This is a genomic window from Janthinobacterium sp. UMAB-60 (assembly GCF_900095235.1).
GTDB lineage: Bacteria > Pseudomonadota > Gammaproteobacteria > Burkholderiales > Burkholderiaceae_D > Janthinobacterium.
Genome location: NZ_LT607500.1, coordinates 1 through 57,671 on the forward strand (window position 1 = coordinate 1; position 57,671 = coordinate 57,671).

A 57,671-nucleotide genomic window follows, 5' to 3' on the forward strand; every position below is an offset into this window, starting at 1 on the left:
GCCTACACGCCGTCCAATCCGTGCAGCTGCGTCACCAACAACAGCGGCTGGCCTGCCGGCAGCGTCAACCTCCCGAAATGCGGCCCCGGCACCCCCACCGGGCCCCACCATTTCCAGATCGACCATCCGGGCACGGCCCTGACGTGCGCGCCGCAAACCGTGACGGTGACGGCGTGCGCGGATGCCGCCTGCAGCGCCAAGTACACGGGCGGCGCGAATGTCACCGTCAGCCCCGGCGGCGTGGCCACGCCGATAGACAGCAGCGGGGTGGCAACGGCCAGCGTGCGCCAGTACACGGTCGGCACGGCCACCCTGAGCCTGACCAGCGTGCCCGGCACCACGGGCGCGCTGGTGTGCAAGCGCAGCTCGGACAATAGCAATAGCTGCAACATGGCGTTCACGGCGACGGGATTGATGCTCACGCCCACCAACCATATCTCGGGCACGCAGCCGTCGTTTGGCATCAGCGCCGTGCAGGCCAGCGGAGACCAGCAAGCCTGCGTGCCCCTGTTTGCCAACAAGAGCAAGGACGTGACGCTCGCTTGCGGCTACAGCAATCCCGCCAGCGGCACTTTGCCCGTCTTTGTCAAAGGCACGGGTGGTTTCATCGCCCTGGCGGCGAATAACAGCAGTGCTTGCAGTGCCCTGGGGAAGAGCGTCAACCTGGCGTTCAACGGCCAGGGCGTCGCCACGGCCGTCATGTCCTACGCGGACGCGGGGCAGCTGAACTTGACGGCCACTTATACGGGGTCAAGCGCCAGCGGCGACACTGGCTTGAGCATGACGGGCAGCGCCACTGTCATCGTCGTGCCGAAGCGTTTTGTGTTTGGCGCGATCGCCACGCCGCAGCGTGCGGGCCTGGCCGTGACGCCGGTGGCGCCAGCTACCACGATCAGTGTTTCGGCCCTGAATGATGTCGGGGCTGTGACGCCCAATTTTGGCAAGGAAGCGACGACGCAAACCGTGCAGTTGGGACACGCGATCGTCGCGCCCTTGTTTACCGACCGCCTCGACCCCGAGGTGGCAGGCAGTTTGACCTTCAATAACGGTAATGGCATAGGAACGGCCGCGAACATGAGCTGGCCGGAAGTGGGCACCATCCAGTTTACCGCCAGCTTGCCTGCCTACCTGGGGTGGTCGTTGCCACCTGTCAATGGCATCACGCCACCGTTGGCAACAGGCAATAGCGCCAATGTGCAATTCATTCCTCACCACTTTGCGACGGCAGTGACCGGGAAGGTGCCCATGCGGTGCGTGGCGCCACTGACGTGCGTGGGCGCGCAGCCGGGCCAGACCGTGGGCAACTTTGTGTATTCCAGGCAAGCGTTTGGCTTGCGCGTCACGGCGCAGAATGCGTCGAACGCGCCGACGCAGAATTTCGACGGTCAGGACAAGAGCTTGCCGGCGAACGTGGCTTTGCAAGGTTACGATGCCGCCACTGGCAAGACGGCTATGCCACCGGCCGATCCTGTGGGTAGCCAGCTCACCGATGGCACAGCCGCGCAGACTGTCGTGAGCGGCATCGCCGCAAGCAATTTCACGAAAGGCGTGGCCGACACCATCATCGCTTATCGCTTTCCCGGCGCCTATGCGGTGCCAGCCGGTGCGACAGCGCTGGCGTCACCCACCGACGTGCTGTTCCGCGCCACCACCACGTATCCGGGCGAGACCGTCGTGACGTCGGCGCCGTCCGCCTCGGGCACGGAAGGGCAGCTGACCATCCTGACGGGCCGCATGATGGTGCCGAACAGCTATGGTTCCGAGCGCCTGCCCATCCGGCTGCCCGTGCAAGTGCAGTACTGGAATGGGCGCTGGGTGAGCAATGCGTCCGACAGCGTCACCACATTTTCCCGGGCCGACGTCGTTTTGGCCAACTGCCGCAAGATGCTCACTTCGGGGGGCGGCGCGTGCAATGGCGCCGCAAAGGTGCAGGATGGTATGTATACCTTTGTCGCCGGTTTTTTGCCCTCGCCTAACGGTCGCCTGATGTTGCTGGCCCCTGGCGTGCCGGGCAGCGTCGACGTCTCCGTGCCCGCCCTGTCTTACCTGCCCAGTACGGTAGGCAGTGTCGTGTTTGGCGTCTTGCGATCCGGTCCCCTCATTTATTTGCGCGAGATGTATTGAGCCTGGGCAAAGGGGGGCGGACGCAGGCGGCGCGAAAAACCAGTAACATGCCTGGCTGTGGCATTCCCCCCCCAACCTCTGACTGGAGTTTCTATGAGCACAACATCGCAGTGGATCGATATCGCCGGCCCGGACGGCAGCTTCCAGGCTTACCTGGCCGTGCCGCATATCGGCAAAGGCCCCGCCATCATCCTGTTGCAGGAAATTTTCGGCGTCAATGAACACATCCGCGCCGTGGCCGACCAGTACGCGGCCGATGGCTACGTGGTGCTGGTGCCGGACCTGTTCTGGCGCGAGGGCGCACACATCGAGCTGGGCTATGACGAAGCAGGCTGGAAGCGCGCCGTGGAACTGATGCAGGCCACCGACAATCCGCATGCCGACGCCGATATCGCCACCACCGTCGCCGTCCTGCGCGCGCGCCCGGAAGTGACGGGCAAGCTGGCCTCGGTCGGTTACTGCTTCGGCGGCCGGCTGTCGTTTCAAACGGCCGCGGCCGGCCTGGTCGACGCCGCCATCGCCTATTACGGCGGCGGTATCCAGAACAAGCTGGACCTGGCCGAGCGTATCCAGGTGCCGCTGCTCATGCATTTCGGCGGCCAGGACAGCCATATTTCGCCGCAAGCCGTGCAAACCATCGCCGAGCGCTTCGAAGACCGGCAAGACGTGGAAATCCATATCTATCCGGGCGCCGAGCACGGCTTCAATTGCACCCACCGCGACAGCTACCAGCAGCGCGCCGCGGCCCAGGCGCATGGCAATTCCTTGATTTTCTTGGCGGAAAATCTTTAAGCGGGAGCGCCGCCAGCGCTGTCGACTCGGCAGTAAAGCCGCATGGGCGCTAAAATAGCGGCTGTGCCGGGCATCTCCGGCCGGCCGGGCGCAGCGCCCGGCAAACCTGGATGAGGAACCGAATCAAAGATGGCCCAAGTAATTGTTTCTGTGACATTGGCGGCAAGCGCCGAAAGAGTGTGGGATTTTATCGGCGGCTTCCAGTCGCTGGCTGAATGGTCGAGTTCAATCAAGACCAGCCTGTCCGAACATGGCGGCCGCGTGCGCCGGCTGAAAACTACGGACGGCGCCATCATCGCCGAACGTCTGCAAAGCTACAGCGAAGCGGACAAGAGCTACAGCTACACCATCGTCTCGGGTCCGATCCCCGTCAAGAACTACCGTTCCACCCTGCGCGTCACGGGCGAACCGGGTGCGAATGAGTGCGTGGCGCAATGGTCGGGCGAGTTCGACGCGGCCGAAGGCGTGGAAGAGGTGATGGTGGGCGCGTTTCAGCACCTGTATGAAACGGCGTTCGTGGACCTGAAACGCATCATGGCCATTTGAATCAACCATTGTAGGTCGGATTAGCGGCTACGCCGCGTAATCCGACGCCACCACCGGCGCTAACCATGTTGTCGGATTACGCGGGGCGATGCCCCGCTAATCCGACCTACGCTAGACGTTAACGCTTCACTTTTCCAAACGCCTCGCCCTTGTTCCAAGTAGGCAAGTTCTTGTCGTTCGCCACTTCGTAACCGAGGTTCAGGGTGAACTGCGCCTGCTGCACCATGCCGGACAAGTCCCACGACGGGTGGTATTCATCGGTGACCTGGTGATAATCCTTTTTAAACGCCACCAGGCGCTCGCTGGACGCTTTCGGTTCCTTGACGAAATCGAAGGAGCCGTCGCCGGAGAATACTGCCGAGCCCACGTTGAAGGCGGGCACGCCGGCCTTGGCAAACGCAAAATGGTCGGCGCGGTAAAACGCGCCGGACAGGTCGGGAATGGTGGGCGCCAGGCGCAGGCCCATGCGCTTGGCCACCCTGGCGGCGCTCGCGTACAGGCTGCTGCGCTCGGCGCCGGCCACGCCGATGTCGTGCGTCTTGCCGACAAAATTCATGCTGTCCAGATTCAGGTCGGCGGCCGTTTTCGCCAGCGGCCATAAGGGCTTGCGCGTGTAGGCCGTGCTGCCCAGCATGCCCGTTTCCTCGCCGGCCGGCCACAGGAAGATTTGCGTGCGGCGCGCCGGCTGTTTCACGGCAACCTGCGCCATGGCCAGCAGGGCCGCCGCGCCCGAGGCGTTGTCGATGGCGCCGTTGTAGATGTGGTCGCTCTGACCGCTGCGGCTATTGCCCTCGTCATCCTTGCCCAGGTGGTCCCAGTGGGCCGAATAAATGACGGCCTCATCCTTGAGCTTCGGGTCCGTGCCCGGCACGATGCCGGCCACGTTGAATTGTTCGATGCTGCGCACCTGGCTGTCGAGTTGCACCTTGACCGTGGCGTTCAGGGCCACGGGACGGAACGCGCGCGTTTCCGCCTGCGCACGCAGGGCGTCCAGGTCTTGCCCCGCTTGCTGGAACAGCGCGCGCGCCATGTCTTCCTGCAGCCAGCCTTCCATGGCATTGCCCGCGCCGGCCAGGTTGAAACGCTCGTGGCCGAAGCCGTTGGCGGGCACCGACCATGGATACGACGCCGATGCCGTCGTGTGGATCAGCAAGACGCCGGCGGCGCCCTGGCGCAGCGCTTCCTCGTACTTGTAGACCCAGCGCCCGTAATACGTGAGCGACTTGCCGGCAAAACGGTTGGGTTCGGCAACGGTCGGCTGCGGGTCGTTGACCATCATGATGACGAGCTTGCCCTTCAGATCGACGCCCTTGAAATCGTCCCAGTTTTCTTCCGGGGCGCGGATGCCGTAGCCGGCAAACACGACGGGCGCGTCGAACGCCACTGTCTGCTGGCCATTCGCCGCGCCAAAGACGATATCCTTGCCGAAGGCGGGAGCCAAGGTCTTGCCGCCCGCGCTGAAGGTGACTGTACTCGACGGCAAGGCCTTGCTGCCGACGATGGTCAGCGCCTGGCGGTAGCTGCCATCCTGCAACGGTTGCAGGCCGGCCACGGCCGCCTGCGTTTCCAGGTAGCGCACGGCCAGGTCGCCGCCGCGCTGGCCCGTGCCGCGTCCTTCCAGCAAGTCGTCGGCCAGGAAAGACAGATGGGCGCGCAGGGGCGCTTCGGCAACGAGCGGTTGGGCGAGGGCAGCCGTGCTGAACAGGCTGGCGGCGAGGACGAAGGGTAGACGCATGACAACTCCAAAAGTGAGTACGGGAAAGCAAAGCAGCGGTAATCTTACTCTACCGCAATGCTCTGGCGTAGCGCGCGGCGTGCGCGCGCCATTGCGGCCACAATGGCCGCTGGTCCACCGACAAGGAGCGTTCCATGACTGCCACCGACTTGCATTCAAACAATACCCTGCGTACCGCCGACGGCACCCTGATTCATTACAAGGATTGGGGCAGCGGCCCGCCCGTCGTCTTCAGCCACGGCTGGCCGCTGTCGTCCGACGCCTGGGAAGACCAGATGTTTTATCTGGCTTCGCACGGCTACCGCGTCATCGCGCACGACCGGCGCGGCCATGGCCGCTCCAGCCAGCCTTTCGTCGGCAACGACATGGATACCTATGCCGATGACCTGGCCGCCCTGATCGACGCGCTGGACTTGACGGGCGCCACCCTGGTCGGTCATTCGACGGGCGGCGGCGAAGTGGCGCGCTACATCGGCCGCCATGGCACGCAGCGCCTGGCGGGCGCCGTGCTGGTGGGCGCCGTGCCGCCGCTGATGCTGCAAACGGACGACAATCCGCTGGGTTTGCCGCTGTCCGCGTTTGACGCCATCCGCGCTGGCGTGCAGGCCGACCGCAGCCAGTTCTTCCGCGACTTGAGCGAGGCCTTCTATGGCTACAACCGCCCCGGCGCGACACCGTCGCAGGGCGTGCGCGAGCATTTCTGGCTGCAGGGCATGCAGGCGGGCATGCCGGCATCCTATTTATGCATCAAGCAATTTTCCGAGACGGATTTCACAGCTGACCTGGCCTGCTTCGACGTGCCGACCCTGGTGATCCATGGCGACGACGACCAGATCGTGCCGATTGCCGCCTCGGCGCGGCGCACTGCCGAGCTCATCATCGGCAGCAAGCTGCTCGTGTATGCGGGCGCGCCGCACGGCCTGGCGACGACGCACAAGGACAGGCTGAACGAGGACTTGCTGGAGTTTTTACGCCACTCGGTCGATGCGGCAAGCAATATCGAGGCGCATCTGTAAAACTGCCGAATCTATTGCAAAACATATAATATTGCTTGTTTTTTGCACCAATTGCGTGCGGATCGCCGATTTTTCTGCGTTGTAGATTGCAAAAAACGGCGTTCTGCCGCCTGTGTCCACCCGGTAAGGTCCAGTAAAGAGTAAACTAGCAGATACACTCTTTCGCATTGGGCGATTCGAGCGAACTTGTGAGTGATTTCATGTCTGATACACCAATTTCCTTATTTTCCGACCTTAACCTGAGCGAGCCGCTGATTCGCGCGCTCAAGGATGTCGGTTACGAAACACCGTCGCCTATCCAGGCGGCTACGATTCCATTATTGCTCGCTAACCGCGACGTGCTGGGCCAGGCGCAAACAGGCACGGGTAAAACCGCCGCCTTCGCCTTGCCTATCCTGTCGCGCATCGATCTGAAACAAAGCTCACCCCAAGCCCTGGTCCTGGCACCGACGCGCGAACTGGCCATCCAGGTCGCCGAAGCGTTCCAGGTGTACGCCGCCCACATTCCCGGCTTCCACGTGCTGCCGATCTACGGCGGTCAAAGCTATGGCCCGCAGCTGTCGGCCCTGCGCCGCGGCGTGCACGTCATCGTCGGTACCCCAGGCCGCGTCATCGATCACCTGGACAAGGGTTCGCTCGACCTGTCCAAGCTGAAAACGCTGGTGCTGGACGAAGCCGATGAAATGCTGCGGATGGGTTTTATCGACGATGTCGAACGCATCTTGAAAGAAACGCCGGACGGCCATCAAACGGCCCTGTTCTCGGCCACCATGCCTTCCGTCATCAAGCGTATCGCCACCACTTACCTGATCAATCCAGCCGAAGTGACGGTTGCCGCCAAGACGGGCACGGCCGACAACATCCGCCAGCGCTACTGGCTGGTGTCGGGCATGCACAAGCTCGACGCGCTGACGCGCATCCTGGAAGCGGAAGCGTTTGACGGCATGATCATCTTTGCGCGCACCAAGCTGGGCACGGAAGAGCTGGCCGGCAAGCTGCAAGCCCGTGGCTTCTCGGCTGCCGCCATCAATGGCGACATCCAGCAAGCGCAGCGCGAGCGCACGATCCAGCAGTTGAAAGACGGCAAGATCGACATCCTCGTGGCTACCGACGTAGCCGCCCGTGGCCTGGACGTCGAGCGCATCAGCCACGTCGTCAACTACGACGTGCCGCACGATCCGGAAAGCTATACCCACCGTATCGGCCGCACGGGCCGCGCCGGCCGCAGCGGCGAAGCGATTTTGTTCATCACCCCGCGTGAAAAGAACTTGCTCAAGGCTATCGAGCGCTCGACCCGTCAGCCGATCAGCATGCTGGAATTGCCGACCATCCAGGCCGTCAACGATGTGCGTATCGCCAAGTTCAAGGAACAGATCAGCGAAACCCTGGCCCTGGGCGAACTGGAGCAGTTCCAGTCGCTGATCGAAGATTTCGAGCGCGAGCAAAACATTCCTGCCATCGAAATCGCCGCCGCCCTGGCGAAGATGGCGCGTGGCAATACGCCTCTGCTGCTGGACAAGAACAAGGCGCGCGAGCAAGCCACGTGGCAAGACGACCGTCCTGTACGCCAGGACCGCTTCGAACGCAATGACCGTCCGGAACGGGGCGACCGCTTCGAGCGTAACGAGCGCAGCGACCGTGGCGAACGCCCGGCCTTCCCGAAAAAGGAACGCATCTCCCGTCCTGCCGACGCCGGCATGCAGACTTTCCGTATTGAGGTAGGTCATCAGCATGGCGTGAAACCGGGCAATATCGTGGGCGCCATCGCCAACGAAGCGGGCATCGATTCGAAAAACATCGGCCGCATTGAAATCTATGACGATTACAGCGTGCTGGACTTGCCAGATACCATGCCGAAAGAATTGCTGGATCAGCTGAAGTCCGTCTGGGTTGCTGGTCAGCAACTGCGCATCAGCCGCGACGGCGACGCACCGGACCTGGCGCCGCCAGCCGCGCCGCGCAAGCCGTTCGCCGCCAAGTCCGCGCCAGCGTTCAAGGATGCGCCAGCGGACGCGGGCGAGGCAGCACCAGCGCCGCGCGCGCCGAAGAAGGAACGTCCACGCCCGGGCGTGACGGCCTACCGCATCGAAGTGGGCCGTGAGCACGCCGTGACGCCAAGCAACATCGTGGGCGCCATCGCCAACGAAGCGAACCTGGAAGCCAAGCATATCGGCCGTATCGATATCTTTGACAACTACAGCGTGCTGGACTTGCCGGAAGGCATGCCGCCGGAAATCCTCGACCACCTGAAATCGGTCGTCGTTTCGGGTCAGAAACTGCGCATCAGCCTCGATGACGGCACGACGGAGCGCAAACCTGCGCCAGCGCGTCCAAAGTCGCCACCGCGTAAAACGTTCAAGTAAGCCATCCCTGCACAGGCGCCTCCCCGGCGCCTGTGTCGCGGATTGGAGACATATATTCCACTGGCGCGCTCGCGCCAGTTTTTATTTCCCCTCAATAAATGTTCATTGCTGATGCGTCATGCTTGCCGGCAGGCGTCGCCATGTGCCGGCGGTTATTGCGGCGCTTGCGCATCTTTTTATCGTCGCCCACACCATATTTATTGCCTGCTACATCAATACATAATTTTTTATTAATTATTGTATCTGCACGCAATTTGAATTTTACATTTCAATAAAATCAATCAAGTTGAATCAAAGTAAATCATAAAACATAAATAAATTGACTTTTATTAAATTGTTTGACCAGCGTCACTGTCGCCGTGGTGATATCTCGCCGGTGCTTGATGTGGTATATTGTTTTTATGATTTTGTTATGCTAGTTGAAAAAAAATAGAGGAGCGACGATGCGGGTCAATACGCCTATCACGCAAAAGGAATACGTATTAAATGAAGGCATGACGATTGTTTCCACCACGGATTTACAGGGAAACATCAATTACGCCAATCAGTATTTCATTGAGGTCAGCGGCTTTTCAGAAATGGAATTGCTGGGTGCGCCACAGAATATCCTGCGTCATCCCGATATGCCGGCCGAAGCGTTTGCCGACCTGTGGGATACCATCAAGACGGGCATGCCGTGGACCGGCATGGTCAAGAACCGCTGCAAGAACGGCGATTTTTACTGGGTCTTCGCCAATATCACGCCCGTCATCGAAAATGGACGCCCGATCGGCTATATGTCCGTGCGCACCAAGCCCACGCGCGAGCAGATCAACGAGGCGGCGGCCCTGTATAAAAGTTTCAAGGACGGTAATAGCGCCAACCTGGCGATCCGCAACGGCCGCGTCGTGCGCCAGGGCTGGGCCGCCAAGCTGGCCGAGTGGCGCAAATTGACCCTGTCGCAAGACCTGGCCCTGCATTGCATCGTCTTTGGCGTGGTGCTGGCCATCCTCGGCTGCGCCGTGTGGAATATCGATGGCGATACGAGCACGGCCACGCGCAGCTGGCTCAGCGGTGCCGCCGCCGCCGCCGTCGCGCTGATGCTGTATTTCTGGGCCCATCTGCACAATTCGCTGGTCGCGCCGCTGGGCGACGCCATCACGATGGCGCGCAAGATGGCGGGCGGCGATTTGACGGGCGTGATCGACAAGGTGCGTGATGATGACATGGGTCAATTGATGGCGGCCTTGCGCCAGACCAACATCAACTTGCACAGCATTATCGGCGACGTGCGCGCCAATTTCGAGGATATCCGCATCACCACGGCGGAAATCGCCACGGGCAATATGGATCTGTCCAGCCGCACGGAATCGCAGGCGTCCAGCCTGGAGCAGACGGCGGCCAGCATGGAAGAACTGACGTCCACCGTGCAAAACAGCGCCGACCACGTGTCCACGGCCAACGACCTGGCGGTGCAGGCGTCCACCGTCGCGGCCAAGGGCGGCACTATCGTCAGCGAAGTGGTCACCACGATGGATGAGATCAGCAGCTCGTCGCGCAAGATTCTCGACATCATCGGCCTGATCGATGGCATCGCCTTCCAGACGAATATCCTGGCCTTGAACGCGGCCGTGGAAGCGGCCCGCGCGGGCGAGCATGGCCGCGGCTTTGCCGTCGTGGCGGGCGAGGTGCGCAGCCTGGCGCAGCGCTCGGCAACAGCGGCGAAAGAGGTGAAAAACCTGATCGACCATTCGATCGCCACCGTGAACGCGGGCAGCGTGCTGACCAGCAATGCGGGCGCCACCATGGCGGAAGTGATCGCCTCGGTGGCCCGCGTGACGGAAATGATGGACGAGATTTCCTCCACCACGCGCGAGCAGAACCAGGGCATCGGACAAGTCAACCAGGCCGTCATTCACATGGATGGCATCACGCAGCAGAATGCGGCGCTGGTGGAGCAGGCGGCCGCGGCCGCCACCAACCTGGCGCAGCGCACCGAGAGCGTGGCCCAGTCGATCGGCATCTTCAAATTGAAGGCTTCGCCCAAGCGCAAGGCTGCCGGCGTGGGGCGCGGCGTGGGTGCGGGCGTGGCGGCAAGGGCGCTGTTAAAGGTACGCTAGTAAAACCCGCGAACTGCCGGGGTCAGTCACTGCGTGACCGGAATGCTTCCCATTGGGAGCATTCCCCCCAGACTTTGTGGGGTACTCTTACTTCTTCACCCGATACACTTCCCCGCTGCGTACCTTCTTCACCACCCCATCCCCGCCAAACAAAATCACATATTCTGCCTGCGCGCCCGCAGCGGCCGGGTAGGTGTACATCCACACTTCATTGCCGCTGTCGAAACGGATGGCCGTGCTGTCGCCCAAGGCGGCGCGCACCTGTTCGCGCGTGCTGCTGCCCGGTTGCACCGTCTGTTCCAGGGTAGCGTAAGGTACATTCTTGCTTGCCTGCAAGGCGCGCGTGCCGGAACAGGCGGCCAGCAGCGTCAGCATGGCGATCATCAGCCACTTCATGGCGCCACCTCGTCCATATAAGTAAATTCCAGCAGGGTATCGTCGGGCCAGCTCGTATCCCACAAGGGCGCGTAATACGTGCGGTCAAGCAATACCTGGCAATCGCAATAGGGCAGCGAGGCGGGCGTTTGCTCGCCACCCGCGTACAGCATGGTGAACGGTAACGAAACCCTGCGTTCGCCATGCACGAGGGTGACGCCGAACAGGGGGCGGTCCGTGAAGAACAGATAATTGCCGTCCGGCTCGGAACACACTTTGTCGGTGCTGTAGAGCATGCTGGACAGCCAGGCGATGATTTGCGGGTCGTTCGAGATCAGGCCCGAATCCATGCCGGCGCGGCACTCCAGGCGCAAGTCGCCCAGGCGCCGCGTGTCGGGCGGCAAGCCGGGCGTGATCACCTGCGCGCGCCAGCTCATGGTAGTGGCCCTGCGGTTGGCGATCAGCACGGCGTCTTCGCGCGCGGCCTGCGCATGGCGCACGGGGGCAAAGCTGTTGTCCGGCGCCAAGGGCAAGGGGATGCTGACGGTGTCGCCGGCGATGCGCAGTTGCACGCCCGTCATGTCCACGCCGGGCTGGCGCGGCAGCAAGCGGAAGCGCAGGCTCGCCTGCGGCGCCAGCGCATGGTCGCGTTCGAAGCGGTCCACGCCCTGCAGCATCTTGCGGTACGATTTATCGACGGGGTCGCGCGTGGCGTCCACTTTGACTTGCGGCACGGGCGCGGTTTGCGCCAGTGCAACATGGCCGTGGATCAGGCAGACGAGCAGCAGGGAAAAAGGAATACGCATGGCTGGATGCTACGCCTTTTTACGCGGCAGCCACGCACGGATGGGTGTTTCAGTATTCGCTATATTTGCGCGCGTCGCCGCGCACCTGCTGCGCCGGGTATTTCTGCGCGTTGAGTTCCATCTTTTCCAGCACGGCCGCGTGCAGGTCGACGCCGCTCTTGTCGGCCAGCCGCACCAGATACATCAGCACGTCGGCCAGCTCATGGCGGATGCCCGTGCGCTTGGCCTCGTCCAGTTCGCTATCTGCCCCCGTGGGCAGCCACTGGTAGTGCTCGGCCAGCTCCGCCACTTCCACGGACAGGGCCATGGCCAGGTTTTTTGGCGTGTGGAACTGGTCCCAGTCGCGTTCGTCGGCAAAGGCGCGCAGGCGCGCGCGGATATCAATCAGGCTGTCGGCAGGCGCGCTCATGCCGCCACCTGCAGTGGTTTTTCCATGAAGACACTGAACGGATCGTCGGGATAGTCGCCGTACGGTCCGCGCCGCAGATAGCCGTGGCGCGCGTACAGGGCGATGGCTTCTGGCTGGTGGATGCCCGTCTCCAGGGTCAGCAAGCGGCAGCCGCGCGCCAGCGCCTGTTCTTCCAGCAGGGCCAGCAGGCGCTTGGCCAGGCCCAGGCCACGGCTGTCCGGGTGCACGTACATGCGCTTGACCTCACCGAAATCGGGCGTGACGACGATGGCGCCGCAAGCGCGCGCTGCGCCTGCCGCATCGCGGGCGACAGCAAACAGCAGGGTATCGGACGGCACCGATGCCAGGTCCAGCGAGTAGACGCACTCGGCCGGGTACAGGGTCTGTTGATAGGCATCAAGTTCGGCGATCAGGGTTTGCACGTCGGCTTGCTGCGGCGATTCCAGGCGGATGGTCATGGGGAGGTCGAATGAATGGGACTTCCCGCATGGTATCACTGCGGCCGCGCCAGGCGCATGCTCAAACCGATGGGCGACATCACAAACCCCATCAGTTCCTGCGCCTCGCCGCCATCGGGCGTATCGACGCCGGCGATGTCGAAGCTGCTCAGCAGCATGGCCATGGCGATCTTGATTTCCAGCAAGGCCAGATAGCGGCCCGGGCACGTGCGCAAGCCGGCGCCGAAGGGCATCGAAGCGCGCTTGTTGTTCGCCTCGCCGCCTTCGGCCAGCCAGCGCTCGGGCTGGAACGCCTGCGCGTCGGGGAAGTGCGTCTCGGACACCGTGTCGTGGCGCATCACGCACCAGACGAGAGTGCCGGCCGGCACGGCAATATCGCCGATGACCGTGTCGCGCAGCGCCTCGACGGGCAGGAATGGCGCCACCGGTTTCAAACGCATGGCTTCGCTGGCGCAGGCGCCCAGGTAGTCGAGGCTGTCCATCTGTTCGATCGTAAAATGGGCCGCGTCGGGCGCCAGGCGCCGCACTTCCTCGCGCGCCCGCGCCAGGGTGTGCGGATGGCGTTGCAACAGGTAAATTATCCAGGACAGCGTGTTGGCCGTCGTATCCTCGCCCGCCAGCAGCATGGTCAGCACATTGCCGGCCACGGCGCGGTCATCCACGCCGCTGTCGGCTTCGTCGGCGGCGGCGATCATCGCTTCGAGCAGGTTGGGCGGACGCGCGCGGCGCGCCGGGTCGCGCGCCATGCGCGTGCGCGCCTGCTGCACCAGGCCGGCCACGGCGGCGGAGAGGGCCGCCACGTCGCGGTCCAGGCGGCGGTCGATGGGCAGCTTGACATAGCGCCAGTACGGAAACATGGACAGGCTGCGCCGCGCCACGGCGGGCAGGATGTCGTCCATGTGGCGCTGGATCACGTCTTCGCCCGATTCGAGCGTGTTGACCTCCGTGCCGAAGGCCAGGCCGGCGATGATGTCGACCGTGTAGCGTTTCAGGTCGCCATCGAGGTCGATCGCCTGGCCTTGCGTGGCGGCCAGATGCCAGCGCCGCTGCAGGCGCTGTGCCACCGTCACCAGTTTTGGAAAATAAGCCTTGATGGCGCCCGGCGCCATGCCGGCCATCACCATGCGGCGCTGGTTGCGCCACTCGCTGCCCTCGGCCAGGAACAGGCCGGGGATGCCGCCCATTTCCTCGGACACGACGGAGCTGCTCAGGGGGCGGCGAAAACCGTCGGGCCGGTCGCGCAGCACGGTGCCGACGGCCTCGCTGTCGGCCACCACCAGCACCAGCGTGCGGCCGAACCAGGCGCGCATGAAGGGGCCGTAGCGCCGCACCCACTGCTCCACGTCGCGGTGGATACGCGTGAGCTTGAGTTGCAGGCTGTTGCCGACGATGGGCAGGGCGAAGGGCCCCGGCAGGTGGCGGATCTGGCGCAAAGGCATGGCGACGACGGGCGTGGCGGCGTGGTCGAGCGGGGGCATGGCGGACTCCTGGTGGATGGCGACAATGACATCACTGTAGCGCGCTTGCGCGCCCGCGTCTTGAACGAATACGACATCGTGCGGTGCCCGACTTTGCCGGTACAATCGTCGCCATGCCTGCCGCCCCTACGCCCCTGACCCGTTTGATCGCACCGCGCACCGCGCTCGCTTCCTGCGTGCGCGCCATCCTCGTGCGCGACACCACGCGCTGCGCGCCACTGCCGCCGGCGCAACGCCTGAACCGCTTTCCCGTCGCGCCCATGTGCAGCATCATCTGGACCGTCGCGGGCGACGTCGAGGCGGCCGCGCCGGGCCTGTCGCTGCCGGACGTGCGCATGCCGCCCGCGCTGTTCGGCGGCCCCCGCTCGTATCCGCTGGTCAGCTACAACCCCGGTCCCGTGCATTCGTTTGTCGTGATGTTCTATCCCGCCGCCCTGCATGCGTTGACGGGCATATCGATGGATACCTTGCTGGACCAGTTTCGCCCGCTCGATGCGCTGTTCGATGCCGACTGGCTGGTCTTGTCCGACGCCGTGCTGGCGGCGCCCGACGACGAGGTCCGCGTCAGGCTGGTGGAAGACTTCCTGGCACCGCGCTGGCAGGCGGCGCGCAAGGGCAGCGACGTGTCGGCCGGCGTTGTGCAGGATTGGGTGCGCCGACTGGGCGTGCAGGCGGCATCGACGGGCCTGGCCAGCAGCGCGCGCCATATCGAGCGCCGCATCAAGGCCTGGGCCGGCCAGCCCATGCGTACCTTGCGCCGCATGCGCCGCGCAGAGCAGCTATTCCTTGACGAGCGTGGCGCCATCCTGCAAGGCAGGGTGTCGTGGTCCGATATCGCCGCCAGCGGCGGTTACGCCGACCAGGCCCATTTCTGTCGCGAGACGCGCGAAATCACGGGCTTGAGTCCCACCGAGCTGGCGCGCGCCATGAAAGAAGATGAAAGTTACTGGATCTACCGGATTTGGGCGTAGGTCGGATTAGCTCGTAGAGCGTAATCCGACAACATCGTTGGCGAGGCCGGTGGTGGTGTCGGATTACGCGAGGTGTTGCCCCGCTAATCCGACCTACCGTTCCGTGTACACCTTTCCCTTGGATAAGGTCACTTCATGGTGCCCGGCGCCGGGGGCCATCATGGGGAAGCAGTTTTCCGCGCCATGCACGCGCACGTCAAGGAAGTACGGGCCTTCGGACGCCAGGCAGGCCGCCAGCGCTGCGTCGAGCTCCTCGCGCCGGCTCACCGTGTGCGCCTGCCAGCCGAACGCGCGGGCCAGGGCGACGAAGTCGGGCAGCGCTTCCGTGTAGCTGTGACTGTAGCGCCCGCCGTGTATCAGTTCCTGCCACTGGCGCACCATGCCCATGTAGCCATTGTTCGACAACACCACTTTGACGGGCAGGCGGTGCTGTACGGCGGTGGCCAGTTCCTGGATATTCATCAAAATCGAGGCGTCGCCGCTGACGCACACCACGCAGGCATCCGGGTGGGCGATCTGCGCGCCGATGGCGGCCGGCAGGCCGTAGCCCATGGTGCCGGCGCCGCCCGAGGTCAGCCAGCGCCGGGGCTGCTCGAAACGCAAATGCTGGGCCGCCCACATCTGGTGCTGGCCCACGTCGGTGGAGACGATGGCGTCGCCGCCATCCATGCTGTCCAGCGCCGCCTGCAGCCGGCGCATCAGCGCCTGCGGCGCGATCACCTGCGGCGTGTCGTCGAACGCCAGCGAGTCCTGCGCGCGCCAGCCATCGATGCGCTGCCACCACGGCTGGCGGTCCGCCAGCAGGCGTCCGCGCAGCTGCGCCAGCAAGGCAGTGAGCACGGGCGCGCAGTCGCCGCGCAGGGCCACGTCGGCGCGCACCACCTTGCCAATCGAGGCCGGGTCGATATCGACGTGGATGACCTTTGCACCGGGGCAGAAGGCGTCCAGCCGTCCCGTCACCCGGTCGTCGAAGCGGGCGCCCACGCAAACGACCAGGTCGGCATGGTGCATGGACAGGTTGGCTTCCAGCGTGCCGTGCATGCCCAGCATGCCGAGGAAGGCCGGGTGCGAAGCGGGAAAGGCGCCCAGGCCCAGCAAGGTCAAGGTACAGGGCGCGGCCGCCAGTTTCACCAGTTGTTGAAACGCGGCGCAGGCGTCCGGGCCGGAATTGATGAGCCCTCCGCCGCCATAGAACACGGGCTGGCGCGCACCGGCGATCAGGCTGGCGGCCCGTTCCAGGTCGGTACTGTCGGGCAGGGGCGCGGACGCTTGGGCGGCTGGCGTCAGCGGCGCGGTTTCGATGACCTGCGCCAGTTGCAGATCCTTGGGAAAGTCGACCAGCACGGGGCCGGGCCGGCCCTGCGTTGCCTGCGCGTACGCTTCGCGCAGCACGGCCGCCGTTTCATCGGCCGTGCGGATTTGCCGGTTCCACTTGGTGACGGGGCGCGAAATGCCCAGCGCGTCGCATTCCTGGAAGGCGTCGGTGCCGATGCTGGTGGTGGCCACCTGGCCGCTGATGCAGATGACGGGGATCGAATCGCACAGGGCGTCGAGCAAGCCCGTGGTGGTGTTGCTCATGCCGGGGCCGGAGGTGACGAAGACGACGCCGGGCCGGCCCGTGCTGCGCGCATAGCCCTCGGCCGCGTGCACGGCCGCCTGTTCGTGGCGCACGAGAATATGGCGCAGCCGGGGCTGGGCGTGCAGCGCGTCGTACAGGGGCAGCACGGCGCCACCGGGATAGCCGAAGACGGTGTCGACGCCCAGCGCCAGCAGGGTATCGATCAGGGTGCTGGCGCCGTTATGGGAGGCGCGCGCGAGGAGGGGATCGGGATCGGGTTTCATGGCCTTATTTTCTGCCTGATGCGGCAGAAAAGGCTGCTGGTTTTCTCGTATAGAATGACAACTTCAGCAAAATTTGCTGTAAAAATAAGGAAAAGCAGAATGAAGCTGGACAAATTCGACCTCGCCATCCTGACGGCCCTGCAGCAGGATGCCCGCATCAGCCTGCATGACCTGAGCGCCAAGGTGGGCCTGACCTCGTCGCCATGCTGGGCGCGCATCAAGCGCATGGAAGACGATGGCGTCATCGAGGGGTATACGGTGAACGTCAACGCGGCCAAGGTGGGGCTGGCCGACACCGTCATCGTGCAAGTCACGCTGGACGACCATTCCGACCAGGCCCTGTTCGAATTCGGCCACGCGCTGGCCATGATCCCGGAAGTGCTGGAAGCGTTTCTTGTCTCGGGCGACTACGATTACTACCTGCGCATCGCGGTCAGCGACACGCGCGACTATGAGCGCCTGCTGCGCGAGCGCCTGTATAAAATTCCCGGCATCCGCCACAGCAAATCGAGCTTTGTGTTGCGCCAGCTCAAGCAGAGCTACCTGCCCTTGCAGCGCTAGCTCCCCGCACGGCGGGAGTTTTTCCCTAGCGTATCCCCTGGTGGCTGTCCGATACTGGACGCAATAAAAACCACTATAAATCGGGGATACGCATGAGACTGACTTTATTCGCGGCCGCCGCCATGGCGCTGTGCCAGGCGCAGGCCGCCGAGCCTGCCGCATCGGGCGACTTGCCCACCGTTATCATCACGGGCAGCATGCCGCTGCCTACCGTGGAGCAGCCGCGCGATACTTTGGCCGCGCCCGTGCAGACGGCCAGCGCGCAGCAGATCGCGCGCAGCGGCGCGCTCGACATCTCCGCCTTCCTGCGCCGCAACCTGGGCAGCGTGTATGTGAACGAGGTGCAGAACAACCCGTTCCAGCCCGACGTAAGCTACCGCGGCTACACGGCCTCGCCCCTGCTGGGCACGCCGCAAGGACTCTCTGTGTACCTGGACGGCATGCGCCTGAACCAGCCGTTCGGCGACGTCGTCAGCTGGGACTTGATCCCGCGCATGGCGATCGAATCGCTGACCCTGATGCCCGGCTCGAACCCTCTGTTCGGTTTGAACACCCTGGGCGGTGCGCTGGCCCTGCAAACCAAGGACGGGCGCAGCAATCCCGGCACCGCCATCGAAGCGCGCCTCGGTTCCGCTCAACGTCGCGGCGTCGAGTTCGAGCATGGCGGCAGCAATGCGCAGGGCTGGCACTGGTATGTGACGGGCAACCGTTTCAAGGAAGAGGGCTGGCGCGACGATTCCCCATCCGACGTGCGCCAGCTGTTTGGCAAGCTGGGCTGGAGCGATGCGCGCACCGATATCGCCGTCACCGTAGCCCACGCGGACAATGCGCTGACGGGCAATGGCTTGCAGGAGCAGCGCCTGCTGGCGCGCGACTACCGCAGCGTCTACACCAAGCCCGATTTGACGCAGAACAAGTCGACCCTGCTGAACCTGACGGGCAAGCACCAGGCCAGTGAGGCCTTGCTATTGTCCGGCAATGTGTACTACCGCAAGATCGACACGCACACGTTCAACGGCGACCTGAACGACGAATCGCTCGACCAGTCCGTCTACCAGCCCGGCGCGGCCGAGCGCGCGGCACTGGCGGCGGCCGGCTACACGGGCTTTCCCGCCAGCGGGGCGAATGCAGGCAATACGCCGTTTCCGAAATGGCGCTGCATCGCCAACGTCTTGTTGAACGATGAACCGGCTGAAAAATGCAACGGCATGATCAATCGCAGCCATACGCAGCAGGAAAACTATGGTTTTTCGGGCCAATTCACGGCGCTGGCCGACGTGGCCGGAGCGCGCCATGTCGTCACGGCCGGCGCCGCCTACGACACGAGCCACGCCACCTTCCGCCAGACCAGCCAGTTCGGCTACCTGAACCCGGACCGCGGCATCACGCCCGTCGACTTCTTTGCCGACGGCACGGAAATCGACGATGACGGCACGCCCGTCGACAACCGGGTCGATTTGAGCGGGCGCATGCGCACGTGGAGCGTGTATGCGAGCGACAGCATTGCATTGAATCAAGCGTTGACCTTGACCATCTCCGGTCGCTACAACCGCAGCACGGTGCGCAACCGCGACACCATCACGCCGGGCGGGGGCAACGGTTCGCTCGATGGCGACCACCGTTTCAGCCGCTTCAATCCCGCCATCGGCCTGGCCTATGCGCCGGCGGCCGGCATCGGCGCTTACCTCGGCTACAACGAAGGCAGCCGCACGCCGACGGCCATCGAACTCGGCTGCGCCGACCCGGAAAACCCGTGCCGCCTGCCCAACGCCATGGCCGGCGACCCGCCCTTGAAACAGGTGGTGACGAAGACGTGGGAAGCGGGCGTGCGCGGCAAGTTCGCCGACGTGGCGCGCTGGAGCGCGGGCATGTTCCGCGCGGAAAACCACGACGATATCCTGTTCGTGGCCGACAACCAGGCGGGATTTGGCTACTTCAAAAATTTCGGCAAGACGCGCCACCAGGGCATGGAGCTGGCGCTGGACGGCAAGACGGGCGCGCTGGACTTCGGCGTCAACTATACGTGGCTGCAGGCGACGTACCAAAGCCGGGAAGTGGTCAACGGCAGCGCCAACAGCAGCAGCGACGCGCAAGCACCTGGCCTGGAAGGCAATATCGTCATCGCGCCCGGCAACCGGATTCCGCTGACTCCCAGCCACATTTTCAAGACGCACGTGGATGTCCAGGGCGGACGCGAGTGGACGGTGGGCCTGGCCATGACGGCCGTGTCGAGCGCCTATGCGCGCGGCAATGAAAACAACCGGCACCAGGCGGGCGGGGCGTCGTACCTGGGCGCGGGCAAGAGCGGCGGCTATGCCGTGGTCGAGCTGAATGGCAAGTACCAGCTGACGCCACAGCTGAGCATATTTGCCCAGGTAAATAACTTGTTCGACCGGAAGTATGCGACGGCGGCCCAGCTGGGTGCGACGGCTTTCGACGCCAACGGCCATTTTGCCGCCCGGCCGCTGCCCGCCGTGAATGGCGCGTATCCGATGGTCAACGCGACCTTCTATGCGGCCGGCGCGCCGCGCAGCGTGAATGCGGGCTTGCGTTACGCGTTTTAAGGGAGAATATGTTCGATGACGCCGTGGCGCAGCGCCAGGTGGACCAACGCGGCGGGGCCGGGCACGTCGAGCTTTTCCTTGATGCACGTCTGGTGGTTGGCCACCGTCTTGCTGCTCAGGTGCAGCAGGCGGGCGCAGTCGGCGGCGCTGCGGCCTTCGGCCAGCAGGCGGAAGATTTCGAATTCGCGCTGGCTCAGGCTGCTCAAACGCTTTGCTTCCATGCGGGCCGTGCCCTGCAGCACGCCCGGTGCGCTGTGCGGATCGAGGTAGCGCCGGCCCGCGTGGGCGGCGCGCACGGCGTCGACCAGGTGTTCCGGGTCGGCCTGCTTGCTGACGAAGCCGCAGGCGCCGCCGTCCAACGCGCGCGCGATCAGCTGCGGCGTGTCGTGCATGGTAAACACCAGCACGCGCGCAGCGGCGTCGCGCGCGACCAGCTTGCGCAGCAATTCCAGGCCGCCGATGCCGGGCATGGACAAATCCGTGACGCAGACGTCAGGCGCCTGCTCCTGATACAAGGCATACGCCGTTTCGCCATTGCCGGCCTCGGCCACGACGGCGATGTCGCCGCCCTGTTCCAGCAGGCGCCGGTAGCCCGTGCGCACCACCGGGTGGTCGTCCACCAGCATCACGCGGATCGGCTGCAGGGCGCTGTGCATGGCGTTCATGCCGCGCACCGGGCCGCCAGGGCCACTTCGATGCGCAAGCCGTTGCCCAGCGCGCTGATCCAGCGGATATGGCCGCGCAAGCCGGCCACGCGCTCGCGCATGCCCAGCATGCCGAAGCCGGAGTCCTGCTGCCTGTCCTGGCACAAACCCCGGCCATTGTCTTCGATGGCCAGGTGCAGCAAGCCGTGCGCATCGGCGCGCAATTCCACGGTGGCCTGGTCGGCGCCCGCGTGGCGTGCCACATTCGTCAAGCCTTCCTGCACCAGGCGGTAGATGGCCGTGGCGATGCTGTCGTCGAGGTCGGCGGGGATGGCGTGCGGCGCGAAACGGCAAGCGATGCCGTGCTGCTGGGCCCAGCTGTCGCACAGCGCCTGCAGGGCCGGCGCCAATCCCAAGCTGTCGAGCACGGGCGGGCGCAGCCGGCGCAGCATGCTGCGCACCATCGCATGCAGCGCTTCCGCGGAGCGGGCGATGCTGGCGGCGCAGGCTTGCACGTTCGCCTGGTCGCCATCGCGCGCGCGCAGGATATAGCTGGCGGCGGCGCGGATGGCCGTGCAGTCTTGTCCTACTTCATCGTGCAGCTCGCGCGCCAGCGCGCAGCGTTCCTCTTCCTGCGCGCGCAGCAGGCGCTGCGTGAGCGCGCGGTTTTGCGCCAGCAGCAGCGCCACCTGGCGTCCGCGCCAGACGGCAAAGCCGGCCAGTACCAGCACCAGCAGCAGCAGGCTCAGGGCCAGTTCATCGAGTTGCCAGTGCTCCTGGCGCCAGAGGACGCGCGTCAGCCGTTCGGCCAGGTCCAGCCTGATGGCCAGCAGGAAAAAAGCCAGCGCCAGCGCGCCGCACGCGATGCTGCGCCAGACCGGCCGCATGCCTGAGCGGCCGCTGCCGGCCAGTTGATGGTGTTCCATGATGCTGCTCCCTGAGCACGGTCGATTCCCTTGTTGTGCAAGCTTCATGCCATCGGCACTGGGCGCGCAGGGGGGCGTCTGGCGGAGCGCCGGCAGACCAGGCAGTGTTCCAGGATGGAACAGGTGTACCGCGATGTGACGGTGCAACAAGCGCGGTTTTCGAGCTTATCTGAAGTCGGGCCGGCCCGTTGGCGCGCACGTCAGCCGCGTGATGAATTGTTGTTCAAATGTAACGTTGAGCTTTCTCAAGCTTTCATAGATAAAACAAAACAAAGTTTCGCAGAGATAGATAAAAAATAAATAAATGATATTAAAAATATGATATTTATTTTATGCAATTTGCTATATTTGTTGGCACTTTTGTGAAAAAGCTGAAAGCGGGCGCCAGACCTGCCGACCTATCTATCCACAACAATCAAGGGAATAGAATGAATCGTTTATCACCTGCGCGGGTATCGCCCGCCACCATCAATCCGCCCGCTACCCGCGGTCGCTCCACCGTTTTTGCCGCGCTGGCCACCTTGTCCGTGCTGGCCTCGGCGCCGGCCATGGCCGGTGTCCTGAGCTTCGATAACTTGCCCCCCGACGTGTATGCAAGCGGCCAGACGCTCAATACGCCGAGCTACAATCTGCTGTTCCTGGCCGACCCGACCACGGCGGCCGGCGGCGGCGTCAGCGGCGTGGGCGCCATCCTCGACGGCCGTGTGGGCTCGTCGTGCGATATCGCCGCCTGCCCGCAGGGCGCCAGCGGCAACTACCTGGCCATCCTCAACGATGGCGGCGTGAATTTCTCGCGTGCCGATCGCCAGGCATTCACCCTGGCCGGTTTCGACTATTCCTTCATCGCGCCCGTCTCCGGCTTGCCCAACATGCAGTGGGGCAAGCTGCAGCTGAGCGGCACCCTCGGCAATGGCCAGGTGATCAGCACCTCGCTGGCGTTTCCCGATCAGGGCAGCGATGGCAATTACCATTTCCAGAGCGCTTCCCTGCTGAGCAGCTTCAGCAACTACGCGTTTACGGGCCTGACTTTCAATGCGTGCATTTTCAACGATACTGGCGCGTGCAGCAATTCCCTCGATTTTCCCGCCTTTAACCAGGGCCAGTTCGCGCTCGACAATATCAATATCAGCGCCGTTCCGGAACCGTCGACCTACATGCTGATGCTGGCCGGCTTGGGCGCCATCGGCATGCTGTCGCGCCGCCGCACCGGCAAGTTCGCCGCGTCCACCGTGCAAGGAGCGTGACATGAAACTACGTCCCGTTTCACTCGGTATCCTCTTGCTGGCCGCCAGCCTGGCGCAAGCGGCGCAGGCGCAGGAACGCCGCTCCTACATCGTGCAGCTGGTCGACAAGCCGGCCGCCACCTACACGGGCCAGGTCGACGGCCTGGCCGCCACCAAGCCGGCCCCGGGGGCACGCATCAACGTGGGCGCCGCCGACGTGCAGGCCTATTTGAATTACCTCGACACCAGACAGGCCGCCGTGGCCGGTACCGTCAGCGCGGCGGAAATCACGCACCGGTACAGCGTCGTCTTCAACGGCTTTTCCGCCCTGCTGACGGACGATGAAGTGCGGGCCCTGAAGAAAAACAGCGGCGTGGCCAGCATCAGCGCCGACTCCATCCTGCAACTCGACACCAGCTACACGCCCAGCTTCCTGGGCCTGGACAAGCCGGGCGGCATCTGGGAGCAGCTGGGCGGCAAGGCGCACGCGGGTGAAGACATCATCATCGGCATCGTCGACAGCGGCATCTGGCCCGAGAACACGGCCTTTGCCGACCGCCTCGACGAGAGCGGCGTGCCCAGCCACAGCGGCAACAACGTCGTGTACGGCGCGCCACCGGCCAACTGGCAGGGCATGTGCCAGACGGGCGAAGGCTTTGGCGCCGAGAATTGCAACAACAAGCTGATCGGTGCGCGCTACTATCGCGCCGCCACGTCGGCGCTGCACTGGACGGAATTTTTGTCGCCGCGCGATTCCGTCGCCGGCCTGACGGGACACGGCGGCCATGGCACGCACACGGCGTCCACGGCCGGCGGCAACAATGGCGCCCTGGCCAGCTCGAACGGTGTGTCGCTGGGCAAGGCGTCGGGCATGGCGCCGCGCGCCCGCATCGCCGCCTATAAAGTCTGCTGGACTGCCGCCTCGACGGGGCGCAACGGCTGCGCCACGGCCGACAGCGTGGCCGCCATCGACCAGGCGGTCAAGGATGGCGTCAACGTCATCAACTTTTCCATCGGCCCGAACGCGGGCGGCGGTGCCTTCGACGAACCGACGGAAGTCGCTTTCCTCGGCGCGGCGGCGGCCGGCGTGTTCGTCGCCACGTCCGGCGGCAATTCCGGCCCGGCCACGCCCGCGCCCGACGTGCCGGCGCCCGTGTCGCACATCAGCCCGTGGCTGGCGACGGTCGCCAATTCCACCCACAACCGCCTGTACGCGGGCAATGTGATACTCAGCAACGGCGCCAGGCTGGAAGGCGCATCGAGCAATGCGAAGACGCCGGCGCTGCCGCTGATCCGCTCGCGCGACGCGGGCCTGGCCGGCGTGTCGCCAACGGATGTCAACCTGCTGCGCTGCTTCGGCGCGGCCGATACCACCTCGGCCTACCTGGACCCGGCGAAAGTGGCGGGCAAGATACTCGTGTGCGACCGCGGTGGCAACGTGCTGGTCAACAAGAGCGCGAATGCCAAAACGGCGGGCGCGGCGGGCGTGATCATCGCCAACGTGGCCGGTGGCGCCAACACCATCATCAACCAGGCGCACGTGCTGTCGACCGTGCACCTGGCGCAGGCGCAGGGCGATGCGCTGAAGGCTTTCATGGCGGTCAACCCCGATGGCACGGCGGCATTGGGCGAAATCCATACCATCCCCGACACGACGGTGCAGGCGCCGATCGTCAGCGACCGTTCCTCGCGCGGGCCGAACGTGGCCAACGCGAACATCCTGAAACCCGACCTGTCGGCCCCCGGCACCAACGTGCTGGCCGGCGTGACGGCCGACCTGACGCAGGCGCAGCGCGATGCCGTGGCGGCCGGCGGCGTGGCGCCCGTGGCCGAGTGGGATTTCTATTCCGGCACCTCGATGGCCAGCCCGCACGTGGCGGGCGTGGCGGCATTGCTCAAGCAGCAGCACCCGACCTGGTCGCCCGCGGCCATCAAGTCGGCGCTGATGACGACGGCCTTCAGCACCTATTCCGACGGCTTGAACGGTTCCGTGTCGTGGGATGCCACGGCGAAGAACTCGGGCCAGTTGCCGTGGGGCCAGGGCGCCGGCCACATCGCGCCGAACAGCGCGGCCGATCCGGGCCTCGTGTACGACGTGTCGGAAATCGACTATGCGCGCTTCCTGTGCGGCCTGAACCTGAAGGTCTACAGTCCCGCCACCTGCCAGTCTGTCGGCACCATTCCCGCCTACAACCTGAACCTGGCGTCGCTGACGGCGGCCAACGTGCTGGGCACGCAGACATTGACGCGCACGGTGACCAACGTGGGCGCCGGCAGCGCCGTCTACAACGTCTCGGCCAGCCTGCCCGGCTACACGGTGGCGGTGACGCCAACGAGCCTGAGCCTGGCGCCGGGCGCCAGGGCGCAGTACCAGGTCAAGCTGACGCGCACCACGGCGCCGGCCAATACCTGGACCTACGGCGCCCTGAGCTGGAGCGATGGCACGCACACGGTGCGCAGCCCGCTGACGGCGCGCGGCACCTCGCTGGCCGCCATTCCACTGGTCAGCAGCGAAGCGGCCACGGGCAGCAAGGTGCTGACCCTGGGCACGGGCTTCACGGGCGCGCTGGTGGGCGTCAAGTCGGGGCTGGTCGAAGCCGTACGTGAAGCGCGCACGATCGGCCAGGCGACGACGGGTGCTGCCGCATCGGCCGCCTGCAAGGCCGGTGGCGCCATGGGTGTGAACGTGCACAACGTGCTGATCCCGGCCGGCACCCTGGCGGCGCGCTTTGCCACCTACGACGGGGAAACGACGGGCGGCGCGAATACCGACATGGACATGGAGGTCTACAACGCCGCCAATGTGCTGGTCGGCAGCAGCGGCAATGAAGGTTCCAATGAGCAAGTGGAACTGCGCCTGCCCGCCACCGGCACGTACAAGGTGTGCGTGATCGGCTACGCGCCGCAGAACGGCCAGGCCGACTACACTTTGTCGTCGTGGGTGCTGGCGCCGGGCCTGTCGAATGGCGGCTTCAAGGCGTTGATGCCGGGCACGGCCTACACGGGCGGCACGGCGACGGTCTCGCTGAGCTGGTCCAACCTGGCCGAGGGCAAGCGCTACCTGGGCGCCGTCGGCTACCAGGTGGGCGGCGTGGTGCAAGGCGTGACGGTGGTCGAGGTCAATACCAATGACCCCGTGCCGCTGTTCCAGAACGCGCGCGGCGCCAGGCCGGTGCTGGCTGAATAAGCTGTTTCCTGTGTGAACGCAAGGCGTGCTTCCGGGCACGCCTTTTTTATTCGCTCACCCCCGTTCGGGAGGAATAGCACTTGCATGGCGGTAAGGCCCCCGGTATCTTGTCGGATAGCCATGGCTTTGTGCCCTGGCATTCTTGGGGAGTCGCGCGTGACCAGTTTCCGCACCAATACCGACCGCCTGCTGGAAGTGCGCCTGCAGGATGAAAAAGTGCTGGCGATCGCCGGCGCCATGGTCGCCTATACGGGCAGCATCAAATTTGAAAAATCCTTGCTCGGCGGCGAGGGCATCTTCGGCGCGCTCAAGCGCAAGGTGACGAACGAAGGCATGCAGCTGATGCAGGCTTCAGGCAGCGGCACGGTGTTTTTCGCGCAGAACGCGGCCGAGATCACCGTCATGGCGCTGGCCGGCGAAAAGCTGACCATCGAAAGCAGCAGCCTGCTGGCCTACGACACCAGCCTGAAGACGGGCACCAGCTTTGCGGGCCTGCGCGGCGCCAGCTCCGGGCAGGGCCTGTTTTCCACCACCGTCGAAGGCCATGGCAACCTGGCCGTCATTTCGCGCGGCAACCTGATCATGCTGGAAGTGACGCCCGCGCACCCGCTGCGCGTGGACCCGGACGCCTTCGTCGGCTTCAAGGGCGATATCCGCCAGGAATTCGTTTTTGATGTCAACTGGCGCACGATGATCGGCCAGAGCTCGGGCGAATCGTACCAGCACAAATTCACCGGTCAGGGCGTGGTGTTCATCCAGCCCGCCGAACGCTAGGAGCCGTCATGCCTGTCTATCAGCAGATCAATGAAAAGATGCTTGAGGTCAAACTCGGCAATGAAGAAGTGTTCGCCCGCAAGGGCGCCATGGTGTCGTACCAGGGCGACGTGGCGTTCAGCCGCTCCTTCCTGGCGGGCCAGGGCGTGCAAAGCCTGGCCATGCGCGCCGTCACGAACGAGGGTTACGCCCTGATGTCGGCGCGCGGCACGGGCAGCGTGTTTTACGCGCAGGGCGGGCTGTTCGTCAGCATCGTGCCCGTGCGCGGCGAAACTTTCTATGTGGAAAGCGACTCGCTGCTGGCCTTCGATGCGCGCCTGACGGCCGGCACCATGTTCCTCGGCAACCAGGGCGGCGTGCAGGGCGTGGTGCGCGGCATGGCCTCGGGCCAGGGCTTGTTTACCACCACCTTGCAAGGCACGGGCGAAGTGGCGATTTTGTCCGATGGCAATGCCATCGGCTTGCCCGTCACGCCGGACGTGCCCGTGTTTGTCGATCCGCAAGCGTATATCGGCCACACGGGCCAGCTGAGCTCGACCATCGTCACGGACCTGAACTGGAAAACCTTCGTCGGCCAGGCGTCCGGCGAATCCTACCAAGTGAAGTTTACGGGCCAGGGCACGGTCTACATCCAAGCGAGCGAAAGGTAAGCCATGACGATTTACAACCCCGATACCTTGCCGAAGAACGATAACCTGAACCGTTTTTCGTATGTCATCGACGTCAAGGAACAGATCTTCATTCGCAAGGGCAAGATGATCGCCTTCTATGGCGAGCTGCGCTTCGAAGCCATGGGCAGCAGCGTGCTCGACTTGATCGTGCGCACCGCCTTCAATGCGCCCAAATACGTGCACCACTTTGTCGTGGCGCAAGGGCAGGGTCAGTTGATCCTGGGCGATAACGGCAACGACCTGGCGTGCTACGACCTGGACAACGCCAACATGACCATCCGCGCGAAAAACCTGCTGGGGTTTACCAAGGACGTGATTTGCCAGGAATCGACCTTGCCCGGCTTTTTGACCATGATAGGCACGGGTAAAGTCATCGCCTCGTCGAACGGCCCCGTGCATTTTCTGGAATTGCCGTGCCGCGTGGACGAGCAGGCCGTGCTGGGCTGGGCCGATTGCCCCAGCCCCTCGTATCACTACGATTACGCCCACGTGCAGGGTTGGGCCTCGGCCGCCGGCGCGCTCACGGGTTTCAGTTTATCGGGCGAGGAAAAGCAGATCGACTTCACGGGTGCCGGCACGGTGCTGGTGCAGTCGTCCGAGCTGGACGTGACGGGCAGCTCGGCCCTGATGCAGCTACTGTCGCAACTGCCGCTGCTGGGCAAGGAAGACCTCGGTACCTTGAGTCTTTCCGTGCAGCAGCAGATGAAGCAGGAACGTTAAGCTACTTGACGGCCGCCCAGCCGGGCGGCCGCTTCTCTAAAAAGGCGGTGACGCCTTCCTCTGCATCCTCTTCCATCATGTTGCGCGCCATCACGTCGCCCGCATACGCATACGCGTCGTCCAGCGGCAGCTGGCGCTGCCGGTAGAACATGGCCTTGCCGTAGCGGATGGCCGTCGGGCTTTTCGCCATGATCTGCTGCGCCAGGCGCGCCACGGCCTCGTCGAGCGCCGTGTCGGCCACCGTTTCATTGATCAGGCCCCAGTCGGCAGCCGTGTCGGCGTCGATGAAGCGGCCCGTCACCAGCATGTCGAAGGCCCGCTTGGGCGACACATTGCGCGACAGGGCGACCGATGGCGTGGCGCAGAACAGGCCCACGTTGATGCCGGAGACGGCAAAACGGGCGGACGCCCCCGCCACGGCCAGGTCGCAGCTGGCGACCAATTGGCAGCCGGCCGCCGTGGCGATGCCGTGCACGCGGGCAATCACGGGCACGGGCAAGGTTTGAATGGCTTGCATCACGCGCGAGCATTGCGCGAACAGGGTTTGATAATACGCAAGCTGGCGCGTGGCTTGCATCTGGCGCAAATCGTGGCCCGCGCAAAAAGCCTTGCCTTCGGCGGCCAGCACCACGCAGCGCACGTGCGGCTGCTGCGCGATGCCGTCGAGTTCGGCCTGCAGCGCGGTCAGCATGGCTATCGACAGGGCATTGAATTGCAGGGGGCGGTTCAGGCGCAGGGTGACGAGGCCACCCTCATCCTCGCGCAGCACCAGCGGTGCGTCGGTGTCTTGGGTATCGGGTGTTGCGGTCATGCGGTCTCCAGTGGCTTGATGGCCTGTTTTTATGGAAAATCTTATTTGGCGGCATTCACGCTGCCGATGCCGGCGACCGACTTGTGCACGATCTTCGGCTTGCCGTAATACGTCAGTTCGCCCATGCCGCGCACCACGGCGTTCAGTTCGCCAGAGGAATACACCTTGACGGAGCCGATGCCGTCGAAATTGACGTCGACGTTTTTCGCCAGCAAGGCTTTCGTATCGACTTCGCCCACGCCCTGCGCCTTCAGGCGCAGCCAGTCGACCTGGCCATCGGCGGCCAGACGGCCCGCGCCCTTGTAGCTGATGTCAACTCGTGGGCCATTGAGCTTGGTCAAGATCTTCTCACCCGCGCCTTCCGCGATCAGCTTGCGCAAGGTCGGCATGGTGATGATGATGCGCGGGTCGCCCTCGGTCTTCTTGATATCCTTGTCCTTCATGGAAATTTTCAGCTCGCCATCGACCACTTCCGTGATGACGCCGCTGAGGAATTTCTGGTCGCCGCGCAGCAGCAGGCTCTGCTCCTTGCCCGATTCCACTTCGATGCTGATGGGGCCGCGGATGTCGATGGCGTTGAACGCGGCTACCGTGCGGGTTTGCTCGTCGGCATGCGCGAGGGTGGAGAGGCAGGCGAGGGACAGGACGGACAACAGGAACAGAGGGCGCATGGCGGTTTCCTTGAGTAGTTGATCAGTGTATTCTATGTTGCAACATCTCCAACGGGGAGAAATTTGCGATGAACGGCACAAATCGCATCGGCCAGCCGCGCGCCCGGCCAGGCGCCATTGGGCTATGCTATGGCGTACCGCGTCCTGGAGACCAGATGAAAAATTACCACAAAGAAGATTATCCCGTCGCCGATATCCGCCGCTTCCTCGAACCGGGGCCGGTGGTGCTGGTCAGCTCAACGTGGAAGGGCGAAAGCGACATCATGACCATGGGCTGGCACATGCTGATGGAGTTTACGCCATCGTTGCTGGGCTGTTTCATTTCCGATGCGAACCACAGCTATGAAATGATCAAGCGCAGCATGGAATGCGTGATCAACCTGCCCACGGCCGACATGGTCGACCAGGTGGTCGCCATCGGCAATTGCAGCGGCGAAGACACGGACAAGTTCACGGCCTTCGGCCTGACGCCGCAGCCGGCCGAACTGGTGGGCGCGCCGCTGATCGCCGAGTGCTACGCCAACTTCGAATGCAAGCTGGCGCAGGTGGCGGGCAACCCGAAGGGCGGCTTCTTCATCTTCGAGTGCGTGAAAGCCCACGTGGCCACTTCGCCCAAGCTGCCCGAAACCCTGCACTACCGGGGCAATGGCGAGTTCATGGTATCGGGCCGCACGATCAGCCGCAAGAGCCTGATGAAGCCCGAGATGTTGTAGGTCGGATTAGGTTCGAAGAACCGTAATCCGACAACATCGTTGGCCGATGATTAAATCACCCCCTGCGCCAGCATCGCGTCGGCGACTTTGACGAAGCCGGCGATATTGGCGCCATCGACATAACTGACGGTGCCATCGGCGCGCATGCCGTACTGCTTGCATGCGGCGTGGATGCCTTGCATGATCTGCAGCAAACGCGCGTCGACTTCTTCGCGCGGCCAGGAAATGCGGGCTGCATTCTGGCTCATTTCCAGGCCGGAAGTCGCCACGCCGCCCGCATTGCTGGCCTTGCCCGGCGCATACAGCACGCCAGCCGCCTCGAACGCCTTGGCTGCCTCGATGGTGGTGGGCATGTTGGCGCCTTCGGCCACGCACTGCACGCCATTGGCGATGAGCAGGCGCGCATCGGCGATATCGAGTTCATTTTGTGTGGCGCAGGGCAGGGCGATGTCGACCGGCACATGCCATGGCGACACGCCCGCTTCGAAGCGCACGCCCGTGCGCGCGGCGTAATCGCTGACCCGGCCATACAAATGGTTCTTGACCTCCATCAGGATGGCCAGTTTTTCCGGCGTAAAACCGTCTTCATCGATGACGGTGCCGCTGGAATCGGAGACGGTGATGACTTTCGCGCCCATGGCCATGGCTTTTTCCACCGCGTACTGCGCCACGTTGCCCGAACCGGACACGGACACGCGCATGCCTTCGAACGAGCGGCCCCGCGTTTTCAGCATTTCTTCGGCGAAATACACAGTGCCGTAGCCCGTCGCTTCCGGCCGCATCAGCGAGCCGCCGAAGCTGGCGCCCTTGCCCGTGAACACGCAGTCGGCGCGGTTGCTGAGTTTTTTCATCATGCCGGCCATATAGCCCACTTCGCGTCCGCCCACGCCGATGTCGCCGGCCGGCACGTCCGTGTCCGAACCCACATGGCGGAACAGTTCGCTCACAAACGCCTGGCAGAAACGCATCACTTCGCCCGGGCTCTTGCCCTTCGGATCGAAATCGGCGCCGCCCTTGCCGCCGCCCATCGGCAAGGTCGTCAATGCATTCTTGAATGTTTGCTCAAAGGCGAGGAATTTCAGCACGGACAGCGTGACGGAAGGGTGGAAGCGGATGCCGCCCTTGTACGGCCCGATGGCCATGCTGTGCTGGATGCGGTAGCCGCGATTGACTTGCACTTGCCCATGGTCATCGACCCACGACACACGGAACATCACCACGCGCTCCGGCTCGATCAAGCGTTCCAGCAAGCCTTGTTCCGCGTATTTCGGGTGCTGCTCCAGGAACGGCCACAAGCTTTCCATGACTTCGGTGACGGCTTGCAGAAACTCGGGTTGACCTGGATTGCGTGCGGCGACATGCTGGACATACTCGTGAGCAGATGCGTATTTCATCAGAATTCCATGGAGGTAATCGGTTATTTGGGCAACTATCATCGCAGATTTCGCACAAAAATGGTGCGGAAATTTGGTTTTGAGGGGTTTCTGCTACATTGTGGGGCGAATTTGCCGGCTGGCCGGCGCGGCAAAACAGGTAGTGGTCTGGTGGGATTATCGACTGAGAAGCAGGCGCTGCGTAATGACATGCATACACGGGCCGAGCGATTTTGCGGCAAGGCCTCTTTGCTCCGGGTCGCCTGGAATACAAATGGCTACTCGCCACTCTTGGTCTTCCACTTGCCAGAATGTATGTTTTTAAGAATTGCTTATTTATTGAAAGATTGACAGATCCCAATCGCCCCTATGGGTAGTCAGGCAAGAATGACTTGCTGTTTGCCAACTTTGAATGGGGGAATCCTTATGTTCAAGTGTCTTGCCACTAAAAGCGCGCCTATCGTCATCACCTTGCTTTACGCGCACATGCTTTCCGGCTGCGTAACAAAGACAGTGCCAGTGGTGGCGTCGGCCTCAAGCTATGAATGCAGGCCGACGCCAGTCGATGGCTTGCCCATGGCAGGGGAGGGGGTGTATGGATGCCATTTTCAACTGCTCGATACGGAGACGAAAGAAATTCTCGTCAATACACCGTATTCACTCGACGTCTATGCACCGTCAAAATCGGCCGCCTCAGAAACACCATTTCTCGCCACACTGAAAGGTGTGACAGATGCGCATGGGCGATCCGGATTCATACGGGCGTCATTTCCCATCACTCCCGAGCGCATGCGATTTGTGCGGGTGGTGGGAAGCGGGCCATATGGCCTCAGTCCTCAATTGTTGCGCCCGACGGATGGCTCGGGCGTGGCCGGCATGCATTATCACGTGACAGGTTGCGGATACGATCAAACAGGCATTACCGATGAACAAGGTCTTGCGCCCCTGTTTCTCAGTGTATCCGAGTGCAAACTGAAAGCGGCTTTTTACATGTGCCGTAATGGCAAGTGCCCGACCAAGTGACGTCTCCGTCGCCCTCCTTGCGCAGCCCACCAACGACAATGCCAGCCCGAAGGCTGGCCTTGTCGTTATGGCCGGGTGGATCACCCGGCCATGCCGCGCAGTATCAGCCCCGTGATGTAGGCGCCGTAGGTGCCCAGCGCGTAGCCGAGCACGGCCAGCAGTACGCCGACAGGCGCCAGCGATGGGTGGAAGGCGCTGGCGATGACGGGGGCGGAGGCGGCGCCGCCGATGTTCGCCTGCGATCCCACGGCCATGAAGAACAGCGGTGCGCGGATCAGCTTGGCGACGAGCAGCATCAGGCCGCCATGCACGGCGATCCAGATCAGGCCCAGCAGGAACAGGAAAGGCTTGTCGAACAGGGCTTTCAAGTCCATGTGCATGCCGATGGTGGCCACCAGCACGTACAGCATGGCCGAGCCGATGGTCGAGGCGCCCGCGCCTTCCAGGCTGCGCGCGCGGGTAAAGCTCAGCAGCAGGCCGAAGGTGGTGGCGAGCACGACGATCCAGAAGAAGTTCGATGTCAGGCTGTAATCCTGCAAGCGCCAGGCGGCCGGCAAGGTAGCGATCCAGCTGATGATGGGGCCGGCCAGAAAATGCGACAGGCCCGTCACGCCCAGGCCCACGCCGAGGATGATCATGATGTCGGTCAGGCTGGCGATGCGCGCGTGCTGGGCCCGATAACTTTCGATGCTGTCCTTGAGCGCATTGATGGCCGATAAATCCGCGCCGGTCCAGCGGTCGAAGGCGCCCGCGCGGCCGGCCAGGAACAGCAGCACGGCTGTCCAGACGTTGGCCACCAGTACGTCGACGGCGACGAACTGGCCGAACAGCGTGGCATCGACTTCAAATACTTCCTTCATGGCCGCCTGGTTGGCGCCGCCGCCTATCCACGAGCCGGCGACGGTCGTCATGCCGCGCCAGGTGTCGCCCGCCACCGTTTCCGGGTGGATCAAACGCAAGGCTTCGAACGAGACGAGGGCGCCCAGCATCACGCCGAGCGTCCCTGTGAGAAACATGATGATGGCCTTGGGGCCGAGGCGGATAATGCCGCCGAAATCGATGGCCACGCACAGCAGCACCAGTGCGCTGGGCAGCAGATAGTCGCGCGCCACGGCGTACAGGCCGGAAGCGTTGCCGTCGATGATGCCGAAGGTGTTGAGCAGCGCCGGGATCAGGTAGCACATCAGCAGCGACGGGATATACGTATAAAACTTTTTCCAGAAGCCGTCGGCGCGGGAGGCTGTCCAGAAGACGGCCCCCAGGGTCATGGCGAGCAGGCCGAGGACGACGGCATCGTTGGTGATGAGGGCAGAGGTGGCAGGTGGCATCGGGGATTCCGGTGAACGTGTCAGGGACGCACCGGATGCCGATACGGCCCCCGGGCGCAGGGTGGCCGTATCGTATAGCAATGTTGAGGCTTAAACAAATTGTTTAAGCGCTACTCTGCGGATTTTTTCTTGTCAAATCAAACACTTACATACTGGTTTGCCGCCCGGCATGCCTGACTGGCGGTTACAAATAGCGCGCCAGCAAGGCTTTATTCAGCGCCCCGTCGAGTTCGATGCGCACGAAGTGGCCGCTGCCGGGCGCGACCTGGATCTCCTTGCCGTCATCGCTGAGCATGCGGGCAATGGTGAAATCGCGGTTGCCGCCCGGATGCAGGGCCTCGATGCGGTCGCCCACGGCGAAGCGGTTTTTCACTTCCACCCTGGCCCAGCCGTCCGTCACGCCCAGCACGTCGCCCACGTACTGGCTGCGGTCCGCCTCGGACGCGCCGCGCATGTAGTTCTGGTGCGTTTGCGTGTGATGGCGTTGATAAAAACCGTCCGTGTAGCCGCGGTTGGCCAGGCCTTGCAGTTGGCCCAGCAGGCTGATGTCGAAAGGACGGCCCGCCACGGCGTCATCGATGGCCTGGCGGTAGACTTGCGCCGTGCGCGCCGCGTAGTACAGCGACTTGGTGCGGCCCTCGACTTTGAGCGAATTGACGCCGATCTTGACCAGGCGCTCGATATGCTCGACGGCGCGCAAGTCCTTCGAATTCATGATGTAGGTGCCGTGCTCGTCTTCGAGGATCGGCATCAGCTGGCCCGGGCGCTGGGCTTCTTCGATAAAGTAGGGCTGGTCGGCCAGCGGGTGGCGCGGCTGCTGGTGCAGGGCGGAAAATGCATTGTTGTCGGCCTCGGCCAGCGCCTGGTGAAATTCCAGCGGCACCACCTGCATGCCGCCCAGGTCGCCGCTGGCGTCTTCCGAGGCATTTTTCACCTTGTAATCCCAGCGGCAGGAATTCGTGCACGTGCCCTGGTTCGGGTCGCGGTGATTGAAGTAGCCGGACAGCAGGCAGCGGCCCGAATAAGCGATGCACAGGGCGCCGTGGACGAACACTTCCAGTTCCATCTCCGGGCAGCGCTGGCGGATTTCCTCGATTTCGTCGAGCGACAGTTCGCGCGACAAGATCACGCGCGTCAGGCCCATGCGGTGCCAGAATTTCACGTCGGCCCAGTTGACGGCATTCGCCTGCACCGATAAGTGCACGGGAACGTCCGGCCACTTGTCGCGCACCATCATGATCAGGCCCGGGTCGGCCATGATCAGCGCGTCCGGGCGCATGGCGATCACCGGTTCCATGTCGCGCAAATACGTTTTCAGCTTGGCATTGTGGGCGAAGATATTGCTCGCGACAAAGAATTGCTTGCCGCGCGCATGCGCGCCATCGATGCCCTCTTGCAAGGCTTGCAAGGTCGAAAAATCATTATTGCGCACGCGCAAACTGTAGCGCGGCTGGCCCGCATAGACGGCGTCGGCGCCATAGTCGAAGGCGGCATGCATCTTGGCCAGGGAGCCGGCAGGCAGGAGGAGTTCGGGAGCGTGGCGCATGGAGGAGGGGCAAAGCCGGCGATTGTAGGCGGGCTGGCGCCAGATTACCTTGCCTTGGATCAAGGGATTGACATCCGCTGCCTGACAGCTTCAGGCGTAAGGCGTGCCCGCCATGGCGGCGTTGAGGCCGACATGCCCCTGGTCCACCAGGGACAGAAAGAAGGCCTTGGCCAGTTGCGCGTCGCCATGCAGACGGAAGGCGCGGTGCGCTTCGATGAGGGCCGTGCTCCAGGTGGCCAGCAGCAGGCTGGCCGCCAGCTGGGCCAGGGGATCGTCGCTTTCCCGTCCCGTGGATTCCATCAGCGCTTGCGCGACGACGTGCGCCAGCTCGTCGCGGATGGCCCGCGCCCGCGCTTTCAGGGTATCGCTGGCCTCGATGGTGGCAATGAAACCCTGGCCGGCGGCGGAAAACACGATGTAGGGACTGTCTTCCCGTACCAGGCGGTGCGCCAGCAGGCGCAGGGTTTCGACGGGGGAAACGGTGGGCTCGCGCTGGCGCAGCGCCTCGCGCAGCAGTTCGCGGCCCTCTTCCTCGCGGTCGAAGAACATGTCTTCCTTGCGGGGGAAGTGGTTGAACACCGTCATGCGTCCCACGCTGGCGGCCGCGGCGATCTCGTCCACCGTCACGTGCTCGAAACCGCGCACGAAGAACAGGCGCGTGGCGGCATTCGAGATAGCTTGCCGGGTGGCAAGGCGTTTGCGGGAGCGGAGGTCGGCAGGAATCGTCATGTTGCCCCGATCATACACGAAGTGTACTGAGTACAGATAACGCTTGATGGCGCAGCCAGGCGGGGCGTACTATTTATGTACTGAGTACATATTTAGATTGAGTATATGAAACCATCCGTTCCCGTGGCAGCGCTGCCCGTCATCTTTGCCACGGTCGCGCTCGATGCCGTCGGCATCGGCCTGATCTTCCCCATCCTGCCCGCGCTGCTGCGGGACGTCACACATGCCGATAACGTGGCGCCGTATATCGGCATCATGACGGCCCTGTATGCGTTGATGCAGTTCATCTTTGCGCCCGTGCTGGGCGCGCTGAGCGACCGCCTGGGGCGGCGCCCCGTGCTGCTGCTCTCGCTGGCGGGCGCCGCCGTCAATTACCTGTTCCTGGCCTTCGCCCCCAGCCTGTGGATGCTGCTGCTGGGGCGCGCCATCGCGGGTTTGACGAGCGCCAACGTTTCCGTGGCCACGGCCTACATCACCGATATTTCTCCCGATGAAACGCGGGCGCGCCGTTTCGGCTTGCTCAACGCTATGTTCGGCGCCGGCTTCATCATCGGCCCCGTGCTCGGCGGCGCGCTGGGCGATTACGGGCTGCGCCTGCCGTTCATGGCGGCGGCCGTGTTGAATGCTGGCAACCTGCTGCTGGCGTTGCTGACGTTGCCCGAATCACGAACGCCGACACGCGAAAAAATCGACCTGGCGGCATTCAATCCCTTGCGCCCGCTGCGCTGGGTGTTCTCGCAGAAGAGTTTGCTGCCGATCACCGCCATCTTCTTTACCTTCAGCGCGGCGGGCGAAGTGTATGGCGTGTGCTGGGCGCTGTGGGGCCACGATGCGTTCGAGTGGAACGGGCTGTGGATCGGCCTGTCGCTGGGTGCCTTTGGCGTGTGCCAGGCGCTGGCGCAAGCCTTCCTGCCCGGCCCTGCAGTAAGGCTGCTGGGCGAGCGCGCCACCATCCTGGCGGGCATGGCTTGCGCCTGCGTGGCCCTGGTGGTCATGGCCTTTGCCACCCGCAGCTGGATGATCTTCGCCATCATGCCCGTGTTCGCCCTGGGCGGCATCGGTGCGCCGGCCCTGCAGTCGCTGGCCACGCGGCAAGTCGCCGAGGACCGGCAAGGCCAGTTCCAGGGCGTGCTGGCCTCGGCTGTGAGCCTGGCGTCCGTGCTGTGCCCGCTGGTGTTTTCCAGCATTTACTTTGGCTTCAGGGCGTACTGGCCAGGCGCCGTCTGGCTGTCCGTGATCGTCGTGTACGCGGCGCTGGTGCCGCTCGTGCTGGGCTTGTCGCTGGCCTCGACAACGCCGGCGTCATCGCGGGGATAGGCGGCCGGCGTTTCATGCGCTGCGGCGGGCGCAAAATCGTCGACCTGGATCAAGCCATCGACCAGGCGCGCGTATTCCAGCAAGGTATTGTGCTCCTGGCAGCTGACGGTGCCCGCCGCCGTGGCCGCGGCCAGCCAAGCCTGCATGGCGGACAGGCTTTGCGGCAGGTGCCGCAGGGCCGCGCCTTCGGGCGTGTCTTTCAGGCGCTTTTCGATGGACAGCACTTCCGGCAACAAGGCCAGCGCCCGTTCGGCGCAAGCCACGGGATCGGTGGCGTCGCTGGCAACATGGCCGTCGGCCAGCAGGCGTTCGCGGTCGGCGCCCGGCGTTTGCAGGGCCAGCGCCACCTCGCTGCCCAGTTCGTCGGACGGCGGACGGTGGGGCAGGCCGAACGGGAACAGCAGGGTGCGCAGCAGCACGGCCAGCACGCGCGCGGGGAAGTTGTCGAGCACGCCCGTCAAGCCTTGCTGCGCCTTGAGCAGCGCATCCTGCAGCGACCAGTGCACATAGGGCAGGTCGGCCTCGGGCCGGCCATCGTCCTCGTAGCGCTTCAGCACGGATGAAGCCAGGTACAGCTGCGCCAGCACGTCGCCCAAGCGCGCGGACAGCCGTTCGCGGCGCTTGAGTTCGCCACCGAGCACGAACATCGACATATCCGTCATGACGGCAAACGCCGTCGACAGCCGCGTCAGGGCGCGGTAGTAGGGCGCCAGTGCGGGTACGCCGATATCGGGCACGGCCGCCAGGCGGGCGCCACCCAGTCCGTACCAACATCCCCTGGCCAGGTTGCCCAGCACAAAGCCCACGTGGCCGAAGAAGGCCGCATCGAAATCGCGCAGGGCTTTGCGGCCATCAGGTTCCTGGACGGCGGCCATTTCCCTGAGTACATACGGATGCGCGCGGATGGCGCCCTGGCCGAAGATGATCAGGCTGCGCGTGAGGATATTGGCGCCTTCGACGGTGATCGCGATGGGGATTTGCTGGTAGGCGCTGGCCAGGAAATTGTTCGGCCCCACGCAGATGCCCTTGCCGCCGAGGATATCCATGCCGTCGTTGACGAGCGCGCGTCCCCGTTCCGTGACGTGGTATTTGACGATGGCGGAAATGACGGCCGGCTTCTCGCCCAGGTCGACGGCGTGCGCGGCCAGGGTGCGGGCCGCGTCCATCAGGTACAGGTTGGCGCCCATGCGCGCCAGCGCTTCCTGCACCCCTTCGAACTTGCCGATGGGCATGTTGAACTGGCGCCGCACGGCCGCGTACGCGCCGGTGCCGCGCACGGCCATCTTGCCCATGCCGACGCTGGACGAGGGCAGCGAGATGGCGCGCCCCGCCGCCAGGCATTCCATCAGCATGCGCCAGCCTTTGCCCACTTGCGCCTGGCCACCGATGACCCAGTCGATGGGGATGAAGACATCGTTGCCGGACGTGGGGCCGTTCTGGAATGCGGCGTTCAAGGGATGGTGGCGGCGGCCGATCACCACGCCGTCGTGGCTGGCGGGGATCAGGGCGCAGGTGATGCCCGGTGCATCGTTGTCGGAGAGTAAATGTTCGGGATCGCTGGTCTGGAACGCCAGCCCCAGCAAGGTCGCGACGGGCGCCAGCGTGATGTAGCGCTTGTTCCAGCTGAGGCGGAAACCCAGGGTGGATTTCCCCTCATGCATGCCCATGCACACCACGCCCAGGTCGGGGATGGCGGCCGCGTCGGAACCCGCATACGGGCTGGTCAGGGCAAAGCAGGGAATCTCGGTACCGGCGGCCAGGCGCGGCAGGTAGTAATCTTTCTGTTCTTCGGTGCCGTAGTGCAGCAGCAGTTCGGCAGGCCCCAGCGAATTGGGCACCATCACGCTCACCGCCAGCGCCGAGCAGCGGCTCGACAGTTTCATCACCACTTGCGAATGCATGTAGGCGGAGAACTGTTTGCCGCCGTATTGTTTCGGGATGATCATGCCGAGAAAACCCTGGCTTTTCATGTAGGCCCAGGCTTGCGGTGGCAAGTCGAGTTGCTGCTGCGTTTCCCAGTCATTGACCAGTTCGCACAGCCGCTCGACGTCGTGCTCGAGAAAGTGGCGTTCCTCGGCGGTGAGCGAAGCGGGTCCATACGTGAGCAGCTTGGGCCAGTCGGGCCGGCCGGAAAACAGGTCGGCGTCCCACCACGTGGTGCCCGCCTCGAGGGCGTCGCGTTCCGTGTCGGACATGGTCGGCAGGATGCGCTTGAACAAGGCCAGCAGGCGCGGAGCGAGCAGGGCGCGGCGCACGGGGCCGGGCGCGAATAGTAGAACCAGGCCCAGCAGGGCCACCATCAGTATGATCGTCAGCATGCGATATCTCCCTGTGTAATGACAACAGGGTAGGCCGATGTGGCCGATGTTACTGTGCGGTACAGCGCATACGCACAACGCCAACCGCAGGGGTTGGCGTTGTGGTGTCTGGCGTGAGACGGATTAGCGTTGTGGAACGACAATCACCGTGTCGCCCGTTTTGCCCTTGGCGCCGTCGTCGCCCTTGGTGCCATCGTTGCCTTGTGCGCCAGTAGCGCCGGTAGCGCCCTTCGCGCCATCGTATCCGGCGGCACCGCTGTCACCGGTCTGGCCCGTGGCGCCGGTGGCACCCGTCGCACCGGCAGGGGCTTCAGCGCCCTTGGCACCGGTAGCGCCGGCAGGACCAGGCGCGCCGGCAGGGCCGGGAACGACTTGCACGACGGTCGGCGCGGGTGGCGCTTCGCGCTGGCAAGCGGTCAGGGCGAGGGTAGAGGCGAGCGCGAGCAATATCAGGGTAGTTTTCATGATGCATCCTTTGGCAGTGAGCCGTAATGTACGGAACGGCTCGACGGCGTCGGGCGCGAGTTTCGCATGGCGGTGTGGCGGAGAGAGCTGACCAGCCGACCCGTCTGCCGCGTCGCGCAGGGCGCTGGCGGCGGGAAGGGTGTGTGGTCTGCCTGCAGCATGTGCCCTTGGGCGGCTGCAGTCCGTACGTTTGCGTACATAACGGTGGGATGGAAGGTTTTTGCTATGTGCTGCTGAATTCTTGGTGCCCGGGTGGTATCGAACCACCGATGCAAGGATTTTCAATTTCGATGCTGGGCGATATTAAGCAAATTACATTTTTATTTATATTCGAGATAATTCCTGGAAATCAACATAGTGCGATCAATCTGGCATCCCGGAGTACGGTGGGCGCACATCAAACCATAGTTGATCAAGGGCAACGATCTCTCATTTTAGTCATCGGCTGCCGCATAAAAGGTAGACACTATCCGCTGACCAGTCCGAGTGCATGTTCGAAACGAACGTCGACCGAACGCTTCGGCCCGTATTCCAATGTAGCGAATTTCCGATTAAATGGTTTGGCAGAAATTTTTTCTGATAAAGGTCATTCAACCATGAAATTCTATTTTTTGACATGTCTGTTGACGCTCGCACTTGCTGCCGAAGCCGCTATTTCGTCCCCGACATTAGACGAAGTCAACACGGCATATGAGGCGAAAGATTACCCTGCGTCTTTAACGGGCTACGCGAAACTTGCTGAGGATGGTAATGCGGTGGCACAGAACAAGTTGGGCGAGATGTACGCCAATGGCGTGGGTACTTCAAAAGATGAGCAACGGGCGGTTTCATGGTATCGAAAAGCTGCGGAGCAGGGCTTGGCCAATGCGCAGCAGAACCTGGCCGTAATGTACGGCAAAGGAAAGGGAGTCCCCCAGGATTGGCAGCAGGCTCTGGCTTGGAATCGCAAGGCGGCGGAGCAGGGCTACGCTCTCGCACAGTTTGTCATGGGAGTGATGTACGAATTCGGACATGGCGTTTCCAAGGAACCAGCGCAAGCTATCAGTTGGTATCGCAGAGCCGCCGATAATGGGTTTGCTCGCGCTCAATATCGTATGGGAACGGCAGCGGCAGACGGGTGGGGCATGCCTGAGGACGCACAGCAGGCGGTGACCTGGTATCGCAAGGCTGCTGAACAAGGGCATGCCAACGCACAGCTTGAATTGGGCTTGGCGTTCGCCAGTGGGGATGGTATCCCGAAAGACGAGCAGCAAGCTGTGAGTTGGTATCGAAAAGCGGCGGCGCAGGGGAGTGCGCGTGGACAGTTCAGTTTGGCATTGGCTTATGTCAACGGTACAGGGGTGCCGCGTGACGAAGAGGAAGCCTCGACCTGGTATCGGAAGGCTGCGGAGCAAGGCTACGTCGACGCGCAATACAATCTGGGTGTGCTGTATGCCAGCAGTCGCGGGCCTACCAAGGATGAGAAGCAAGCGGTCAAATGGTATCGGCGAGCGGCGGATCAAGGCGATGCCGGTGCGCAGTACAATTTGAGCTTGATGTACCTTTACGGCAGAGGCGTCCCGCAGGATATTCAGCAAGCTTATTTCTGGTGCCTGTTATCTAGCTTCAGAGGCCATAAAGCCGCAACCCTATCCAGGCTACTTGCTTCCTTTGACAGCAATGAGACAGATGCGGCGCATGAAAAAATGTTTGCAAAGGTTAAGGCATGGGTGCCAAGAACTGAATAGTCCTACGCCCTGATCTCAGGTGGTCGTGCTCGGCATGGTAGAGTATATTAACGCTGAGCAACAAGTGGAGCCGCCCGAAGTACGGTGGCCTACCGGGTAACATAGATGGACCGGGGCAAAGATTCTTTTGAGCCTGCAAACAAAAAAGCCAACCCGAAGGTTGGCTTTTTGATATTTTCTGCTGAATTCTTGGTGGCCCGGGGCGGAATCGAACCACCGACACAAGGATTTTCAATCCTCTGCTCTACCGACTGAGCTACCAGGCCAAGGCGGCGAATTATAGCAGAAAGACTTTCCACCTGACCAGAGCTAGCTGTGTTCAAATGCAACAGATGGCCAAAACATGGTGTTTTGGCATCCTTGTATGACTTGAAGGGATGTGGCGATGCGGCGACGTATGGGAGTGCAGGGCCTGGCGGCTGCGGGCTTGTTCAGTTTGTTTTACGGTACGGCGCGGGCCGATGGCCTGGCCGATCTGAATGCGGCGCTGGCGCGTTTGCAGGGCCAGATGCCGATCAAGGCGCAGGTCGAATCGAAAACCTGGCGCCGCGAGGGCGAGGGCAAGGCGGCGGAAGACGATAGCGGCCAGGCCACGGTGGCTGTCGAGGGCGGGCCGGCGGGCTTGCAGGTGCTCTATAGTAAGGACTTGCTGGCGAAAGTGGAAGCCGAGCAGCGCGCCAGGGTGAAAGATCCGAAGGTCAAGACGCCGATCGGCTTTGCGCTGGGAGAAATGAAGGCGACGGAGCTGCACTCCATGGTGTCGGCGGCCGATGCCCTGTCGCGCGAAATCGAGGAAGCCGTGTTCAGCGGCGAGAAGATCGATAACTACAAGGGCAAGCCGGCGCGCCTGCTCAGCTTTACCTTGTCGCTCGACAAGGTGCCTGAGAAAGACCGCAAGTATGTGAAGAAGTTCGAAGGTGGCATCGAGGTGTGGATCGCCGCCGACGGCACGCCGCTGGCCAGCCATTTCCACTTTGACGTCAGCGGGCGCGCCTTTGTCGTCGTCAGCTTTACGCAAAAGACGGACGAAACGCGCCAGTATGGCGTCAGCGGCGACCATTTATTGCTGCTGCGCAAGGAAAGCAAGAATGCCACCTCGGGCGCGGGCGAGAAGGTGGAAAGCAAAATCATCAAGACCTTGCAGCTGCAGTCCTGACCTGTTGCAGCATCACGCAAGCCGCTGATCCAGCGGCTTTTTTACATCGCCGAGCTGCCGCCCAGGCCGCTCTTTTGCAGCACGCAGCGTCCCGCTTCGCAGGTGGCGCCCGGGTCCGTGACGATGGAGCAGGTCGACATCATGCCGTCCGCCTGCTGTTGCTTGCGGCTCGCCTCGGCTTGCGCCTGGGCCAGTGCCTTGAGTTTCTTGCCATCATGCTCCTTGCTGGACCAGGCCAGGTAGCGCTCGGGGCCGCCGCAAGCCTTGGCGCCGATGGCGATGGTTTGGCATTGCTGGGTGGAATCGCAAGCGGCGGCGCCCACTTCCGCCTGGATTTGCGCCAGCAAGCCGGCATTGCCGGGCGCGGGCGGCGCATCTTGTGCGGGGGCGCTACCGCAGGCGCTGGCGGCAAGCAGCAGGAGGCTGGCGCACGCGGCGCGCAGCAGGGGCAACAGGGCGGAGTAGGTGGGCGTTTGCATGCCTTCATCATGTGCCACGCTTGCCCGAATGGCAAGCACGATTCGCACTTGGCCAGAACCTTGATCCCCGTCATTTCCATTGTCAACCCGTCAAAGTTAATATAAATCAACATCCAATCAGCGATGTACGGGTGGCAACCGGGTCGGTGCGCTGCATTCCCGCGCCGGCGCGTGCCGCCGATTCGGGAATGTTTCCAGGAGTTAGACTATGCGCCGCACCCTCTCACCCTTCCTCTTCATCACCAGCCTGGCCTTCGGCGGCGTGCTGCACGCCGCTGAAAAGGAGCCGATCCAGCCCATCACTGCCGCCAAGGTGGCCAATCCGGCGATGGTCGAGCTGGGCAAGAAACTGTTTTTCGACCCTCGCCTGTCGCGTTCGGGCTTTATTTCCTGCAATAGCTGCCATAACCTGAGCATGGGCGGCACGGACAACATCAAGACCTCGATCGGCCACAACTGGCAGCGCGGACCCATCAATTCACCCACGGTGCTCAATGCCAGCATGAACGTGGCGCAATTCTGGGATGGCCGCGCCAAGGATTTGCAGGAGCAGGCGGGTGGTCCCATCGCCAATCCCGGCGAGATGGCTTTTACGCACGCGCTGGCCATCGACGTGCTGGCCTCGATTCCCGCCTACCGCGCACAATTTCGGCAAGTGTTCGGCCAGGATAAATTGACCATCGAGCAAGTCACGCGCGCCATCGCCGCCTTCGAGGAGGTGCTGGTGACCCCCGGTTCGCGCTTCGACCAATGGCTGATGGGCAAGAAAAGCGCGCTGACGAAAGACGAGCTGGCCGGTTACCAGTTATTTAAATCGAGCGGCTGCATCGCCTGCCATAACGGTCCCGCCGTGGGCGGCAACACCTTCCAGAAGATGGGCGTGGTGGAACCGTATAAAACGGCGATGACGGCGCAAGGGCGCTCGGCCGTGACGGGCAAGGATGCCGACCGTTTCAACTTCAAGGTGCCGACCCTGCGCAACGTGGAATTGACGTACCCCTATTTCCACGATGGCGAAGCGGCGACCCTGACGCAAGCCGTCGACGTGATGGGCCGTTTGCAGCTGGGCCGCACCTTTACGCCCGATGAAAATGGCAAGCTGGTCGCCTTCCTGAAAACCCTGACGGGCAAGCAGCCGCAGCTCGTGCTGCCGATCCTGCCGCCATCGTCCGATACGACGCCGCGGCCCGTGCCGTTTGATTGAGTGCTTGTGGTGTCGGATTACGCCCTTGCGGGCTAATCCGACCTACTCGCTGCACATAAAAAATGCCCGCATACAAGCGGGCATCGAGGTTTACTTCAATGTTCTCTGGAACAACTGATAGATGCGGCGGTACTCGTCATACCACGCTTCCGGCTGCACGAAGCCGTGGCGCTCCATCGGGTAGCTGGCCATTTCCCAGTTATCCTTTTTGAGTTCGATCAAGCGCTGCGACAGGCGCACGGAATCCTGGTAAAACACGTTGTCGTCGATCATGCCGTGGGCGATCAGCAGGTTGCCCGTCAGTTTGTCCGCGTATTCGATGGGCGACGAGATTTTATACGCTTGCGGATCGACGTCCGGCGTGTTCAGGATGTTCGCCGTGTACTCGTGGTTGTAGGTGGTCCAGTCCGTCACGGGACGCAGCGCGGCGCCGGACTTGAAGATTTCCGGGGCGCGCATCAGGGCCATCAGGCTCATGAAGCCGCCATAGCTGCCGCCATAGATGCCCACGTTCTTGATGTCGCCCTGGTGCTGCTGCGCCAGCCAGTTGGCGCCATCAATAAAATCTTCCAGTTCCGGGTGGCCCATCTGGCGGTAGATGGCCGTGCGCCACGCGCTGCCGTAGCCGAGCGAGGCGCGGTAGTCGACGTCGAGGACGATATAACCTTGCTCCACCAGCAGGTTGTGGAACATCTGCTCGCGGAAGTAGACGGGGTAGCGCTCGGTCACGTTCTGCAGGTAGCCGGCGCCGTGCGCGAACATGACGATGGGATACCGTTTACCGGCTTCCAGTTGTGCGGGGCGGTACAGCTTGGCCCAGATGGGCGCCGCACCATGCGTGGACGGCACTTGCACCAGTTCCGGCATGACCCAGTTGCGCGCCTTGAAGGCGTCGCTGCGCGTGTCCGTCAGGACATTCGCCTTGCCGCCAGCGACAGAAACGGTGGCCAGCTGGGCCGGCATATAGCTGGTGGAATAGCGCAGCAGCAGCTTGCCGCCATCGGGCGACAGGCCGAAGTTTTCCACGCCTTTCAACTGCGTGACTTCGCGCGCGCCGCCATCCCTGGCCGTGCTGGCGCACACTTCATATGTGCCAGGCGCTTGCGGGTTGCATAGAAAATAGGCGTGCTTGCCGTCGCGGCTCCACTCGACGGCGCTCACTTCCCATTTGCCTTGCGTCAACGCGCGTGCCGGAGCCGCGCCCGTTTTCGTGTACAGGTGGGCGTAGCCGCTTTCCTCGGACAGATACCACAGGGTGGCGTTGTCGGGCAGCCAGCCGAATTCGTCGGCGCGGCGGTTGACCCAGGCCGTGTCGCTGACGCGGTGCACGGGCACCAGGGCGCCGTTGGCCAGGTCGACGTTGGCGATCCAGCCGTCCTTGTTGTCGATGGCGCGCACGCGCACGGCCACCTTGGAACCGTCGTCGGTCCAGGCGATGCCGTCGCGCTGGGCGTCGATGCGCACGGCGCGGTTGCCTTTCAACGGCGGCAGTTTTTGCTCGGCGCGCAGAAGCGCCAGCGGATCGACCGCGATGCCGGGCAGGCTGTCGAAAGCGATGTCACGTACCTGGCCCGTGCGCAGGTCGGCCAGCTTCAGGCTTTGCGCAATCGGCATGTTGCGGCCCACGCGCGTGCGCTCGTCGTCCGCTTCCGGGTAGCCCGTTTCCGTCACGTAGCGGGCCAGTTTGCCCAGCTTGCCCTTTTCGGCGGCTTTATCTTGCGTGACGAACAGCAGCCAGCGGCCGTCCGGCGACAGGGCGCTGCCGGAAATCGTGACTTTCTCGCCCAGGTAGATCGGCTCCGGCGCGCGCGTGCTGTCCAGGCGGCGCTCTGCGTGGCGGCGTTCGCGGCTGGCGTCGCGGTCTTCCTTCTGGCGCGCCAGGTTGACGATCAGGCGCAGCTGCAATTCGCGCAGGGCGTCCGCTTCCGGCTTGGCGTCCGGGTCCTTGGCCGCGCGCAGCAGGGCGACGGGCGCGCTCAGACGGTCAAGACGGCTCCAGCTGAACCAGTCGGTGCCGCTGCGGTATTGCACGGCGCCGCCGTCGTTTGAGTATTGCGGGTCGCTGATGGCCGGGACACCGCGCGTGATTTGCGTCAAGGCGCCGTTTTTCAGGTCGCGCTCGAACAAGTCGCCGTTGCGCAGCAGGATGGCGCGCGTGCCGGCCCGGTTGAAGACCATCTGCTGGCCATCGAGGTTGGCCAATTGCGCGTCGTCGACCTTCTTGCCGCTATTCAGTTTCGCATTCGTGCCAGATACTTGAAACGTGTCGCGCAGGGGCGAGCCGAGGCGCTTTTGCTTGTAATACAGCTGGCCATTCCAGCCCCACCATGCCGCTTCGACGGGTGTGCCGATCCAGTCGGGGTCGGCCATGGCCTGGTCCAGGGTGATGGGCGTGGGTGCGGCGGTGGCGGAGGGGGCCGCATGCGCGGCGGGCAGCAGCGATAGCAGCAGGAGCGGCAGCAGGGGAAGAACCAGACGCATCGGGGATCGCTTTAAAAAAAGGGGATGGTGAAGGTACAGGCTATGAGGCCGGTATTCTAGCGGAGGAGTTTCGTTCAGGAAATGTCGGAAAGCTAAGCTTGCTGCCTGGCCAGCCAGGCGAGAAAGTCGGCTAGCGGCATCGGCCGCGCATACAGGTAACCCTGCAAGCCGTCGCAATCGTGGGCGACGAGGAAGTCGGCCTGCTCCTGCGTTTCCACGCCTTCGGCCACCACGCGCAAGCCCAGGTGGCGCGCCATGGCCAGGATCGCCTGCACGATGGCCGTGTCGCGCGGCGTGTCGTCGATGAAGCGTTTGTCGATTTTGAGTTCGTACAGCGGCATCGAGGTCAGGTAGGAGAGGCTGGAATAGCCGGTGCCGAAATCATCGATGGAAAAGCGGATGCCCAGGGCTGCCAGTTCGCGCATGCGCGCCAGCGAGGCGTCGCGCTGGTCGATCAGCAAGCCTTCCGTCAGTTCCAGGATCAGGGCGGCGGCCGGCGTGCCGTGTTCGGCCAGCGCCGCCCGCACGCGGGAGGAAAAATCGGGCTGGCGAAACTGGGCCGGACTCACATTCACGGACAGGGCGACGGGCCGGCCAGCCTGCGCCAGCACCCTGGCGGCGCGGCACGCTTCGCGCAGGGCCCAGTGCCCCAGCCTGACGATCAGTCCCGATTCCTCGGCGATGGGGATGAAGATGCCCGGTGCGATAAAGCTGCCGTCCGGCTGCGGCCAGCGCATCAGCATTTCGGCGCCCGTGACCCGTCCATCGCGGTCGACCTGGGGCTGCACGTGCATGCACAATTGGCCCATGTCGAGGGCGCGCGCCAGCGCCCGTTCCAGCGTCAGGCGACGCTCCACGTCCGCCTGCATGGCCGCTTCAAAGAAGGCGATGCCGTTGCGCCCTTCCGCCTTGGCGCGGTACATGGCGATATCGGCTTCGCGCAGCAGGTCGTGCGCCTGCTGGCCCGCTTTCGGCAGCAGGGTCACGCCGATGCTGGCGCTGCAATGATACGACTGCCCCTCGATATCGAAGTCGCGCGCGATGGCGGTGCGGATTTTCTCGGCCACCTGGGCCGCCGCATGGGCCGCGCCGTGCAAATCATCGGCCAGGTGCGCCAGCAGCACGACGAATTCGTCGCCGCCGATGCGCGCCACCGTGTCGGCCTTGCGCATCAGCTGCGCCAGCCGTTCTCCCGCCAGGCGCAGCAGCGCGTCGCCCGTGGCATGGCCGCGCGCGTCATTGATGTGCTTGAAGTGGTCGAGGTCGATGAACATCAGCGCGCTGATGGACTGGTCGCGCGGCGCGGCGGCCAGCAAATGGGCGATGCGGTCCATCAGCAGGCGCCGGTTGGGCAAGCCCGTCAGCACGTCGTAGAAGGCCAGGCGGTGGATGTCCGCTTCCGATCGCTTGCGCTCGTCGATTTCGCGTTCGACAGCCACCCAGTGCGTCTGCCTGCCGTCCGCATCCGTAAACGGCACCAGTTCCGCTTCGACCCAGTACGCCTTGCCGGCCTTGTTGTAGTTCAGTAACTCCGCCCTGGCCGGCTGGGCGCTGGCCATGGCGGCGGCGATGCGCGCCAGTTCGCCCGCATCGGTGGCGGGGCCTTGCTGGAACAGCAGGCTGCGGCCCAGCACCTCGGCGCGCGCATAGCCGCTGCTGCGCCTGAAGGCGTCGTTGACGAAGATGATGCGCGTGGCCGATACCGTGCCGGCGCCGGCGCCGGGCGGGCCGTCCAGCACTTCGGCGATCATCACCATGTCGTTCAGGCGGGCCAGCGCCGTGGCCGTCAGGCGCAGCTCGGCGTTGAGCTGCGACAGGGTCTGGCTGCTGTCTTCCAGGTGGCGCAGCAGGAAGGCGCAGGACAGGGTCAGCACGGCGGCGATAAACAGGAAGTTCAGGGCCACGATCAGTGCGCGCAGCACGGGAGAATCGGGCGTGCCCGGCAGGTGCAGGGCGACGTCCGGGTGCAGGCCGAGGAAAAAGATGGTCAGCGAGGTCAGGGCCAGGGTCGACAAGGCTGGCCGCATGCCCAGCAGCAGCGCCGCCAGCACGGGCATGAGCATCATGTAGATCTGGCTGACGGGGCCGATTTTCAGCAGCAGGCCCACGCCTACCAGGTAGGCGACGATGAGAAATTGCCACACGCGCCAGCGGTAGGGCATGGCGCGCAGATGCCAGATGACGCCGATCCAGCCGATGGCCAGCAAGTCGAGGGCGACGATGGACCAGATGGCTTCGCTCGCGGCCAGCAACGCGCTGGGAATGGCCGTCACGCAGCCAAGCAGCAGCACCACCTGCAGCAGGCGGTCAAAGACCTGGCCGCGCCAGTGCGCGAGATCGTTCGACGCCGCCACGCTGCCGTCCTTTCTCCAGAATGCCGTGTAACCGTACTGAGCAGTAGGTTGACTAAATACTACGCGCTATCTTTCTCCATGTCATCTTGATCATTCATCATGATTGCCGGCGTTCAGCGTTCAGATTCATTGATCCATTGGTAGGGCATGATCACCTTGCTGGCGACGGGCTTGCCATCCAGCGTTTCCGGCTGGAAGACGCATTTGGCCAGCGTATCGCGGGCCGCCTCGTCGAGGGCGGGATAGCCGCTGGAGCGGATGAGAGCCGCTGCGCTGACCTGGCCATCCGCCTCCACCGTGAAGTGCAAGGTCACTCTGCCTTGGGCGCCGCGCCGTTTCTCGCCCGGGGGCCAGGCTGGCTGGGTGCAGCCGGCCGGCATGCTGGCCGGCACGCGCACGGCAGCTGCCGCGACCGGCGTCGGCGTGGCCGTGTGGCAGCCGGCCAGGACGATGGCGAGGCAGGCGGTGGTCAGCAGGCTGCTGGCAGAGGAAGGGGGCAGGCGATAGGGCAAAAGGGAACTCCATATTCGGAACAAAAAAAAGCCAGCCTGTCGGCTGGCGCTGTGGGGTGAAGCGCCCACTGGCGCTTCGAACCGGCGCTTATTTCTTTGGCGCGCTCAGGCATTCTTTCATGAATGCCTTGCGAGCGTCGCCCTTCATGTCCTTGGCGTCGGCATTGCATGTTTTCATCTTGTTTTGCTGCGTCATGGCCGGTGCCGGCTTGGCGCTCAGGCATTCCTTCATGAAGGTTTTGCGCTCATCGCCTTTCTTGCCGGCGGCATCGGCATTGCAGGTAGTCATTTTCGACTGTTGCGCCGTCTTGGCGACTGGGGCCGCTTCCGGTGCGGCGGCAAAGGCGGTGCTGGCAAACGCGGCAGCGATGCAGAGGGCGATTAATTGTTTCATGGCAAATCCTTGTAGACGCAGGCGATGGAAGGGGACATGCAATCGGCAGCTCACTGCCGATATGCAGAACGTAACTAACTATATGACATTTATCAACAAAATTTCCACTCGTGTGTGTCTTTTTGTTACCGATAGGCACAAGGCGCCCGTCGGCTGGCCCGGGCGGTCATTCTGCGGCGGCAGCGGTCCTGTTTTTTGCTATGCTAGCGTCTTTCCACCGGCCGATGCCGCTGCCTTGGCCGGCGCACCCTCAATACGGAGTAGTTATGGTCTCGTTGCAAGAGCAGTTTTTAAAGGCCGGCCTGGTCGACAAGAAGAAGGTCAAGCTGGCCAACCAGGACAAGAGCAAGCAAAAAAAGGACGAGCGCAAGAGCGGCACGCAAAGTGTCGATGAGGTGCGTCTGGCCGCGCTCGAGACCCAGCGCAAGAACGCTGAACGCGCGCGCGAACTGAACGCCCAGCGCGACGCGGCCGCCAATCAGAAGGCCATCGTGGCGCAGATTGCGCAAATGGTGCAAAAGAACCGCCAGAGCAAGGGCAACCACGGCGAGCTGCCGTACAACTTCACGTTTAACAACAAAATCGAGCGCATCTACGTCACGGCCGCCGTGCAAGCCCACCTGGTGGCGGGCCGCCTGGTGATCATCTGCCTGGGCGGCGCCGTGGAACTGGTGCCGCGCATCATCGCCGACAAGATCGCCGAACGCGATCCCGCCATCGTCGTGCGCGTGAAACAGGCCAGCACGCAAGTGGACGAGGACGATCCGTATGCGGCGTTCCAGATTCCTGATGATTTGATGTGGTAAGGCCGCGCTTGCAGCGTTGAGACACGAATGCAGATGCTGCAAGCAAGAAAATAAGAGCAATCGCTGAGGCTGCTCAACGTCGGCACAGCCCAGCGCGGCATGCTGTGGGAATCTTCCCATCGGGCATGCCATGACGATACTTCCCTACGACCGCTCGCGCCTGCATGCCATGCTGGTGGCGCTCGATCAGCAAGCCGAGCGTGACCTGCGGCGCCATCTGTTGCATGCAAGGCATGATACCGCTGTCCTGATGCGTTCTGAGAACCGCTCGCGTCGCGTGCTGCAGGCGCTCGATTACGCCAAAGATCCAGCGCTCAAGCGTTTGCGCCTGCAGTTTTCCCAGGTCGATATTGCCACCATATGGCCACAGCTGAGCGAAATTTGCCATGATGTCGCCTTGTGCATGGGCATGGCGACGCTGGCATCGCAGGCGGCGCTGGAAGCCTTGCTGGTGCAGGTGTTCAACGCGGGCACCATGGGCAAGTCCATGGTTGCCGGCCTGCGCGACGCCGGCAGCATTTACCGCATGGGCTTAGGCAAACTATGGGGGGCTGATCCTGCGGACACCCGCTTTGTTGTGTCTGACTTGCATCGCCCAGCGCCCCATGCCAGCATGGTTGCCGCCGATTTCGCCCATGGCCATGCGCTCGCCGTCACCGCCATGCTGCGCAGCGTGAGCCTCGGTTTACGCCATGGCAGCATGCGGCGGCAAGCCATACTCGGCGCCGCCATGCACAATGCGCGGCTCGGCCCCAAGGTCGCCATGTGGCTAGCGCGCAATGAACTGGCGCTGGCCCGGCATTCGTCCTTGCAGGCGCGAACGGCGGCGATCGAGACGGCGCCTGCCATGCTGGCGCGCACCGCGCCGGCCACTGCCGTCAAAGGCGTGGCGGCAAACGCAAACAAGGTCGCGCGCGACATGGAAATCCTGCGCTTCTACGCGGCCCAGGGCAACCGTGAAGCCTACTGGAACTATCTGGCCGCCGGCGGCGACCGTTATGCGCGGCTGGCACTGGGTGTCGTGCGCAATGACACCATCAGCGGCGTCATTGCCAACGGTTATGCACAGATGCGGGCAGATCAGCTTGGGCGAGTAATGAGCGAGCGCGACTGGCATCAGTTTGGCATCGAGCTGATGCGGGCTGATCTTGAATATCGTGAACTGAATTTGGCGAAGTCGATGGCACTGGGGAAAATCGCGCCGCTTTCGGTGAAAGATATCGCTCGATATCACGTCGATACATTTACCAAATTTGACCTGGATGCCTATGCGTGGACCGCGCATGTTCCTCTGTCTCCTTATCTGAATGCCCATGATGTCGCAGGCGCGGAGAAAGCTTGGCAGGCCATGCTCGATGAGCGCTTTTATGTCAATGCATCGCGTGTTTTGCAGTCGGAAGGGCGCGCGTTATTGAACGGAGTAAATTCCACGGAGCATGCCGCCTGGCTGGGAAAAATTGGCGTGCTCACGTCAGGCTACGCCCTCGATCCATTCCAGGCCTATGCCGACGCGGACAAGATCGGCAGTTGGCGCTACGCGAATGGCGCCTGGTCGCGCATGCATTTCGATTACCCGGCCGCCATGGATGGCAGCTTCGGCATGGACGTGGCGCCTGAGCGGCTGCGCAAGCAATTGGATCTGGACAGGCTGTTCCGCCTGGAACGTCTGCGTCCGATGGACAAACATCCGCAGGACCTCTCTCATCTGATGCCGGGGAAGTGAGATGACGCAACCGTCCCCGCGCAAGCGACATTTGACAACAAGGATATTGCTCGGCATTTTCTGTCTGGCTGCCCTGGCCTGGTGTGTGTCCCCACGCCAAGCACCGCCAACGGAACTGCGCATGAAGCTACACGGCAATTATCTTCTTGTTCCTGTGAACTATATTCCGAAGTATGAACAGATTTGGTATCAGCAAGATGGGATTGTTAATGATGGCTTGCATCTTGAGGCTGGGTGGGACGGCGGTAAGTTACTGCCATTTAATGCACCAGAAGACAATACCCCTATCTGGATCAGTTATCAGAATGAAGTTTCCATTCTGGTGCAGCATTTTGACGCCAATACGCTGGCCGAAAAGTATCAGCTTGCCCAGCGCTTTAGCTCGATCTGGATGCCGAATCGCAAGCAGATGGCGTCACGTCATGGCTTGCTGCGCTATGAGCACAACGATCTGCCGCAGCGCGTGCGGGAAGATGTGATCACGGTATTTTATGAAAAGGACTTGTATCTATACCCATCGCGCAAACGGATAGAAACGCAGATTGTCTGCGACCCGGATTTTTTTCCCGATCCCGGTACGGAAAGGGCGAACGCGTTGAAGAAGCGCGGTAAGTTGCTCATTAATCCCCGCTGCTCGCACGATATTTTCCTGCATGGCTTGAGAAATTCTCATATCCGAGTCAGCTACTTTCGCAGCCACCTGCACGAATGGCAAGCCATCGAGCAGGCCGTGGTCGCGTTGCTGGATTCATTGAATCAAGAGCCGCAGAAGGCCTTGTCGCTGGCGCGGCAGCGCGATGCGCAGCGTGAAAGCGGGATGGGACGATAAACGCAAAAACGCCACCCGAAGGTGGCGTTTTTGAACGTATTACGAATTCTTGGTGGCCCGGGGCGGAATCGAACCACCGACACAAGGATTTTCAATCCTCTGCTCTACCGACTGAGCTACCAGGCCAAGGTGGCGAATTATAGCAGATCAAAACGCGAATGCAAGGGCCAGATGTGACTTTTCCTGGATTTTCTGGGTGCACCTGCCTTTTTAGATAGGGATGTACCGTGTAGCCATGGAGGGGAGCGCTGCAGGCGAACGCTCTTGCGTGCGTAGTATTATTGTTTGATAATCAATTCCTTATCAAACCAGTCAATTCGCATCGCGATGTACACACCGGCGCTAGCCGGTTTTTTTATGTGCGGCGCAGGCGTTGGCTTCAATGGCGGAACAGGGAAACCGGGATGGCGATGCAATGCATGGCGGTAGAAAATGGGCGCGCGCGGCGCGTCCTGGCGGGCTTGCTGGGAGCGGTGCTGGTTTGCGCCGTAGCGCCGGCACAGGCGGGCGACGAGAATATCGTATCGCTGGCGCGCTTGTGGAGCGCGGCCCGCACCACGCATCCGGCACTGGCTGACGACCGTATCGACTGGGACCGCGCGCTGGTGGCGGCCTTGCCCCAACTGCGAGACGAATACGATGAACCCAGCTTGCGGCTTGCCATCGCGACCCTGATGGCGCCGCTGCACGATGAGGCCTTGCGCATCGGAGCAGAGGCGCCGGCGTACGTGCGCTGGCCGGCCGATGGCGATGTGCTGGAATGGCTGCCCGGCGACACGGCGCTGCTACATCTGCATCCGGGCATGCGGGATGGCGGCCCGCCGCCGCTGCCAGCCAGGGCCAGGCAAGTCGTACTTGATTTGCGTCCGCGCAGGGAGCTTTCCCGCGCGCCATCGCCAGCCATGCTGCATGCCGTGTTGGCGCAGTTGATCGCCGAACCCTTGCTGCTGCCGGCCGAGCGCTATCGCTTTTCCACCGGCCCGCGCCCGAATAAGCCCGGGCAATGGGAAGGCATGACGGCGGGTTTCATGCAGATGGAGACGCAACGGCTGCAGCCGGCGCCTGGGGCGCGGGCGCTGCCCATGGTCTTCATCGTCAATGACACGCAGACGGTGCCGCATGCCGTGCTGGCGCTGCAGCGCACCGGCCGCGCGCGCATCGTGGCCGAGGAGGGCGCCTGGCGCAGCCGCGCCGGTCCGGTGCAAACGTTGTCGATAGGCGACGGCTTGCGCGTCGAATTCGCGTCCGGCCAGCTGGCCTGGCCGGACGGCAGCGCCGCCGTGCTGGCCGCCGACCGCACCTTGCGCATGGATCGCGCCACCGGGCCGGCCAGCGCGCCCGTCAAGGCGGCGCTGGCGCTGCTGGCGCAGCCATCGACGCCGGTGATATCGCCGCCGGCATCCGCTGCGCTGTATCCGGTGCGCCACGACGACGAACCGTATCGCGACATGCGCTTGCCTGAGCGCGAGTGGCGCATGCTGGCCGCCATCAAGCTGTGGGCCACGATGGACAATTACTTTCCGGCCAAGCGCCTGATGAGCAGTTCTTGGGATGACGCCTTGCGGCGCTGCCTGTACAAGATGGCCCAGGTGCGCGATGCGCGCGAGTATGGCGTGATCCTGCAGGAGATGGCGGCCAGCCTGGATGACAGTCATGTCGGTGTGGGCAGCCGGGCGCTGGGCGGGAATAGCCGCACGCACGGCATTGGCGTGGTGCTTGCCGCCATCGATGATGACATCTTGGTTGCCAACGTAACGGATCCCGCCTTGCTGCGTTCGGGCCTGCTGAAGGTGGGCGACGATATCGTGCAAATCGATGGCGAGTACGTGGGCGCGCGTCTGGCGCGGTTGCGCGCCGCGACGGCCGCCTCGAACGAAGCGGGACGCTGGCGCAAGGCCATGGCCGAGATGCTGACCTTTTTGCCCGGCGCCAGCGTGACCTTGCAGGTCGATGGCGGCGATGGCAAGCGGCGCGAGGTGGTGCTGCAGCCTACGCCGCTGGACGATGCGCTGGCACCGCGCCACGCACGCCCGATGATCTCGGTGAACAAGGGCATTGCCTACGTCGATCTGGACCGCTTGCAAGCGGGCGAGGTGGACGTCATGTTTGACAAGATAAAAGGCAGCCGCGCCCTCATACTCGATATGCGCGGCTATCCGCATGGCACGGGCCGCGCCATAGCGGAACGGCTCAATGTCAATGACGCCAGTATCTTTGCCATGAACTACCAGCCGCTGGTGACGGCTCATGAGGCCAGTTACGGCGTGCAACTGGCGTATCCCGACTTTCTGCTCCCCGCACGCGCTCCTCTGTACCAGGGCAAGGTCGTCATGTTGATCAACGAACACACGCAAAGCCAGGCCGAGCATCTGGCGCTGGCGGTCGAGGCGGCCACTCCCGTCACCTTCATCGGTACGCCCAGCGCGGGCGCGGATGGCGATTTGCGCGAGGTGGTGCTTCCTGGAAAAGTCCATGTCTGGTATTCGGGGCTGGAAGTGCGTCATGCCGACGGGCGCCAACTGCAAAGAGTGGGTGTGCAGCCCGATATCATGGTCGCGCCCAGCGTGGCCGGCTTGCGCGCGGGGCGTGACGAAGTGCTGGAGCGGGCGTGGGCATTTCTGCGCCAGGATCAAGAATAGTTCAAATCTTTGGCTTTTCCCCGTTTGCGCTGGCGCACGCGCATGCTGAAACGGGGGCGGCAAACGCTATAATGAGCGCATGAACAGTCCCACTCCCCCTACCATGCGGCGCTTCATGCACAGCCACAGCGACGTTTGCATCGTCGGCAACGGCGCCATCGCGAAAACCACGGCGCTGGCGTTTGCCCAGGCAGGACAAAGCGTCACCCTGTTATCCCCGGCGAGTCCTCCGGCACCCATCGCCAAGCCGGTGGAAGCCAGCTGGGATGTGCGCGTGTATGCGCTCAACTACACGGCGCACCAGTTGCTGTCGTCGCTGAAGGTGTGGGGCGCCCTGGAGGCCGACAGGGTGGCGCCCGTCGACGCCATGCTGGTCAACGGTGACGGCGCGCAGGCGGGCGGACTCGGTTTCGACGCCTACGGCGCCCATGTGAATACCCTGGCGTGGATCGTGGAAGACCGCAATCTGGGCCAGGCGCTGGACGCCGCCCTGAAATTCGCGCCGAACGTCAGCGTGCTGCAGGGCCGTGCCAGTCGCCTGGAATGGACGAACGACTCGGCCATCGTGCACCTCGATGGGGGCGACACCATCACCTGCGCGCTGGTGGTGGGCGCGGACGGCGCCCAATCGTGGGTGCGGGGACAGTGCGACATCGGCCTCGATTACCGCTCTTATGGCCAGCGGGGCGTGGTCAGCAACTTCGCCTGCGAAAAGCCGCACCATGGCGCGGCCCACCAGTGGTTTACGGGCAGCGAAGGCATCGTCGCGCTGCTGCCGCTGCCGGGCGA

The 57,671-nt window shown here is 63.4% G+C and carries 47 protein-coding genes, 2 tRNA genes and 1 pseudogene (1 of these 50 running past the window's edge); 26 read left to right on the forward strand and 24 right to left on the reverse strand.

What is annotated here, in order from left to right:
• The 3 genes from K0F86_RS23975 to K0F86_RS23985 all read left to right on the forward strand — a co-directional run.
• The coding region (locus tag K0F86_RS23975; protein ID WP_374197319.1) for a DUF6701 domain-containing protein at positions 1–2,124 on the forward strand (2,124 nt) is incomplete at its 5' end.
• Positions 2,125–2,217: 93 nt separating this feature from the next.
• Complete coding sequence (locus K0F86_RS23980) at positions 2,218–2,916, forward strand: dienelactone hydrolase family protein (protein ID WP_219136663.1); 699 nt, start codon at positions 2,218–2,220, stop codon at positions 2,914–2,916.
• A 129-nt stretch (positions 2,917–3,045) separates the two neighbouring features.
• The gene (locus tag K0F86_RS23985) at positions 3,046–3,462 is read left to right on the forward strand and encodes an SRPBCC family protein (RefSeq protein WP_219136664.1); all 417 of its coding nucleotides are present in this window, start codon (positions 3,046–3,048) and stop codon (positions 3,460–3,462) included.
• Between the two features lie 118 nt (positions 3,463–3,580).
• On the opposite strand, the gene K0F86_RS23990 is transcribed toward K0F86_RS23985, so the two are convergent.
• The gene (locus K0F86_RS23990; protein WP_219136665.1) at positions 3,581–5,197 is read right to left on the reverse strand and encodes a M28 family peptidase; all 1,617 of its coding nucleotides are present in this window, start codon (positions 5,195–5,197) and stop codon (positions 3,581–3,583) included.
• A gap of 134 nt (positions 5,198–5,331) precedes the next feature.
• Between K0F86_RS23990 and K0F86_RS23995 the strand changes: the two genes are divergently transcribed.
• The 3 genes from K0F86_RS23995 to K0F86_RS24005 all read left to right on the forward strand — a co-directional run bounded on the left by K0F86_RS23995 (position 5,332) and on the right by K0F86_RS24005 (position 10,675).
• Positions 5,332–6,213 (forward strand): alpha/beta fold hydrolase, encoded by an 882-nt coding sequence (locus tag K0F86_RS23995; protein WP_219136666.1) that lies wholly within the window; start codon positions 5,332–5,334, stop codon positions 6,211–6,213.
• Positions 6,214–6,413: 200 nt separating this feature from the next.
• Positions 6,414–8,576 (forward strand): DEAD/DEAH box helicase, encoded by a 2,163-nt coding sequence (locus K0F86_RS24000; RefSeq protein ID WP_219136667.1) that lies wholly within the window; start codon positions 6,414–6,416, stop codon positions 8,574–8,576.
• Positions 8,577–9,019: 443 nt separating this feature from the next.
• On the forward strand, positions 9,020–10,675 hold the full coding sequence (locus tag K0F86_RS24005; RefSeq protein WP_219136668.1) for a PAS domain-containing methyl-accepting chemotaxis protein: 1,656 nt from the start codon (positions 9,020–9,022) through the stop codon (positions 10,673–10,675).
• Positions 10,676–10,762: 87 nt separating this feature from the next.
• Here K0F86_RS24005 and bamE read toward each other — a convergent pair whose 3' ends face one another.
• The 5 genes from bamE to K0F86_RS24030 are packed head-to-tail and all read right to left on the reverse strand — an operon-like array spanning position 10,763 to position 14,201.
• A complete protein-coding gene (bamE, locus tag K0F86_RS24010) occupies positions 10,763–11,071 on the reverse strand; it encodes an outer membrane protein assembly factor BamE (RefSeq protein WP_219136669.1) in 309 nt (102 codons plus the stop codon).
• Positions 11,068–11,856 (reverse strand): hypothetical protein, encoded by a 789-nt coding sequence (locus K0F86_RS24015; RefSeq protein ID WP_219136670.1) that lies wholly within the window; start codon positions 11,854–11,856, stop codon positions 11,068–11,070. Before K0F86_RS24015 ends, bamE begins: the two co-directional genes overlap by 4 nt.
• A gap of 49 nt (positions 11,857–11,905) precedes the next feature.
• Positions 11,906–12,265 (reverse strand): nucleotide pyrophosphohydrolase, encoded by a 360-nt coding sequence (locus K0F86_RS24020; protein WP_219136671.1) that lies wholly within the window; start codon positions 12,263–12,265, stop codon positions 11,906–11,908.
• Positions 12,262–12,723, reverse strand: a complete 462-nt coding sequence (locus K0F86_RS24025; RefSeq protein WP_219136672.1) for a GNAT family N-acetyltransferase — start codon at positions 12,721–12,723, stop codon at positions 12,262–12,264. The genes K0F86_RS24020 and K0F86_RS24025 overlap by 4 nt, the downstream gene beginning before the upstream one ends.
• 35 nt (positions 12,724–12,758) lie before the next feature.
• Entirely contained in the window at positions 12,759–14,201 is a 1,443-nt protein-coding gene (locus K0F86_RS24030; protein ID WP_257572333.1) for a cytochrome P450, read from the reverse strand.
• Between the two features lie 113 nt (positions 14,202–14,314).
• Between K0F86_RS24030 and K0F86_RS24035 the strand changes: the two genes are divergently transcribed.
• A complete protein-coding gene (locus K0F86_RS24035) occupies positions 14,315–15,172 on the forward strand; it encodes a helix-turn-helix domain-containing protein (RefSeq protein ID WP_257572334.1) in 858 nt (285 codons plus the stop codon).
• A 93-nt stretch (positions 15,173–15,265) separates the two neighbouring features.
• Here K0F86_RS24035 and ilvB read toward each other — a convergent pair whose 3' ends face one another.
• A complete protein-coding gene (ilvB, locus tag K0F86_RS24040) occupies positions 15,266–17,014 on the reverse strand; it encodes a biosynthetic-type acetolactate synthase large subunit (protein ID WP_219136673.1) in 1,749 nt (582 codons plus the stop codon).
• 99 nt (positions 17,015–17,113) lie between these two features.
• On the opposite strand from ilvB, the gene K0F86_RS24045 reads away from it, so the two are divergent.
• Both K0F86_RS24045 and K0F86_RS24050 read left to right on the forward strand, forming a co-directional pair.
• Positions 17,114–17,575: an Lrp/AsnC family transcriptional regulator gene (locus K0F86_RS24045; protein ID WP_070217690.1), complete on the forward strand. Its 462-nt coding sequence runs from the start codon at positions 17,114–17,116 to the stop codon at positions 17,573–17,575.
• A 92-nt stretch (positions 17,576–17,667) separates the two neighbouring features.
• The gene (locus K0F86_RS24050) at positions 17,668–20,139 is read left to right on the forward strand and encodes a TonB-dependent receptor (protein WP_257572335.1); all 2,472 of its coding nucleotides are present in this window, start codon (positions 17,668–17,670) and stop codon (positions 20,137–20,139) included.
• Here the strand turns inward: K0F86_RS24050 and K0F86_RS24055 are convergent.
• Positions 20,136–20,804 (reverse strand): response regulator transcription factor, encoded by a 669-nt coding sequence (locus K0F86_RS24055; RefSeq protein WP_257572336.1) that lies wholly within the window; start codon positions 20,802–20,804, stop codon positions 20,136–20,138. The two genes, K0F86_RS24050 and K0F86_RS24055, sit on opposite strands and share 4 nt — an antisense overlap.
• A complete protein-coding gene (locus tag K0F86_RS24060) occupies positions 20,801–21,709 on the reverse strand; it encodes a histidine kinase (RefSeq protein ID WP_219136674.1) in 909 nt (302 codons plus the stop codon). Before K0F86_RS24060 ends, K0F86_RS24055 begins: the two co-directional genes overlap by 4 nt.
• Before the next feature lie 428 nt (positions 21,710–22,137).
• On the opposite strand from K0F86_RS24060, the gene K0F86_RS24065 reads away from it, so the two are divergent.
• The 5 genes from K0F86_RS24065 (at position 22,138) to K0F86_RS24085 (ending at position 28,284) form a co-directional block, all read left to right on the forward strand.
• Entirely contained in the window at positions 22,138–22,953 is an 816-nt protein-coding gene (locus K0F86_RS24065; protein ID WP_219136675.1) for an NF038120 family PEP-CTERM protein, read from the forward strand.
• A gap of 1 nt (position 22,954) precedes the next feature.
• Complete coding sequence (locus K0F86_RS27870) at positions 22,955–26,119, forward strand: S8 family serine peptidase (protein ID WP_219136676.1); 3,165 nt, start codon at positions 22,955–22,957, stop codon at positions 26,117–26,119.
• 120 nt (positions 26,120–26,239) lie between these two features.
• Complete coding sequence (locus tag K0F86_RS24075; RefSeq protein WP_141171613.1) at positions 26,240–26,893, forward strand: AIM24 family protein; 654 nt, start codon at positions 26,240–26,242, stop codon at positions 26,891–26,893.
• An 8-nt stretch (positions 26,894–26,901) separates the two neighbouring features.
• On the forward strand, positions 26,902–27,543 hold the full coding sequence (locus K0F86_RS24080; protein WP_101483726.1) for an AIM24 family protein: 642 nt from the start codon (positions 26,902–26,904) through the stop codon (positions 27,541–27,543).
• Positions 27,544–27,546: 3 nt separating this feature from the next.
• Complete coding sequence (locus K0F86_RS24085) at positions 27,547–28,284, forward strand: AIM24 family protein (RefSeq protein WP_219136677.1); 738 nt, start codon at positions 27,547–27,549, stop codon at positions 28,282–28,284.
• A gap of 1 nt (position 28,285) precedes the next feature.
• Here the strand turns inward: K0F86_RS24085 and K0F86_RS24090 are convergent, their stop codons facing one another.
• Both K0F86_RS24090 and K0F86_RS24095 read right to left on the reverse strand, forming a co-directional pair.
• Positions 28,286–29,095, reverse strand: a complete 810-nt coding sequence (locus K0F86_RS24090; RefSeq protein ID WP_219136678.1) for an enoyl-CoA hydratase — start codon at positions 29,093–29,095, stop codon at positions 28,286–28,288.
• A gap of 41 nt (positions 29,096–29,136) precedes the next feature.
• The gene (locus K0F86_RS24095) at positions 29,137–29,766 is read right to left on the reverse strand and encodes a head GIN domain-containing protein (RefSeq protein ID WP_219136679.1); all 630 of its coding nucleotides are present in this window, start codon (positions 29,764–29,766) and stop codon (positions 29,137–29,139) included.
• Positions 29,767–29,921: 155 nt separating this feature from the next.
• Here K0F86_RS24095 and K0F86_RS24100 point away from each other — a divergent pair, with 155 nt between their 5' ends.
• Positions 29,922–30,479 carry a flavin reductase family protein gene (locus K0F86_RS24100; RefSeq protein ID WP_219136680.1) on the forward strand — a complete coding sequence of 186 codons (558 nt, stop codon included), beginning with the start codon at positions 29,922–29,924 and terminating at the stop codon, positions 30,477–30,479.
• A 50-nt stretch (positions 30,480–30,529) separates the two neighbouring features.
• Here K0F86_RS24100 and gdhA read toward each other — a convergent pair whose 3' ends face one another.
• Positions 30,530–31,873, reverse strand: coding sequence for an NADP-specific glutamate dehydrogenase (gdhA, locus tag K0F86_RS24105; protein WP_219136681.1), 1,344 nt, complete (start codon positions 31,871–31,873; stop codon positions 30,530–30,532).
• Positions 31,874–31,882: 9 nt separating this feature from the next.
• Between gdhA and K0F86_RS24110 the strand changes: the two genes are divergently transcribed.
• Together K0F86_RS24110 and K0F86_RS24115 are read left to right on the forward strand one after the other, a co-directional pair.
• Positions 31,883–32,203, forward strand: coding sequence for a hypothetical protein (locus tag K0F86_RS24110; protein WP_219136682.1), 321 nt, complete (start codon positions 31,883–31,885; stop codon positions 32,201–32,203).
• 75 nt (positions 32,204–32,278) lie between these two features.
• Complete coding sequence (locus tag K0F86_RS24115) at positions 32,279–32,875, forward strand: hypothetical protein (protein WP_219136683.1); 597 nt, start codon at positions 32,279–32,281, stop codon at positions 32,873–32,875.
• An 80-nt stretch (positions 32,876–32,955) separates the two neighbouring features.
• On the opposite strand, the gene K0F86_RS24120 is transcribed toward K0F86_RS24115, so the two are convergent.
• From K0F86_RS24120 to K0F86_RS24130, 3 genes are all read right to left on the reverse strand, one after another.
• A complete protein-coding gene (locus K0F86_RS24120; RefSeq protein WP_219136684.1) occupies positions 32,956–34,203 on the reverse strand; it encodes a DUF819 domain-containing protein in 1,248 nt (415 codons plus the stop codon).
• Between the two features lie 184 nt (positions 34,204–34,387).
• Positions 34,388–35,749 (reverse strand): tRNA 5-hydroxyuridine modification protein YegQ, encoded by a 1,362-nt coding sequence (gene yegQ, locus K0F86_RS24125; protein WP_219136685.1) that lies wholly within the window; start codon positions 35,747–35,749, stop codon positions 34,388–34,390.
• A 90-nt stretch (positions 35,750–35,839) separates the two neighbouring features.
• Entirely contained in the window at positions 35,840–36,478 is a 639-nt protein-coding gene (locus K0F86_RS24130) for a TetR/AcrR family transcriptional regulator (RefSeq protein ID WP_219136686.1), read from the reverse strand.
• Positions 36,479–36,583: 105 nt separating this feature from the next.
• On the opposite strand from K0F86_RS24130, the gene K0F86_RS27760 reads away from it, so the two are divergent.
• The gene (locus K0F86_RS27760) at positions 36,584–37,795 is read left to right on the forward strand and encodes a TCR/Tet family MFS transporter (protein ID WP_374197320.1); all 1,212 of its coding nucleotides are present in this window, start codon (positions 36,584–36,586) and stop codon (positions 37,793–37,795) included.
• 26 nt (positions 37,796–37,821) lie between these two features.
• On the opposite strand, the pseudogene K0F86_RS24135 reads toward K0F86_RS27760, so the two are convergent.
• Both K0F86_RS24135 and K0F86_RS27875 read right to left on the reverse strand, forming a co-directional pair.
• Positions 37,822–40,113, reverse strand: a pseudogene (locus tag K0F86_RS24135) (acyl-CoA dehydrogenase); the annotation flags it as partial.
• Positions 40,114–40,236: 123 nt separating this feature from the next.
• A complete protein-coding gene (locus K0F86_RS27875) occupies positions 40,237–40,578 on the reverse strand; it encodes a collagen-like protein (protein ID WP_219136688.1) in 342 nt (113 codons plus the stop codon).
• A 269-nt stretch (positions 40,579–40,847) separates the two neighbouring features.
• Here K0F86_RS27875 and K0F86_RS24145 point away from each other — a divergent pair, with 269 nt between their 5' ends.
• Positions 40,848–42,305: an SEL1-like repeat protein gene (locus K0F86_RS24145; RefSeq protein ID WP_219136689.1), complete on the forward strand. Its 1,458-nt coding sequence runs from the start codon at positions 40,848–40,850 to the stop codon at positions 42,303–42,305.
• A gap of 190 nt (positions 42,306–42,495) precedes the next feature.
• Here the strand turns inward: K0F86_RS24145 and K0F86_RS24150 are convergent.
• Positions 42,496–42,571, reverse strand: a tRNA-Phe gene (locus K0F86_RS24150).
• Between the two features lie 131 nt (positions 42,572–42,702).
• Between K0F86_RS24150 and K0F86_RS24155 the strand changes: the two genes are divergently transcribed.
• Positions 42,703–43,461, forward strand: coding sequence for a hypothetical protein (locus K0F86_RS24155; RefSeq protein WP_257572337.1), 759 nt, complete (start codon positions 42,703–42,705; stop codon positions 43,459–43,461).
• A gap of 41 nt (positions 43,462–43,502) precedes the next feature.
• On the opposite strand, the gene K0F86_RS24160 is transcribed toward K0F86_RS24155, so the two are convergent.
• On the reverse strand, positions 43,503–43,940 hold the full coding sequence (locus K0F86_RS24160) for a hypothetical protein (RefSeq protein ID WP_219136690.1): 438 nt from the start codon (positions 43,938–43,940) through the stop codon (positions 43,503–43,505).
• A gap of 208 nt (positions 43,941–44,148) precedes the next feature.
• Between K0F86_RS24160 and K0F86_RS24165 the strand changes: the two genes are divergently transcribed.
• Positions 44,149–45,144: a cytochrome-c peroxidase gene (locus K0F86_RS24165; RefSeq protein ID WP_219136691.1), complete on the forward strand. Its 996-nt coding sequence runs from the start codon at positions 44,149–44,151 to the stop codon at positions 45,142–45,144.
• A gap of 90 nt (positions 45,145–45,234) precedes the next feature.
• Here the strand turns inward: K0F86_RS24165 and K0F86_RS24170 are convergent, their stop codons facing one another.
• The 4 genes from K0F86_RS24170 to K0F86_RS24185 form a co-directional block, all read right to left on the reverse strand.
• Positions 45,235–47,625 (reverse strand): S9 family peptidase, encoded by a 2,391-nt coding sequence (locus tag K0F86_RS24170; protein WP_219136692.1) that lies wholly within the window; start codon positions 47,623–47,625, stop codon positions 45,235–45,237.
• Positions 47,626–47,717: 92 nt separating this feature from the next.
• Positions 47,718–49,979, reverse strand: a complete 2,262-nt coding sequence (locus tag K0F86_RS24175; protein WP_219136693.1) for a bifunctional diguanylate cyclase/phosphodiesterase — start codon at positions 49,977–49,979, stop codon at positions 47,718–47,720.
• Positions 49,980–50,092: 113 nt separating this feature from the next.
• Positions 50,093–50,491: an energy transducer TonB gene (locus K0F86_RS24180; protein ID WP_219136694.1), complete on the reverse strand. Its 399-nt coding sequence runs from the start codon at positions 50,489–50,491 to the stop codon at positions 50,093–50,095.
• Between the two features lie 88 nt (positions 50,492–50,579).
• Positions 50,580–50,885 (reverse strand): PsiF family protein, encoded by a 306-nt coding sequence (locus K0F86_RS24185; protein ID WP_219136695.1) that lies wholly within the window; start codon positions 50,883–50,885, stop codon positions 50,580–50,582.
• Positions 50,886–51,151: 266 nt separating this feature from the next.
• On the opposite strand from K0F86_RS24185, the gene K0F86_RS24190 reads away from it, so the two are divergent.
• The 3 genes from K0F86_RS24190 to K0F86_RS24200 all read left to right on the forward strand — a co-directional run bounded on the left by K0F86_RS24190 (position 51,152) and on the right by K0F86_RS24200 (position 54,243).
• Entirely contained in the window at positions 51,152–51,691 is a 540-nt protein-coding gene (locus tag K0F86_RS24190) for a DUF2058 domain-containing protein (protein WP_096233723.1), read from the forward strand.
• 130 nt (positions 51,692–51,821) lie between these two features.
• Complete coding sequence (locus tag K0F86_RS24195) at positions 51,822–53,414, forward strand: DUF6861 domain-containing protein (protein WP_219136696.1); 1,593 nt, start codon at positions 51,822–51,824, stop codon at positions 53,412–53,414.
• 1 nt (position 53,415) lies between these two features.
• Entirely contained in the window at positions 53,416–54,243 is an 828-nt protein-coding gene (locus tag K0F86_RS24200) for a hypothetical protein (RefSeq protein WP_219136697.1), read from the forward strand.
• Between the two features lie 50 nt (positions 54,244–54,293).
• Here K0F86_RS24200 and K0F86_RS24205 read toward each other — a convergent pair.
• Positions 54,294–54,369, reverse strand: a tRNA-Phe gene (locus K0F86_RS24205).
• A 293-nt stretch (positions 54,370–54,662) separates the two neighbouring features.
• Here K0F86_RS24205 and K0F86_RS24210 point away from each other — a divergent pair.
• On the forward strand, positions 54,663–56,882 hold the full coding sequence (locus tag K0F86_RS24210; protein WP_219136698.1) for a S41 family peptidase: 2,220 nt from the start codon (positions 54,663–54,665) through the stop codon (positions 56,880–56,882).
• Between the two features lie 79 nt (positions 56,883–56,961).
• Positions 56,962–57,671: the 5' portion of an FAD-dependent monooxygenase gene (locus K0F86_RS24215; RefSeq protein ID WP_257572338.1), read on the forward strand. Its footprint extends 523 nt past the window's final position; only the first 710 of its 1,233 coding nucleotides appear in the window; it begins with the start codon at positions 56,962–56,964; its stop codon lies off the right edge, out of view.

Bases quoted from the DNA above. Each gene is read 5' to 3' on its own strand.
- K0F86_RS23980 (WP_219136663.1), top strand. From the start codon at position 2,218: ATGAGCACAACATCGCAGTGGATCGATATCGCCGGCCCGGACGGCAGC.
- K0F86_RS23985 (WP_219136664.1), top strand. From the start codon at position 3,046: ATGGCCCAAGTAATTGTTTCTGTGACATTGGCGGCAAGCGCCGAAAGA.
- K0F86_RS23990 (WP_219136665.1), bottom strand. From the start codon at position 5,197: ATGCGTCTACCCTTCGTCCTCGCCGCCAGCCTGTTCAGCACGGCTGCC.
- K0F86_RS23995 (WP_219136666.1), top strand. From the start codon at position 5,332: ATGACTGCCACCGACTTGCATTCAAACAATACCCTGCGTACCGCCGAC.
- K0F86_RS24000 (WP_219136667.1), top strand. From the start codon at position 6,414: ATGTCTGATACACCAATTTCCTTATTTTCCGACCTTAACCTGAGCGAG.
- K0F86_RS24005 (WP_219136668.1), top strand. From the start codon at position 9,020: ATGCGGGTCAATACGCCTATCACGCAAAAGGAATACGTATTAAATGAA.
- bamE (WP_219136669.1), bottom strand. From the start codon at position 11,071: ATGAAGTGGCTGATGATCGCCATGCTGACGCTGCTGGCCGCCTGTTCC.
- K0F86_RS24015 (WP_219136670.1), bottom strand. From the start codon at position 11,856: ATGCGTATTCCTTTTTCCCTGCTGCTCGTCTGCCTGATCCACGGCCAT.
- K0F86_RS24020 (WP_219136671.1), bottom strand. From the start codon at position 12,265: ATGAGCGCGCCTGCCGACAGCCTGATTGATATCCGCGCGCGCCTGCGC.
- K0F86_RS24025 (WP_219136672.1), bottom strand. From the start codon at position 12,723: ATGACCATCCGCCTGGAATCGCCGCAGCAAGCCGACGTGCAAACCCTG.
- K0F86_RS24030 (WP_257572333.1), bottom strand. From the start codon at position 14,201: ATGCCCCCGCTCGACCACGCCGCCACGCCCGTCGTCGCCATGCCTTTG.
- K0F86_RS24035 (WP_257572334.1), top strand. From the start codon at position 14,315: ATGCCTGCCGCCCCTACGCCCCTGACCCGTTTGATCGCACCGCGCACC.
- ilvB (WP_219136673.1), bottom strand. From the start codon at position 17,014: ATGAAACCCGATCCCGATCCCCTCCTCGCGCGCGCCTCCCATAACGGC.
- K0F86_RS24045 (WP_070217690.1), top strand. From the start codon at position 17,114: ATGAAGCTGGACAAATTCGACCTCGCCATCCTGACGGCCCTGCAGCAG.
- K0F86_RS24050 (WP_257572335.1), top strand. From the start codon at position 17,668: ATGAGACTGACTTTATTCGCGGCCGCCGCCATGGCGCTGTGCCAGGCG.
- K0F86_RS24055 (WP_257572336.1), bottom strand. From the start codon at position 20,804: ATGAACGCCATGCACAGCGCCCTGCAGCCGATCCGCGTGATGCTGGTG.
- K0F86_RS24060 (WP_219136674.1), bottom strand. From the start codon at position 21,709: ATGGAACACCATCAACTGGCCGGCAGCGGCCGCTCAGGCATGCGGCCG.
- K0F86_RS24065 (WP_219136675.1), top strand. From the start codon at position 22,138: ATGAATCGTTTATCACCTGCGCGGGTATCGCCCGCCACCATCAATCCG.
- K0F86_RS27870 (WP_219136676.1), top strand. From the start codon at position 22,955: ATGAAACTACGTCCCGTTTCACTCGGTATCCTCTTGCTGGCCGCCAGC.
- K0F86_RS24075 (WP_141171613.1), top strand. From the start codon at position 26,240: ATGGCTTTGTGCCCTGGCATTCTTGGGGAGTCGCGCGTGACCAGTTTC.
- K0F86_RS24080 (WP_101483726.1), top strand. From the start codon at position 26,902: ATGCCTGTCTATCAGCAGATCAATGAAAAGATGCTTGAGGTCAAACTC.
- K0F86_RS24085 (WP_219136677.1), top strand. From the start codon at position 27,547: ATGACGATTTACAACCCCGATACCTTGCCGAAGAACGATAACCTGAAC.
- K0F86_RS24090 (WP_219136678.1), bottom strand. From the start codon at position 29,095: ATGACCGCAACACCCGATACCCAAGACACCGACGCACCGCTGGTGCTG.
- K0F86_RS24095 (WP_219136679.1), bottom strand. From the start codon at position 29,766: ATGCGCCCTCTGTTCCTGTTGTCCGTCCTGTCCCTCGCCTGCCTCTCC.
- K0F86_RS24100 (WP_219136680.1), top strand. From the start codon at position 29,922: ATGAAAAATTACCACAAAGAAGATTATCCCGTCGCCGATATCCGCCGC.
- gdhA (WP_219136681.1), bottom strand. From the start codon at position 31,873: ATGAAATACGCATCTGCTCACGAGTATGTCCAGCATGTCGCCGCACGC.
- K0F86_RS24110 (WP_219136682.1), top strand. From the start codon at position 31,883: ATGGAGGTAATCGGTTATTTGGGCAACTATCATCGCAGATTTCGCACA.
- K0F86_RS24115 (WP_219136683.1), top strand. From the start codon at position 32,279: ATGTTCAAGTGTCTTGCCACTAAAAGCGCGCCTATCGTCATCACCTTG.
- K0F86_RS24120 (WP_219136684.1), bottom strand. From the start codon at position 34,203: ATGCCACCTGCCACCTCTGCCCTCATCACCAACGATGCCGTCGTCCTC.
- yegQ (WP_219136685.1), bottom strand. From the start codon at position 35,749: ATGCGCCACGCTCCCGAACTCCTCCTGCCTGCCGGCTCCCTGGCCAAG.
- K0F86_RS24130 (WP_219136686.1), bottom strand. From the start codon at position 36,478: ATGACGATTCCTGCCGACCTCCGCTCCCGCAAACGCCTTGCCACCCGG.
- K0F86_RS27760 (WP_374197320.1), top strand. From the start codon at position 36,584: ATGAAACCATCCGTTCCCGTGGCAGCGCTGCCCGTCATCTTTGCCACG.
- K0F86_RS27875 (WP_219136688.1), bottom strand. From the start codon at position 40,578: ATGAAAACTACCCTGATATTGCTCGCGCTCGCCTCTACCCTCGCCCTG.
- K0F86_RS24145 (WP_219136689.1), top strand. From the start codon at position 40,848: ATGCAAGGATTTTCAATTTCGATGCTGGGCGATATTAAGCAAATTACA.
- K0F86_RS24155 (WP_257572337.1), top strand. From the start codon at position 42,703: ATGGGAGTGCAGGGCCTGGCGGCTGCGGGCTTGTTCAGTTTGTTTTAC.
- K0F86_RS24160 (WP_219136690.1), bottom strand. From the start codon at position 43,940: ATGCAAACGCCCACCTACTCCGCCCTGTTGCCCCTGCTGCGCGCCGCG.
- K0F86_RS24165 (WP_219136691.1), top strand. From the start codon at position 44,149: ATGCGCCGCACCCTCTCACCCTTCCTCTTCATCACCAGCCTGGCCTTC.
- K0F86_RS24170 (WP_219136692.1), bottom strand. From the start codon at position 47,625: ATGCGTCTGGTTCTTCCCCTGCTGCCGCTCCTGCTGCTATCGCTGCTG.
- K0F86_RS24185 (WP_219136695.1), bottom strand. From the start codon at position 50,885: ATGAAACAATTAATCGCCCTCTGCATCGCTGCCGCGTTTGCCAGCACC.
- K0F86_RS24190 (WP_096233723.1), top strand. From the start codon at position 51,152: ATGGTCTCGTTGCAAGAGCAGTTTTTAAAGGCCGGCCTGGTCGACAAG.
- K0F86_RS24195 (WP_219136696.1), top strand. From the start codon at position 51,822: ATGACGATACTTCCCTACGACCGCTCGCGCCTGCATGCCATGCTGGTG.
- K0F86_RS24200 (WP_219136697.1), top strand. From the start codon at position 53,416: ATGACGCAACCGTCCCCGCGCAAGCGACATTTGACAACAAGGATATTG.
- K0F86_RS24210 (WP_219136698.1), top strand. From the start codon at position 54,663: ATGGCGGTAGAAAATGGGCGCGCGCGGCGCGTCCTGGCGGGCTTGCTG.